70 protein-coding genes, 4 tRNA genes and 1 pseudogene (1 of these 75 running past the window's edge) are annotated in these 55,642 nt (G+C 32.6%); 5 read left to right on the top strand and 70 right to left on the bottom strand.

Features of this window, described 5'->3' with window-relative positions:
- Positions 1–5: 5 nt before the first annotated feature.
- From IB617_02765 to IB617_02865, 21 genes are all read right to left on the bottom strand, one after another.
- The gene (locus IB617_02765; protein ID UZE93056.1) at positions 6–707 is read right to left on the bottom strand and encodes a HemK family protein methyltransferase; all 702 of its coding nucleotides are present in this window, start codon (positions 705–707) and stop codon (positions 6–8) included.
- Complete coding sequence (locus IB617_02770) at positions 688–1,044, bottom strand: hypothetical protein (GenBank protein UZE93057.1); 357 nt, start codon at positions 1,042–1,044, stop codon at positions 688–690. Before IB617_02770 ends, IB617_02765 begins: the two co-directional genes overlap by 20 nt.
- Before the next feature lie 2 nt (positions 1,045–1,046).
- Positions 1,047–1,565, bottom strand: coding sequence for a nitroreductase family protein (locus tag IB617_02775; protein UZE93058.1), 519 nt, complete (start codon positions 1,563–1,565; stop codon positions 1,047–1,049).
- Between the two features lie 30 nt (positions 1,566–1,595).
- The gene (locus IB617_02780; GenBank protein UZE93059.1) at positions 1,596–2,141 is read right to left on the bottom strand and encodes an MBL fold metallo-hydrolase; all 546 of its coding nucleotides are present in this window, start codon (positions 2,139–2,141) and stop codon (positions 1,596–1,598) included.
- A gap of 61 nt (positions 2,142–2,202) precedes the next feature.
- Positions 2,203–2,340 carry a hypothetical protein gene (locus IB617_02785; GenBank protein ID UZE93060.1) on the bottom strand — a complete coding sequence of 46 codons (138 nt, stop codon included), beginning with the start codon at positions 2,338–2,340 and terminating at the stop codon, positions 2,203–2,205.
- Positions 2,341–2,427: 87 nt separating this feature from the next.
- Positions 2,428–3,921, bottom strand: a complete 1,494-nt coding sequence (locus tag IB617_02790; protein ID UZE93061.1) for an IMP dehydrogenase — start codon at positions 3,919–3,921, stop codon at positions 2,428–2,430.
- Positions 3,922–4,030: 109 nt separating this feature from the next.
- Positions 4,031–4,402 (bottom strand): hypothetical protein, encoded by a 372-nt coding sequence (locus tag IB617_02795; GenBank protein ID UZE93062.1) that lies wholly within the window; start codon positions 4,400–4,402, stop codon positions 4,031–4,033.
- Positions 4,403–4,485: 83 nt separating this feature from the next.
- Positions 4,486–4,929, bottom strand: a complete 444-nt coding sequence (locus IB617_02800; protein UZE93063.1) for a DNA methylase — start codon at positions 4,927–4,929, stop codon at positions 4,486–4,488.
- 378 nt (positions 4,930–5,307) lie between these two features.
- On the bottom strand, positions 5,308–5,475 hold the full coding sequence (locus tag IB617_02805; GenBank protein UZE93064.1) for a hypothetical protein: 168 nt from the start codon (positions 5,473–5,475) through the stop codon (positions 5,308–5,310).
- A 7-nt stretch (positions 5,476–5,482) separates the two neighbouring features.
- A complete protein-coding gene (locus tag IB617_02810; GenBank protein ID UZE93065.1) occupies positions 5,483–6,094 on the bottom strand; it encodes a non-canonical purine NTP pyrophosphatase in 612 nt (203 codons plus the stop codon).
- Between the two features lie 51 nt (positions 6,095–6,145).
- Complete coding sequence (locus tag IB617_02815) at positions 6,146–6,745, bottom strand: hypothetical protein (protein UZE93066.1); 600 nt, start codon at positions 6,743–6,745, stop codon at positions 6,146–6,148.
- A gap of 151 nt (positions 6,746–6,896) precedes the next feature.
- Positions 6,897–7,367 (bottom strand): hypothetical protein, encoded by a 471-nt coding sequence (locus IB617_02820; GenBank protein ID UZE93067.1) that lies wholly within the window; start codon positions 7,365–7,367, stop codon positions 6,897–6,899.
- A 158-nt stretch (positions 7,368–7,525) separates the two neighbouring features.
- Positions 7,526–7,969, bottom strand: coding sequence for a hypothetical protein (locus IB617_02825; GenBank protein ID UZE93068.1), 444 nt, complete (start codon positions 7,967–7,969; stop codon positions 7,526–7,528).
- Positions 7,970–8,264: 295 nt separating this feature from the next.
- Positions 8,265–8,489 carry a type II toxin-antitoxin system HicB family antitoxin gene (locus IB617_02830; GenBank protein UZE93069.1) on the bottom strand — a complete coding sequence of 75 codons (225 nt, stop codon included), beginning with the start codon at positions 8,487–8,489 and terminating at the stop codon, positions 8,265–8,267.
- A gap of 97 nt (positions 8,490–8,586) precedes the next feature.
- Complete coding sequence (locus IB617_02835) at positions 8,587–9,141, bottom strand: HD domain-containing protein (protein UZE93070.1); 555 nt, start codon at positions 9,139–9,141, stop codon at positions 8,587–8,589.
- A 413-nt stretch (positions 9,142–9,554) separates the two neighbouring features.
- Positions 9,555–10,727, bottom strand: coding sequence for a methyltransferase domain-containing protein (locus tag IB617_02840; GenBank protein ID UZE93071.1), 1,173 nt, complete (start codon positions 10,725–10,727; stop codon positions 9,555–9,557).
- 229 nt (positions 10,728–10,956) lie between these two features.
- Positions 10,957–11,181: a hypothetical protein gene (locus IB617_02845; GenBank protein ID UZE93072.1), complete on the bottom strand. Its 225-nt coding sequence runs from the start codon at positions 11,179–11,181 to the stop codon at positions 10,957–10,959.
- A gap of 74 nt (positions 11,182–11,255) precedes the next feature.
- A complete protein-coding gene (locus IB617_02850) occupies positions 11,256–11,963 on the bottom strand; it encodes a DNA alkylation repair protein (protein ID UZE93073.1) in 708 nt (235 codons plus the stop codon).
- An 84-nt stretch (positions 11,964–12,047) separates the two neighbouring features.
- A complete protein-coding gene (locus tag IB617_02855) occupies positions 12,048–12,596 on the bottom strand; it encodes a GNAT family N-acetyltransferase (GenBank protein ID UZE93074.1) in 549 nt (182 codons plus the stop codon).
- A 256-nt stretch (positions 12,597–12,852) separates the two neighbouring features.
- Positions 12,853–13,008, bottom strand: a complete 156-nt coding sequence (locus tag IB617_02860; GenBank protein ID UZE93075.1) for a hypothetical protein — start codon at positions 13,006–13,008, stop codon at positions 12,853–12,855.
- A 231-nt stretch (positions 13,009–13,239) separates the two neighbouring features.
- Positions 13,240–14,451 carry a PD-(D/E)XK nuclease family protein gene (locus tag IB617_02865; protein UZE93076.1) on the bottom strand — a complete coding sequence of 404 codons (1,212 nt, stop codon included), beginning with the start codon at positions 14,449–14,451 and terminating at the stop codon, positions 13,240–13,242.
- A 666-nt stretch (positions 14,452–15,117) separates the two neighbouring features.
- On the opposite strand from IB617_02865, the gene IB617_02870 reads away from it, so the two are divergent.
- Positions 15,118–16,206 (top strand): radical SAM protein, encoded by a 1,089-nt coding sequence (locus IB617_02870; GenBank protein UZE93077.1) that lies wholly within the window; start codon positions 15,118–15,120, stop codon positions 16,204–16,206.
- Positions 16,207–16,268: 62 nt separating this feature from the next.
- Here the strand turns inward: IB617_02870 and IB617_02875 are convergent, their stop codons facing one another.
- Both IB617_02875 and IB617_02880 read right to left on the bottom strand, forming a co-directional pair.
- A complete protein-coding gene (locus IB617_02875) occupies positions 16,269–17,066 on the bottom strand; it encodes a sugar phosphate isomerase/epimerase (protein UZE93078.1) in 798 nt (265 codons plus the stop codon).
- A gap of 157 nt (positions 17,067–17,223) precedes the next feature.
- Entirely contained in the window at positions 17,224–17,589 is a 366-nt protein-coding gene (locus tag IB617_02880; GenBank protein UZE93079.1) for a response regulator, read from the bottom strand.
- Between the two features lie 190 nt (positions 17,590–17,779).
- Here IB617_02880 and IB617_02885 point away from each other — a divergent pair, with 190 nt between their 5' ends.
- Positions 17,780–18,421 carry a hypothetical protein gene (locus tag IB617_02885; GenBank protein ID UZE93080.1) on the top strand — a complete coding sequence of 214 codons (642 nt, stop codon included), beginning with the start codon at positions 17,780–17,782 and terminating at the stop codon, positions 18,419–18,421.
- Between the two features lie 645 nt (positions 18,422–19,066).
- On the opposite strand, the gene IB617_02890 is transcribed toward IB617_02885, so the two are convergent.
- From IB617_02890 to IB617_02975, 18 genes are all read right to left on the bottom strand, one after another.
- Entirely contained in the window at positions 19,067–19,621 is a 555-nt protein-coding gene (locus tag IB617_02890) for an HD domain-containing protein (GenBank protein UZE93081.1), read from the bottom strand.
- A gap of 77 nt (positions 19,622–19,698) precedes the next feature.
- Positions 19,699–20,214, bottom strand: coding sequence for a dihydrofolate reductase (locus IB617_02895; protein UZE93082.1), 516 nt, complete (start codon positions 20,212–20,214; stop codon positions 19,699–19,701).
- A 2-nt stretch (positions 20,215–20,216) separates the two neighbouring features.
- Positions 20,217–21,041: a thymidylate synthase gene (locus IB617_02900; GenBank protein UZE93083.1), complete on the bottom strand. Its 825-nt coding sequence runs from the start codon at positions 21,039–21,041 to the stop codon at positions 20,217–20,219.
- A 1-nt stretch (position 21,042) separates the two neighbouring features.
- Positions 21,043–22,374 carry a serine hydroxymethyltransferase gene (locus tag IB617_02905; protein ID UZE93084.1) on the bottom strand — a complete coding sequence of 444 codons (1,332 nt, stop codon included), beginning with the start codon at positions 22,372–22,374 and terminating at the stop codon, positions 21,043–21,045.
- A gap of 22 nt (positions 22,375–22,396) precedes the next feature.
- Positions 22,397–23,152, bottom strand: coding sequence for a coenzyme F420-0:L-glutamate ligase (locus IB617_02910; protein ID UZE93085.1), 756 nt, complete (start codon positions 23,150–23,152; stop codon positions 22,397–22,399).
- Between the two features lie 48 nt (positions 23,153–23,200).
- Positions 23,201–23,434 (bottom strand): hypothetical protein, encoded by a 234-nt coding sequence (locus tag IB617_02915; protein UZE93086.1) that lies wholly within the window; start codon positions 23,432–23,434, stop codon positions 23,201–23,203.
- A gap of 198 nt (positions 23,435–23,632) precedes the next feature.
- A complete protein-coding gene (locus IB617_02920) occupies positions 23,633–24,094 on the bottom strand; it encodes a flavodoxin domain-containing protein (protein UZE93087.1) in 462 nt (153 codons plus the stop codon).
- Positions 24,095–24,153: 59 nt separating this feature from the next.
- Complete coding sequence (locus IB617_02925; protein ID UZE93088.1) at positions 24,154–24,918, bottom strand: hypothetical protein; 765 nt, start codon at positions 24,916–24,918, stop codon at positions 24,154–24,156.
- A gap of 21 nt (positions 24,919–24,939) precedes the next feature.
- Complete coding sequence (locus IB617_02930; GenBank protein UZE93089.1) at positions 24,940–25,218, bottom strand: hypothetical protein; 279 nt, start codon at positions 25,216–25,218, stop codon at positions 24,940–24,942.
- Positions 25,219–25,368: 150 nt separating this feature from the next.
- Positions 25,369–26,154, bottom strand: a complete 786-nt coding sequence (locus IB617_02935; GenBank protein UZE93090.1) for an NAD(+)/NADH kinase — start codon at positions 26,152–26,154, stop codon at positions 25,369–25,371.
- Between the two features lie 183 nt (positions 26,155–26,337).
- Positions 26,338–27,189: a radical SAM protein gene (locus IB617_02940; GenBank protein UZE93091.1), complete on the bottom strand. Its 852-nt coding sequence runs from the start codon at positions 27,187–27,189 to the stop codon at positions 26,338–26,340.
- A gap of 12 nt (positions 27,190–27,201) precedes the next feature.
- On the bottom strand, positions 27,202–28,257 hold the full coding sequence (tcmP, locus tag IB617_02945) for a three-Cys-motif partner protein TcmP (protein ID UZE93092.1): 1,056 nt from the start codon (positions 28,255–28,257) through the stop codon (positions 27,202–27,204).
- Positions 28,258–28,336: 79 nt separating this feature from the next.
- Positions 28,337–30,211 carry an ATP-dependent helicase gene (locus IB617_02950; protein ID UZE93093.1) on the bottom strand — a complete coding sequence of 625 codons (1,875 nt, stop codon included), beginning with the start codon at positions 30,209–30,211 and terminating at the stop codon, positions 28,337–28,339.
- 24 nt (positions 30,212–30,235) lie between these two features.
- Positions 30,236–30,763, bottom strand: coding sequence for an AbiV family abortive infection protein (locus IB617_02955; GenBank protein ID UZE93094.1), 528 nt, complete (start codon positions 30,761–30,763; stop codon positions 30,236–30,238).
- A 71-nt stretch (positions 30,764–30,834) separates the two neighbouring features.
- The gene (locus IB617_02960) at positions 30,835–31,296 is read right to left on the bottom strand and encodes a hypothetical protein (GenBank protein ID UZE93095.1); all 462 of its coding nucleotides are present in this window, start codon (positions 31,294–31,296) and stop codon (positions 30,835–30,837) included.
- A gap of 8 nt (positions 31,297–31,304) precedes the next feature.
- Complete coding sequence (locus tag IB617_02965; protein UZE93096.1) at positions 31,305–31,457, bottom strand: hypothetical protein; 153 nt, start codon at positions 31,455–31,457, stop codon at positions 31,305–31,307.
- Positions 31,458–31,573: 116 nt separating this feature from the next.
- Positions 31,574–31,816 (bottom strand): hypothetical protein, encoded by a 243-nt coding sequence (locus IB617_02970; GenBank protein ID UZE93097.1) that lies wholly within the window; start codon positions 31,814–31,816, stop codon positions 31,574–31,576.
- 8 nt (positions 31,817–31,824) lie between these two features.
- On the bottom strand, positions 31,825–32,151 hold the full coding sequence (locus tag IB617_02975) for a hypothetical protein (GenBank protein UZE93098.1): 327 nt from the start codon (positions 32,149–32,151) through the stop codon (positions 31,825–31,827).
- A gap of 125 nt (positions 32,152–32,276) precedes the next feature.
- On the opposite strand from IB617_02975, the gene lexA reads away from it, so the two are divergent.
- Positions 32,277–33,770 (top strand): transcriptional repressor LexA, encoded by a 1,494-nt coding sequence (gene lexA / locus IB617_02980; protein ID UZE93099.1) that lies wholly within the window; start codon positions 32,277–32,279, stop codon positions 33,768–33,770.
- Here the strand turns inward: lexA and IB617_02985 are convergent.
- From IB617_02985 to IB617_03035, 11 genes and pseudogenes are all read right to left on the bottom strand, one after another.
- The gene (locus IB617_02985; GenBank protein UZE93100.1) at positions 33,754–34,404 is read right to left on the bottom strand and encodes a hypothetical protein; all 651 of its coding nucleotides are present in this window, start codon (positions 34,402–34,404) and stop codon (positions 33,754–33,756) included. The genes lexA and IB617_02985 overlap by 17 nt on opposite strands.
- A gap of 44 nt (positions 34,405–34,448) precedes the next feature.
- Positions 34,449–35,744: a replication-associated recombination protein A gene (locus tag IB617_02990; GenBank protein ID UZE93101.1), complete on the bottom strand. Its 1,296-nt coding sequence runs from the start codon at positions 35,742–35,744 to the stop codon at positions 34,449–34,451.
- A gap of 328 nt (positions 35,745–36,072) precedes the next feature.
- Entirely contained in the window at positions 36,073–36,330 is a 258-nt protein-coding gene (locus IB617_02995; GenBank protein ID UZE93102.1) for a hypothetical protein, read from the bottom strand.
- Positions 36,331–36,478: 148 nt separating this feature from the next.
- Entirely contained in the window at positions 36,479–36,760 is a 282-nt protein-coding gene (locus IB617_03000; protein UZE93103.1) for a transcriptional regulator, read from the bottom strand.
- 163 nt (positions 36,761–36,923) lie between these two features.
- Positions 36,924–37,229, bottom strand: a complete 306-nt coding sequence (locus IB617_03005; protein ID UZE93104.1) for a hypothetical protein — start codon at positions 37,227–37,229, stop codon at positions 36,924–36,926.
- 23 nt (positions 37,230–37,252) lie between these two features.
- Positions 37,253–38,456: pseudogene (locus IB617_03010) on the bottom strand (methionine adenosyltransferase).
- Positions 38,457–38,460: 4 nt separating this feature from the next.
- Positions 38,461–38,742: an acylphosphatase gene (locus IB617_03015; protein ID UZE93105.1), complete on the bottom strand. Its 282-nt coding sequence runs from the start codon at positions 38,740–38,742 to the stop codon at positions 38,461–38,463.
- A 221-nt stretch (positions 38,743–38,963) separates the two neighbouring features.
- On the bottom strand, positions 38,964–39,293 hold the full coding sequence (locus tag IB617_03020) for a hypothetical protein (protein UZE93106.1): 330 nt from the start codon (positions 39,291–39,293) through the stop codon (positions 38,964–38,966).
- 153 nt (positions 39,294–39,446) lie between these two features.
- Positions 39,447–40,841: a hypothetical protein gene (locus IB617_03025; GenBank protein ID UZE93107.1), complete on the bottom strand. Its 1,395-nt coding sequence runs from the start codon at positions 40,839–40,841 to the stop codon at positions 39,447–39,449.
- A gap of 68 nt (positions 40,842–40,909) precedes the next feature.
- A tRNA-Val gene (locus IB617_03030) sits at positions 40,910–40,986 on the bottom strand.
- Positions 40,987–41,101: 115 nt separating this feature from the next.
- Entirely contained in the window at positions 41,102–41,557 is a 456-nt protein-coding gene (locus IB617_03035; GenBank protein ID UZE93108.1) for a hypothetical protein, read from the bottom strand.
- A gap of 171 nt (positions 41,558–41,728) precedes the next feature.
- Here IB617_03035 and IB617_03040 point away from each other — a divergent pair, with 171 nt between their 5' ends.
- A complete protein-coding gene (locus tag IB617_03040) occupies positions 41,729–43,765 on the top strand; it encodes a hypothetical protein (GenBank protein UZE93109.1) in 2,037 nt (678 codons plus the stop codon).
- A 57-nt stretch (positions 43,766–43,822) separates the two neighbouring features.
- On the opposite strand, the gene IB617_03045 is transcribed toward IB617_03040, so the two are convergent.
- Positions 43,823–44,467 carry an SIS domain-containing protein gene (locus IB617_03045; protein UZE93110.1) on the bottom strand — a complete coding sequence of 215 codons (645 nt, stop codon included), beginning with the start codon at positions 44,465–44,467 and terminating at the stop codon, positions 43,823–43,825.
- Between the two features lie 251 nt (positions 44,468–44,718).
- Between IB617_03045 and IB617_03050 the strand changes: the two genes are divergently transcribed.
- Positions 44,719–45,753 carry a hypothetical protein gene (locus tag IB617_03050; GenBank protein UZE93111.1) on the top strand — a complete coding sequence of 345 codons (1,035 nt, stop codon included), beginning with the start codon at positions 44,719–44,721 and terminating at the stop codon, positions 45,751–45,753.
- A 153-nt stretch (positions 45,754–45,906) separates the two neighbouring features.
- Here IB617_03050 and rplL read toward each other — a convergent pair whose 3' ends face one another.
- From rplL to IB617_03135, 17 genes are all read right to left on the bottom strand, one after another.
- Entirely contained in the window at positions 45,907–46,386 is a 480-nt protein-coding gene (gene rplL, locus IB617_03055; GenBank protein UZE93112.1) for a 50S ribosomal protein L7/L12, read from the bottom strand.
- Positions 46,387–46,391: 5 nt separating this feature from the next.
- Positions 46,392–46,904, bottom strand: coding sequence for a 50S ribosomal protein L10 (locus tag IB617_03060; protein ID UZE93113.1), 513 nt, complete (start codon positions 46,902–46,904; stop codon positions 46,392–46,394).
- A 160-nt stretch (positions 46,905–47,064) separates the two neighbouring features.
- Complete coding sequence (locus IB617_03065) at positions 47,065–47,601, bottom strand: DJ-1/PfpI family protein (GenBank protein UZE93114.1); 537 nt, start codon at positions 47,599–47,601, stop codon at positions 47,065–47,067.
- A gap of 9 nt (positions 47,602–47,610) precedes the next feature.
- Complete coding sequence (gene mltG / locus IB617_03070) at positions 47,611–48,678, bottom strand: endolytic transglycosylase MltG (GenBank protein UZE93115.1); 1,068 nt, start codon at positions 48,676–48,678, stop codon at positions 47,611–47,613.
- Entirely contained in the window at positions 48,662–49,300 is a 639-nt protein-coding gene (gene pcm, locus IB617_03075) for a protein-L-isoaspartate O-methyltransferase (protein UZE93116.1), read from the bottom strand. Before pcm ends, mltG begins: the two co-directional genes overlap by 17 nt.
- A gap of 34 nt (positions 49,301–49,334) precedes the next feature.
- Positions 49,335–49,637, bottom strand: a complete 303-nt coding sequence (locus IB617_03080) for a hypothetical protein (GenBank protein ID UZE93117.1) — start codon at positions 49,635–49,637, stop codon at positions 49,335–49,337.
- A 193-nt stretch (positions 49,638–49,830) separates the two neighbouring features.
- Positions 49,831–49,983: a hypothetical protein gene (locus IB617_03085; GenBank protein UZE93118.1), complete on the bottom strand. Its 153-nt coding sequence runs from the start codon at positions 49,981–49,983 to the stop codon at positions 49,831–49,833.
- Positions 49,984–50,137: 154 nt separating this feature from the next.
- A complete protein-coding gene (locus IB617_03090) occupies positions 50,138–51,358 on the bottom strand; it encodes an ABC transporter permease (protein UZE93119.1) in 1,221 nt (406 codons plus the stop codon).
- On the bottom strand, positions 51,343–52,047 hold the full coding sequence (locus IB617_03095) for an ABC transporter ATP-binding protein (protein ID UZE93536.1): 705 nt from the start codon (positions 52,045–52,047) through the stop codon (positions 51,343–51,345). Before IB617_03095 ends, IB617_03090 begins: the two co-directional genes overlap by 16 nt.
- A gap of 84 nt (positions 52,048–52,131) precedes the next feature.
- On the bottom strand, positions 52,132–53,745 hold the full coding sequence (locus IB617_03100; GenBank protein UZE93120.1) for an efflux RND transporter periplasmic adaptor subunit: 1,614 nt from the start codon (positions 53,743–53,745) through the stop codon (positions 52,132–52,134).
- A 28-nt stretch (positions 53,746–53,773) separates the two neighbouring features.
- Positions 53,774–54,103, bottom strand: a complete 330-nt coding sequence (locus tag IB617_03105; protein ID UZE93121.1) for a hypothetical protein — start codon at positions 54,101–54,103, stop codon at positions 53,774–53,776.
- Between the two features lies 1 nt (position 54,104).
- Positions 54,105–54,175: transfer RNA gene (locus tag IB617_03110), tRNA-Trp, on the bottom strand.
- A 19-nt stretch (positions 54,176–54,194) separates the two neighbouring features.
- The gene (gene rpmG / locus IB617_03115) at positions 54,195–54,359 is read right to left on the bottom strand and encodes a 50S ribosomal protein L33 (protein UZE93122.1); all 165 of its coding nucleotides are present in this window, start codon (positions 54,357–54,359) and stop codon (positions 54,195–54,197) included.
- Positions 54,360–54,367: 8 nt separating this feature from the next.
- Positions 54,368–54,440: transfer RNA gene (locus tag IB617_03120), tRNA-Thr, on the bottom strand.
- 18 nt (positions 54,441–54,458) lie between these two features.
- Positions 54,459–54,541 (bottom strand) — tRNA-Tyr (locus IB617_03125).
- Positions 54,542–54,604: 63 nt separating this feature from the next.
- Positions 54,605–55,318, bottom strand: coding sequence for a tRNA (guanosine(37)-N1)-methyltransferase TrmD (trmD, locus tag IB617_03130; protein ID UZE93123.1), 714 nt, complete (start codon positions 55,316–55,318; stop codon positions 54,605–54,607).
- 111 nt (positions 55,319–55,429) lie between these two features.
- A protein-coding gene (locus tag IB617_03135) for a KH domain-containing protein (GenBank protein ID UZE93124.1) crosses the window boundary here: on the bottom strand, positions 55,430–55,642 show its 3' portion. The gene runs 102 nt beyond the window's last position; only the last 213 of its 315 coding nucleotides appear in the window; its start codon lies off the right edge, out of view — the gene reads right to left on this strand; the stop codon is at positions 55,430–55,432.

The following is a 55,642-nucleotide window of genomic DNA, read 5'->3' on the forward strand; positions in this document are numbered from 1 at the left end:
TCTTTTTAATTCTGGATTATTCTTACCCAACGGTATTTTTTGAATTGGTCTTTGAAAAATCTAAAATCCTTATATCCTTCTTTTTCTAAAATATTTTTAACTTCTGTTTTTTGTAAAGGGTCAAATTCAAGATAAGCTATACCTCTTTTCTTCAAGAATTTTTTAGCTTCTTTTAGAAACTTTTTAATATAATGTAATCCTTTCTTCCCTGCCAAAAAAGTTGTTTTTGGTTCATATTTTAAAACTGAATTTTGCACTTCTTTTAACCGTTCCTCTGCTACATAGGGCGGATTAGCAAAAATAAAATCATACCCCTCCCCTTTTAGTTTCTCAAATAAATTTGAACGATAAATTTTATATTTCTTTGAAGAAATCTTGTTAATTTTTAAATTTATTTTAATCTGAAAAATCGCTTTTTTATTATTATCCACAAAGTCCACAAAGCTATTTTTAATATTCTTTAAAATGGCAATTCCTATACAACCTGACCCGGCGAATATATCTAAGATTTCTAAATTTTTAACTTTTAATTTTGAATTTTTTATTTCTTTTATAGCTCTTTTTACCCAGTATTCAGTTTCGATTCTGGGAATGAAAGGTCTTTTTGATAAATCAATCTTACATCCTAAAAAATCTACAAAACCTTTTTTATACTCACGGGGAACGGGAATATCGCTCGAGATATATTCAGCTGGAGTCTTTGTCATGTTGTTTTAACTTCTCTAATTCACAAAGTGTGTCTTCAGGTATTGGAGGTGGCTTTCCTTTAGGGCTTATACCGGGATAACGCCAGCTACTAATTATTTTAATTACTTTTTTCTTTTTTGAGATTACCCGCTGGTACATTAACCAAATTTCTGTTGGATGTTTTTTAGTTCCCATTCTTTGCATCACCGCAATTGTCTGAGGAGCTATTCCAAGCTCTTTTCTGTCTGGATTCCTCAAAACTCTTTTTAATCTTTTTTCAGATAAACTATAATATCTCATTTTACTCTTTGCATGCTTTGTCCAGTGGATTTTTTCTTCATTTTTAATTAATTTCATTATTAGAGTTCTTTTTTAATAATCTCATCTAAATTTTTTCTTCCAGTTTTACGGGGCTCCTCATCAGCAAAACCCGTAGGAATTATTGCAATAGGTTTTATTTCTTGTGATAAGTCTAAAATATCTTTTATTTCATCTTCCTTAAAAGCTCCAACCCAGCAAGAAGCAAGACCTAAATTAGTTATAGCTAACTGCAAATAGGAGGTAAAGATAGTAGCATCTTGAATTGAATAAAGCAATCTACCTCTTTTCCCATATTTTTGAGCAGATTCTTCCAAGTTGGCACAAACTACAAATACAAGGGGGGCTTTAGCAATAAAACGCTGGTTTAGGGCAGCTTCTGATATTTTCTCTTTTATATTTTTATTTTTGATAATTATCACGCTTCTTGCCTGTAGATTTCCGGTAGAAGGAGATAGATTCGCCATCTCTAAAATTTTTTCAATAATTTTACCTGGAATTTTTTTCTCCTGAAACTCTCTAATTGAATGTCGTTTTTTTAAAACTTTTTCAAACTCCATGTTATTCTAATAAAATTTTAGCTTCCTCTTTCATAGATAGACTTTAACTCTAAAGATATCGCCGTGACCGGGATAAATCCTCATTCCAGGTTTTAATAATTTTTTCAATTTCTTTAAAGAGTTATCTAAGTCTTCCCAAGAACCACCTTTAAGATCTGTTCTGCCGTATCCATCTTTAAAAATAGTATCGCCTGTTAAAGCAAAATCTTTTCCCAAAAGACAGATACTTCCAGGGCTGTGTCCCGGAGTATGAATGACTTTTAAAACGGTATCGCCTATTTTTATTTTCTCTCCTCCTTTCAAAAAACCACCTGGCTTAAAAGAAATAAAGCTCTTTTCAGCTTCGTGGATTAAAATTTTAGCTCCTGTTTCTTTTTTCATCTCTTTATTAGCTCCTGTGTGGTCGGGATGATAATGAGTGTTAATAATATATTCTGGTTTAGCTCCTGTTTTTTTAATTTCATCTAAAATCTTTTCTGGTTCTGACCCGGGGTCAACGATTATCATTTCCTTTCCCGCAATCAATAAATAACAATTCGTATCAAGAGCTCCTACTTTAAGACGTTTAATCTCCATAAGTTTAGAAGAGTTTTTTTATTATTTAACTTTGCATCTTTTTTGGTTCTAATACTCTCTTTTATGCTTTTTTCTGTTCTTTCTCTCTTAAACGTCTCATTGCTTCTCTGGCTTTATTAGCAGTCGGAAAGGTTTTTTTCTTTTTCCATTTTCCTCTCACTTTTTTATGTAATGTTTTTTTAAATCTTCGATAAGGCATGTTATTTTAAAAAAGTTAACATATCGCTAATTTAACAAAATAAGAAATAAATATCAAACAGAATAACCTAAATATTATTTTGTCTCTTTACTCTGATATAAGCCGAATATCGGCAAATTTTTGGAGCCGGGCAATATTTTTAAATCCTTGTTTCTGAAGACCCTGTTTAACTCCTGCTATAAGTTTTGGTAAAAAACTATGACCTGAACCTCGATAGGGCGCTTTCATCACCTTACCTTCTGCAACTCTAACTTTTACCTTATCAACCGCATATCTTACAGCAGACCTTTGTTTCATTGCTTCCAGAGACCCCATTCCTCTATATCTTTTTATCATTCTATTTTCCTCAAAATCAAATTCTGCTTCTCCCGGTGATTCATCAAGCCCCGCTAACAAAGAACCCATCATGCAAGTTTGAGCACCCAAAGCCAATGCTTTTGTTATGTCTCCTGGTTTAGAAACATCATTTTGAAATACGCCATCTGCTACCTTAATGCCACCATCTGCAATTATTGGCATTAATCCATATTTTTTCTTTAGTCTCTTAGCTTCCCGGGCGCAATCCCAGACAGCCGAAGCTTGGGCTCTTCCTGTTCCAAGCTCTTGCTGGGTAATGCAGGCAGCTCCGGGCCCTATTCCCACTTTTAAAGCATCGCAATATTTGGAAGCTTTCTTAATTATCTCTCTTACCATTTCAGCTGAGTCTACGTTGCCCAAAACTATTTGGATTTTAGGAAAATTCTTTTTTGCCCATCTGGCTATTTCAAGCTGTTCTTTAAAAACAACACTGGCATCAATAACAATTCCATCAACGCCTGCCTCAAAACCTTTACTGATTCTTTCTTTGGCAAGCTTTAACCTTGACTCAACAGCAATAAAGGTTCTCAGCTGCTTATTTTTATTTTTTGTTGCTAAGGGGAACTGTTCGTTTTTTTTCAAATCACTGTCTGTTACTAAAGCTACCACCTTATCTTTTTCATCAACAATTGGTAAGGTATCAACATTATATCTTCTAATTATTTCATTTGCCTTATCTAAATCATTTTTAGCTACTGTATCTTTTTCAAAAGCAGCTTTTAATTTATTTCTCGGTGTCATTACCTTTTTTAATCTTGTGTTCATATCATCTCTGAATCTCACATCTCTATGAGTGACAATCCCCACTAATTTTGAATTTAAAGTTCCATCTTTTGTTATAGGTACGCTGAAAAATCCGTATTTATCATTAATGTCATAAACATCTCCAATTGTATGATTGGGAGATAAAACTATGGGATTGTAAACAAATCCTGCTTCGAATCTTTTCACTCTTTCTACCTCTTCAATTTGTTCATCAATGGTTTGATAATTGTAATGGATGACCCCGATACCGCCATACAAAGCCATCAAAATTGCCATCTCAAAGCCCGTAACCGTATCCATAGGTGAAGAAACAAGTGGAGCTTTAAGAACTATTTTTTTGGTAAAAAGAGTAGTTAAATCAACCTCATCTCTTTCAAAATCAGGCAATCTATTGGGAATTAAGGTAATATCTTTGTACCAAAATTCTTTATTTTTCAAATCTTTGTGTAGCTTTGCCATATTTTATTCTATCATTTTCTTAAATTTTCTCAATCATTTTATTAAAAAATCGCCTCCGCCAGAAGGCGGAGAGGCGATTTTTCTGTTTTAAGCATTATGTAGGTAGCTTTTATTCTCCTGAAGATTCTTTCTTTTCTTCCTCTTCTCCTATCTCTAATTCTTGTTTCAGTACGTCTTTCACCTTTTCTTGTTGTTCCTTCGAGAGTTTACTAAAAGGGATATTTTCTTTTTCCTTCTTTAACTCTTCCTTTGCTGCTTTTTCTAATCTATCTTTTTCTGCTTCGGCTATTTTTATCTTTTTTTCAAACTCTCTTATCTCTTCTTTGTCCGCTCCTAAATTCTTAAGTTTTTTCTTCTCTCTTTTCCACTTTTCTATTTTTTCCTGCGTTAATGCTAAAACATTCCATAGTGATTCTGGGGCCTCTTTGGAGTTTTCTTCTGGTCTTTCACCAATTCCTGGTTCTTTTAGTTCTCCTGACATATTTTTATTATTTTGTCTTTTCTCAATTACGACCTTTGTATATTCCTTCTCTATTTCAAGAATAACCTTATTTCCTCAAAAGTTCAAGATAAAATTTTCGTATCTGGCCAGAATAACTTCAAGTCTCGCAAAAATATCCTAACAGTAACAAGTCCTATTCCTTTAAATTCTTTCAGTCTTCTTTCCAAATCCTTTTTGCTTTTTGCTTTTTTAAAAAGAGTATCCAAACTTCCATACTCTTTTTTTAATTTCTTACAAATATTCAATAATTTTGTAGCAGTAGAAAAATCGTAACGCACATAATGACCTTTATCTAAAATCTTAACGAGTTTATCCCAGCCAGCCTTTAAAATCTTTTCTGGAGTTAATATTTTCTCCTTTTCAAATTCAAAATAAGCTCTTTTGGCAACTCCTTGTTGAATTGGTTTTCCAAAGAGCAAACAAGCCAAAAACCATTTAAAGAGTTCTTCTTCTTTTCCTGATTTGAGATTAATCCCTAAATCCTTAGAATAAATTTTCTTTCTCATAGATAAAGTTTATTTCTGCTTTCAATATATATTATTTTTTGAAAAATTTAAAAAAACTGAGATAAAAAACTCAGTTTAAGGTAGGAATCCTCTTTAACTTAATTACTTGAATTAAGTTTTTGTGCGAAAGGCTCAAATTGAGCCAATAAGATTAGAAAACAAAGCATCCACTTTAACAATAAAAGCTCAAAGAAATAAAGATAGAAAAAAAGTAAATCAGGTTAAAGGTTGAGGTTTTCATTATTATTCCCTTACACGACAAGAAGATTCCTTAAGAACCAATTCCATAGTAGCTTTTGAAAAAAATGAAGTCAAGGTTTTTGAAAATCAAAAAATATCTCTATTTCCCGAGAAATTTATTCTAATTTTTAAATTTAACTATCTAATTATTTTTGATTTAAAGTATCTTTCCTGAAAGTTCGTTAAGTTTTTAATTTCCTCATCACTAAAACCTTTTCCTTTAGGCGCTATTACCAATTTATCCTCATTATTATCTATTCTATGTATGATAGCAATTACTACTCCCTTGAACTCTTTAATTGTCATACAGTTTCTAAGCTAAAATTTCCTTTAAAATTGGTAAAGCTTTTTTTAAAGCTATAGTTCTATGGGAAAACTCCGCCTTCTCCTCTCTGGTTAATTTTACAAAAACCTTCTTTTTTTCTGGAAGATAAAAAATAGAGTCAAATGGAAAACCTCTCCAAATCACCCTCTGCCTATTTTCTGAAATAAATCCTCTCCTTTTTCCCTCGTACGTATAAATTTTATCTTTATAAGCTAAAGCTATTACTACCTTGTACTTAGCCACTCTTTCCTTAAAAGGAATACCTTCTAATCGATTCAGTACAATCTCAATTAGTTTTTTATCTGAAGCTTCGTATCCATTAGCTCTTCTACTCTTTACTCCCGGCCAGCCACCTAAAGCTTCAATCTCTAACCCAGAGTCATCAGCCAAAATTGGCAAATCTGAAAATTGAGAGTAAAATTTTGCCTTCAAAACAGCGTTCTCTTTATAACTATTTCCAGACTCTTCAACTTTTTCTTTAATTCCTAAATCTTTTAATGCAACTAACTCAACTTTTAAACCATTCAAAAAAGCACCAAATATGATTTGATACTCTTTAAATTTTCCAATATTATGAGTTGCAATTAGAAGTTTTTTCATAGCTTTACTAGATTTTATATTTTACCAAAATCGCCCAGAAGACAATCAAAATTATTTTATTCTTTTTACAAACTCAGTAATTATATTTTGATAGCCTTCTTTCTGAACAATTTGCCACGATCTTTTATAATCACTAATGGGAAGAGAATCAATATCTCTTTTCAATCTTTTTTTATCATAGAATTTTAGATAAATGTGAGAATGAATTGCGTGTAAAAGTATATGATGCTTTGTTTTTCCTGACTCTTTTTTATATTTTCGGTAAATATATTCCCAGCCTTTTTCCGTTCTCTTATAATTCTGATAAAAAAGATTGTGAATTAGTTCATGAATTAAAACATCAATAAAATAATCTTCTGGATAATTTTCATAAACAGACATAGTTAAAGGAACAGAAAAAGGCCTGCACTTCCCTACCACATAACAGATAATAGATTTTTCTTTCCATTGCAGATGGGTAATCTTAGAAAGTTCTTGTAGAACTTTTTTCTCTTCCTTTCTCCATAATCTCTCTATCTTTTTAATGTAATTTAAAATCTTCCTTGTAGAAGGGTAATTCTTAACTTTTTTCTTATAAATCTTTATCCATTCTTTCCAATTTTGGTCATAAATCCAAGAATATTTAAAAACTATTTTCGGATAATTTTTCATTATTCTATCTTATCAAAAAATCGCCCGCTTGTCCGCCGAAGCTTCAGCGAAGGTGAAAGGGCGATTTATTGCTTCAATTTATTTAAAAAAATAAAAAATGCCTACTTGGTATAAGAACCTTTCGGCTTTTAAAGTTTATAGGCCATCTTTCTCAAGTAGAAACCAAAGTAAATCCCTCTTTTCTTAAAAATTGCACTAGATTTACCCAACTTATGTTTTTTAAAGATAAAGAATATCTTCCGTATTTTCTTTCCATATTCATTTTGACATCTACTATACCGAAAAATTTAGCTATCTTTAAAGGAATATCAACGTAAGGACTTTGTTCAGTTAGAAAATCGTAGGTCTTTTTATACACTTTGATATACTCTATACAGTTTATTACTTCTGGGTAGGTTAATCCTTCTTTGTATATTAATCCCCCGTATTTTAATCTCCCGTTTTCGCACTTCCAGCCTTTCTTTTCCAACTCCTCACATACTTTATGTTTGGATCCATCTTTACAAATAGGAAATGGTAAAAAAATGGAGTATTTTATTTTTTTATCATCATATACCTCTATCTTTTCTCGCCATAGATGCTCTTTCCTTTCTCCTTTGATAAATTCATACAATAATTTCATTTCAATTCCTCTCTTTTTATATTTTTTTCTAATTTCCTTCTATTTTTATAAGTGTTCTATTTTTACCCTAACAAGCTCTATAAAAAAATCAAGTCCGAGAAAAACTCCTAAATAAAAAAAAGGAGATGCATTATGCTCTCCAGTACCTGCTTTATAACTCAGAATTCAAGAGGAACGATTGAACTTACGGATTGGGTATTAATAATTTCTTGTAGAATTTCTTCAGTTCTTTTACTAAACCGCAAGGCTCTCGTTATTATAGCCCTTAAGATGCAGACTTCTTCAGGATCTCTTGTACAGAAAGCAGAAAACTCTGCCCACTCTAAGAGACGTATTAATTCTTCTACTGGTAGTTCTTTTTTAAGACTATCCCAAACCTTATCTTTTTCAGACTTGATTTTAACCAACATTTCTTCAATGCAGACAATGCAGGCACTGGTACCATCTTCAAACCCTCTGTGTGGCCTATCATGTTTTTTACAATATGTAGGCGATTTCCTTGCACATTCTAAACAAGCTAAAGTACACAAACTTCCGTCTTGTCTCTTTACAGGCAGTATTACAATCTCTTCTGAATCTTTTCCACAAATCTCACATGACATAATCTTCCAACCTTTTTTCTTAATTATACATATTCTTTAATCTAAATAACTAAATTAAGTTTAATAAAATTAAACTATTTGTCAATAAAATCTTATTCCTTATTTTTTTCTCTTTTTAAAGGGTCCTATCCCCAAATCTCTACAAATTTTCTTTGCTAAAAAATTATCAATCTCTTTGTGACGAGGAACGTCGAAGTTTTCTTTATTAAAGGATTAAAAAAGACGCTATGTCTTGCGCCTTCTCTAATGAAAATGCATCCATTTCTAATAAGATGCCTAATCAAATCTTTGCGTTTCATTTTAAAGAAATTGATAATGGCTCACGAATAACTTTCCCTTTAGGAGTTTCTTTTTTATTAAGAACCCGATTTGTTTCTAAAATTAACAAGAGGGCATCTTTAAGATTTTCTTTTACCTCTTTAAGGGTTTTTCCCTGGGTGTTAACTCCTGGAATTTCTTCCACCCATCCCAAATACCATTTTCCTCTTTTTTTATAAATCGCTGTAAATTGTCTTTTCATACAATTTTATCATATTACCTTCAAGTCAGATGTCAACCTTCGCCTGCGGGTAAAAATATCTTGAATGATATTAATCCTCCGCCACCTCCACAAATTTTTAATTGGGGTAAACGCTTAATAATTTCTTCCAAGCTTCGTAAAGAGAAGTAATTTCTTTTTGTAATTCTGGTAACAAGCCAATATCTCTATAGTCTCTTTCAAGTTTTGTAAGAACGAAATCTTTTGAGTATCTTGAGGCCATGTCTATATAACAAAAGTCAGTCATGTGGCTTACAGAATCAACTGCTGCCAAAATCTTTGCCTCTAAGCTTTCTGGTTGAATGTCTTTACATCTATGGGCTCTTACACAATGAGCAACCTTTCCGATTTTCTCAGGTGCCATTCCTATTGCTCTAAGAAAACGCTTTGCCTCAGCTTCAGACTTAACAGCGTGGTCGTCATTATCATCTCCAATTGCCTGTCCAATATCATGAAGCCATACAGATAATAAAACCACTTTTTCATCTGCTTTTGGGTATTTTTGTAGAATTTTCTTTGCCCACCTTTCAACTTCAGCAACATGTCTTGGAAGATAAGAGTATATAGGATTTTTCTTCTTTTCAAAAGTTTCTAAAAAGTGAGTTTTTACTTTTTCTATAATCTCATTTTTCATATATCCCATTCTACCAAAAAATCACCCGCAGGGCGATTTTTTACGTGTTCGGTCGCTCGAACCGAGCTCAAGCATACTCTACCCATGGACAACGTCAGAACCAAGATTTTAGAGAAAAATGATATTTTTTTTCCTAATTTATTATTTATGAAACTATCTTAAAAGCTGTTTAATAGATGTCCTGGAATAAAAAAAGCTTTACCCTAAATTTATTGGATAAAGCATGTTGGTTGTAGTTAGCAGATTAACCGCATCGTGAACATCCACTTTTTTCGGCGGACTTTACTGGCTGTCTTTCTTTCTCATTAAGTAATTTTAAATCATCAATTTTTTTGTTCTTTTTCATTTAAATCAGCCCTTTATTAAAGGTTCTGGTTTCATGTTAGCATGTCTTTGAAGAGCGTGTCAAGATGTTAAGATTGCAATATTTTTATTACCAATCTCGTTGATTCCGATTTTTTTTCAAAAAAAATATCATTTTTTATCAATGGTTGGTTGACACCTCGTGGATATACAAAAATCTGCAACCGATCTACTCCCGGTTTTTTCAAATCATCCCACTTATCAGCAAGCGATAAAACAATTTTATATGCATAATTATTTCCATATGTCAGTAGTCTACAGTTCTTTGAAATCAAACAAGCACTTTCTCTTTTTAGATCTACTATGCCAATTGCGCTGTCTTCAAAGCCAAAATCTTTCTCCTCTTCCTCCAAAGATAATTCAACAGATTTTTTTTCGTGCAATGATAAAAAAACAAAGAAATCATATCTCTTAAAAAGAGTAATTCCCTTTGATGGCAAAGCTCTTTCTTTATGGCCTTTTCGCAGCAAGGAGATTATTTTATCTTCGTCAAAAAATTCAGGGTGTTCGGTACAGACGAGGAGTTTCTTGGATAGCCCTGTGCGTTCTGTTAATAATTCTTGATAAGTTTTTGATCTCATTTCCATGAAGCCGCCAAGAGTTGTGGAGAAACTAATCAAAATACCTCCTTGCTTCAATAAAGCTGGGGTAATCTGCGCTCCGTTGACTCCAATTGGGGCAACAATTATTCCCCCTTCCTTTAGTTGCTTTATCCATGATTCTGGGAAATCTTTCACAGAACAGGTGACTATTATGCGGTCATAGGGCGAATGTATTGGCAAACCTTTTGTCCCATCTAAACATTTTATTGTAATTCCTCTGTAACCAGTCTTAGTGAGATTTGAACGAGCGTTTTTTACAGTATCGGGATCGATATCAATCGTAAACACCTTCTTGGGATCCTGGATAATTTCGGAAAGGATTGCAGCATTGTACCCTGTGCCTGTACCGATTTCAAGCACTTTCATTCCCTTCCATAGCTGTAAATTTTCTAGCATCGATGCCATCAAAGAGGGCTGGGTGGAAGAACTCATAGGGCAAACACCTATCTTTTTTGTAATAATGGAGAAGTCGCCGTACACTTTTTTAAGATCAATACCGCGAAGGAAAAGATGCCTAGGTACTTTTTGAAAAGCCCTCTTGACTTTCTGGCTTCGGATAGCTTTATTTTTAACTAATTCTTTAACCAGTTTTTTTCTTAAGGTTTCTGCCTTGGATTCCATGTTTTCCTTCTTTATATCATTATATGCAAATCTATCTAGGAAAAGAAACAATGCGTAATCCTCTTTCCTTAATTTTAGCACAGGTTGAAGGCTTTGTAATTTACCTCTTTCCTTGTTTTTTATTTACGCTCGAAGTATCTAAAGATTAGTTAAAAAAAGGGGTGGAAGAATTCTCCCACCCTATTTAGGTAGATATTTAAAAAGCACCTGTTTCCCCATTAAGAAGCGTTTATTTCTTGACCTCTCCGCTGAAGTCATAGGGTCTTAACTCAGTATTTAGGAAGCTCTTTAATCCTTCTATTTCAATGATGTGATGTGATCTAAGCTTACAGAGAAAGCTGATAATTTTGGTGGTTACTTTCTCCCGGTAGTCCTCCATTTCAGCTACATGATTCTCAATAATGCAAGTAATAGATTGGGAAGCTATGAGCCCCATGAATGCCTTTTTACTCATTGGAATACAGAGGGGTTGATCTCAACAATTCGGAAATTCAACTTCCAATGTTTTTTAAACATCACATTTTCTTTTTAAATCTTTCCTTTTAAATATGCTTGCCTTCTTTTTTCTGGGAATCTCTCTATTGCATATCGCAACATTGTTCTTGGCATTTTCTGATAATGTTTCTTTAAGAATTTCTCTTCTGTTTCTAAAGACCTTTTACCAATTTCACGTAACATCCAGCCTGCTGCTTTATGTATTAAATCGTGTCCGTCTTCCAAGAGCATTTCTAAAATCTTTAAAGTTTCTTTAAATTCATTATTTTTTATAAATTGAAATGTAGACATTATGGCTATTCTCCTTTCCCATAGATTCTTCGACATCGCCAGTTTATATAATACCTCTCTAGGCTTATCTGAAAGATACTCTCCAATTATTTTATCGGCAGACAAATCAACCAAATCCCAATTGTTAATGTAATTAGTATTTTTCAAATAAAGTTTGAAGATTTTTTCTTTTAAGCGCTCGTCGTCTGTCTGGAACTTTTGAACCAAAATAAGTAAAGCTACCAATCTTTCTTCGTGAATTTTTGAATATAACAATTTTTCAATTCCTTTGAGCGACAGATTTTTGTATTTTTCGGCAATTTTTCTTAAATCGCCAACTTTAATACCCAAAAAAATATCTCTCTCACCATATTCTCCGGGTTCTGTTTTAAAAAATCTTTGAAGGTTTTTTGATTTTTTGACACTTGCCTTGCTCTTTAGCTCTTTTTTTAAATCTATAAGCTCGAACATATGTTTCTATTCTATCAAAAAATCGCCCCGGCCAACAGACACAAGACGGTTTATAACGGTTTAACGTCGGGTGTTAAACATTTTTTATAAATATTTTAACATTACTACTTCATCATATAGCTTTCCCTTAAGCTTAAATTGTTTGGGAATTTTAGCTACAGACCTAAAGCCTATTTTTTTGTATAACGAAATAGCTGTTTTGTTTACAGAAAAAACGCTTAATCTTATCATTTGGGGTTTTGGCTTTAATTTAGTCTTTGCCAATTTTAAAATCTCCTTCATAAAATATTTTCCTAAACCAATACCTCTATAATCTTTAAGAATATGAATACCCAAGCCTCCAATATGACTTTGCACATACGACCTCAGAGAAATTATGGTCATCCCAACAACTTTATCTTTGTCTTCAGCTATCAGGATAACTAATTTATGCTTTTTTATTCTTTCTAACCTATCTTTTATATATTTTCTCTTCTCTTTCAAACTTATTTTTTGTTTCCTCGATATATAAGCCGTATCATCTTCTGCTAATTCGTCCGTGTATCTTTTAAACCTTGCAGCCTTCTTAATATCAGCTTTTTCTGAAAACCTTATTGTTAACTTTTTATCTCCAAATTTTTTTACTTTTTTCATAATTTAGATTAACTCCCACTTAAATTTTTAAAAATATTAAAAATAGATTTAACAGCATTTTTCTACCCTGAACCTCAAATAGTTTAGGGTTTGTCTTTATCTAAAACTTTATGAATATTTAAAGATTCAACCTCTTAACAATAAAAGGCTGAATAACTTCCATTGAAGTTCAACTTTGACAGGTTTTAAAAAATAAAAAATCAAAATTACATTAATAAAGTAATTTTTTAAATATATATTAGCAAAATAGGAATGTTTATTTCTTTCCAGCTATTAGATATACGGCGTTTAATCCTATTGCTACGCCCAAACCAATAAGCACCCAGGCGAGACTCGTCTTACCAATATACATAAACTCATTAATCACAACAATGAACGCAATAATTAATGAAATCCAAGGTAGATATTTCATATTTTATTTATCTTTTTTATTTACTATAATTATTTCTCAACTTGTCCCGTGATGAAATTTTACGGGATTAATTCCTCGACCTTTTTTAAATATTGAACTTCAGATTTCTTTTCTCCTGCTGTCTTTGGTCCCACGTTTTCCTACCACAGTAGAATTCTCCAGAATTTAAGAAATATTTTATGTCTTTTTTTAAAAACTCTTCTTTTGTTATTATTTGCTCCATATTACCTTTTATTTTTTAATTAGCCTTACCATTTCTCTCCTTTTTCTTATGAGGAATTTAGATATTTTATCAATAATTTCAGAAGGCCATGTTCTTATTCTGTAATTTAACATGTTAGCATTAACGGTCGACACTTCCTCATATTTACCCTCTTGTTTTAAAACCTCTCTTAAGTTTTCCCATTTTTCTTGATCTTCACTTCTGGTGGGCGCCTTTAACTCTTCCCTTATATCAACTTTTAATTGCGCATCAGGTCCATCTATAATTGATATATTTTCTCTCTTTGCAAACTCTATAGCGGCTTCTTTTATTTTCTCTTGCTCTTCTTCTATTTTATAGATTTCTTCCTTAAGCTCATTTTTAGCCTCCTCTAATTCTTTATACTTAGTGACTAACTTCACCCCTGTATCTTTTTTATACTCATTCACCGGAAGCTCTTCCATTTCCTTTAAGTGTTTCCATAAAGGACATATATTTTGAAAATCACACCAATCACAAAGTGCACTCTTTTGAGGATAAAAATCAAGACATGATTTAATCTCCTCTATTTTTTCTATGACCATTTTTTGAAGCATATTGGCCTCTTCTTCGCTCCTAAAAGAAGTGATTTCTTTATTAAATAAAAGAGAATGCCAAATAAGCCTTACCTTCTTTACGTCTGGCCATTTTTCTTTCAGGGCAACATAATATAGACCAAGCTGCCAATCTTTATCAGCTTCTTCCTGCGTCATTAATCTGTTAGTCAATTTATAATCATGTATCTCAAACATGTTTTCCTTATCATCCCAATCCAATCTATCCAATTTACCACAGAAAGGATATTCTCTTCCGTTGTGTTTAACAGTAAAACTGAGCATACGTTCTGTATCTATAACCTTTGCCTGGTCAAATGGCTTATATTTATCGTAATAATCTATAATAGACTGCCTTCCCTTATTGTAATAATCTTTAGCGGTTAATTCCTTCTTAACTATTTTTATACTGCTCGTATAGTTCTTTTCCCATAATTCCTCATATTTATCTAAAATCCATTCAACAGGCTTTACGGAACCTGCCTTAATTAATTTATAGAACTCTTCCAATGTTTCATGGGCTACACTGCCCCTGAATCTCTCTATTGTTTGTATGTCTGAAACAAGCCTGTCAATATATTTATATTTATAAGCACGATTGCAATTATCAAAAAGTCCTATTCTTGATGGTGAATATATGGTTTTCATATATAGTTATTCTCTAATTTAAAAATAGCTTTATTCCTCGAAAAATTCAAGAAAAATAAAAAAGAAAGGAGAATAACACCACCTCTCTATAATAAATCTTCTTTAATGAATTTTCCGAGTAAAGCATAACATCTTGGACACCTTTTATTAAGAGCGGTAGGTGTCCAAGTTCTTCCACAATGAAGGCAATTAGCAGTTTTATCATCAATGTATTCTATATATAAACCGCAAAGGGGGCAACAGACATATTTATAAATCGCCCCACAATCCCATTCTTCGCATACTAAACCTGTTTTAATTATTTAAACCACCCTTATTTATTTTTTTAAAAAACTATAATTTTCTAAAAGAATCGAAAGATTGGTTTCATATTAGTTATTTAAGAAAAGAAGTCAACGTTCTAAAAATAAAAAAATCCGCGATGGGCTCTTTTTGATTAAATTTCTTTATCCTGAGCCTGCCGAACGGGTTCAACTTCACCCTAAATTTTAAAAAATAGAGTTGACACCGTTTTTTTTAAAGCAACTTCTAAAGCTTACTAGTAGACACTTTCACTCGTCAATTTGACGATGCAAGAGGAAGATGTTAAAGTCAACTCAGTTGCGGAGCAACTAAAGAACCTTGAAAAGTTAATATAAAAAATGGAAGAAAGGAGGGAAACTTATAATGATAAGAATTGAAAATATGGAAGAAGCAAAAAGAGTTAGCCTTAATTATGGAATACCAATTTCTGAAGTTTTATTTTGCGAATTTAATCGCACTGGAGTATGGCTTGAACTCTCACAAGTTCCGATTACCCATAGAGTACGTTTTGTATGTAATGATATATTCTCTGATAAATCAATGTATTTTGCCTTGCCTGTTAGAGAACGCGATGAAACACGCTTTATGGTTGATAAATATGGTCGGTTGATGTTCAACTCTATAATATTGGGAAATACAAGTTATCTAGACGAAGACACTTGCGATTGTAGTTATTTTCGAAAAAATAAAAAGGTTCTCAATTTAAATAGCCACAGAAGGGGCGAATGCCACGGTTGTGTATTTTGTATTCATAGTTATGATATAACTGTTTTAAGTGATCGTGAAGAGATAATCAAAAAGCCCAAAATTCGCGAGTTTTTCAGAACTATTCTTGAGAAAAATAAGTTTAAAGATTTCTCTCACTTTGAACAGATTGCCGTTGTAACAGGGTTATTTAGTAATGAAAAATCAGTAGTACAGCATATTGCGGATGTTCGTGAGGTTGCAGGGGAATTGAATTTTTCCGGAACTATTTTCTATCTTGGTTGCGAATTAACAAGTAGGTCTGCTTTAGACGAAGTTAAAAACTATGGGCCATTCTCATTATGTTATTCACTTGATTGCTTAACTCAAAGAACGCGACGTCTAACTGTTAGGAAAAGAGATGTATCAGTATCCTCTATCCTTCAAATTTTAGAGTATGCGAGTAAACTTGGCTTGGAAACAACTTTCTCATATATTGTCGGTTTGGATCCAATAGAAGATTTATTTAAGGGAATAAGCGAACTCAGTCAATTTGTTAATCGGTTTCCAATAGTGAATATATATCAAACACAACACCGTTTGCAAAAAAAAATTATGACCCCAGAGGCAGACAATTTAGACTATTATCTTACTGCAAGACAAATTTTTGAATCTATTTTTAGCCAAAGAGGGTTAAGGCCACACAATTGGGAGAATTATCGTTCTTTATGGTACCACTATTTTGGGGATGAATATATCCCCGAATAATAAAAAGAGGACTTCCTAATTAACCGGAGTCCGTTTTTTTTACTTTAGTATTATAAATAAATTTATTTTAGACTTTTGATAAGTTGTAATTGAGAAAGAAGTAAATTTCGTCTTCTTTTTCCTTCTATTTGGATAATTTTTTGTTTTTCTAAAATAGCAAAAATCTCTAAAGTAATAGTTAAGTTGATACCTAATTTACTTAATCTCTTTAGAATATAGTTTAAATAATTTCTCTCTGCTTTAGGAAAAATTAAGTGGTCTTTCTCATTGTCATTATAATGAAGATGAATATGTTTAATTTTTGTTGAAAAAAGATCGAGGAATTTTTCTAACTCCTGCCTCGATATCTTATTAGCATGACCAACATCAAGAGTTATTGATAGCGAAGGGCTGTTAAGTAATAAATATTTAAATTCTTTAGATAGATTAAAAGGAATGTCTGAAATATTTTCAACTAATAATTGGATTTTATTTTTCTTGCAAAAATTAGATATGGTTTTTAAAGCCTTGAGATTACTTAACTTAACCTGCTTTTGACTAATATTTTGACTAACAAAAGGGTGAATGGTGATTTTTTTTGCTCCGAGAAGTTTATAAATCTTGACATTTTCAAAAATTTTTTTAAGTCCTTTTTTTTTAGTTAAATCTATTTTCCAATGGATATGTCCTAAAATTTCAAAATTACCTAAGTTTTGATTTACTTTTTCTAAGTATTTTTTTGAATACTCTATTAAATTATATTTTAAAGTGATCTCTATAAAATCAAAGTTCTTTCTTGCAAATTTTATTTCAGATATTAGATCAATATTAAAACTAGGCATGTATCCAAATCTGAAACAATCAAAATTTGTTTTTGACATTTTGGTATGAATTATTCTAAGTTTATCTCACTGAATTAATTTTAGCATAATAATACCATTGAGACTAAACAAAAATCTGTAATAAATATTTTTAGGTATATTCCAGGTTTTTTAAAAAAAACTGGGTCAGTACTAAATATGACTCAGCTTTTTGGGTTTAAAGATCGGTAACTATTTCCCCTAATTGACTAATCGCTACTTTGCTTTTTACTAAATTCTTATCTCCCCAATTGGCCAGATGACTGGAAAATGAAATAATTCTTATATTAGGAATTTTTTTCCTTAAAGTTGAAGCGATCTTCTCTCCGTCATTTGTGAAAGTATCACCTGGGGGAACCAAGGAGCCATCAACAATAGCAATTGTTACTCCTTTTCGAGAAGCATCTTTAATCTTTATTAAGGCCTCTTTCAATGATCTTGCTTCAATTAGAACTTCGTGTCCTTCTTGCTTCAAAGATTCTTTAATTAAGTTTCTAATATTTTCATTATCATCAACTAAAAACACTTTTGCTTTTTTTGGCATCGTACTCTCCTTATATATGTTTTTAAAATAACAGATTAAAATATTCTTGTTAAAATGAGAATATTAATTTATTTTAACTAAATTTGACTTTTAGTCAATAATCTGGCAATCTATATTAGAAGTAATTTAGCACCTTAAATTTTAATAAAAGAAAAAATATGCACAATATGAAAGGAGGATTATAAACGCCATGAATTATCGGGATAGTTTGGAACGATTTAAAAATAGAATTCAAGAACTTGAGATGGAAATAGGGACGAACAAAACACTAAAACAAGTAAGGGGCGAAAAGGATATCTTAGCACTATCTGAGACAGATTGGTATTTTCTTTGTAAACTGAGAGTTGCTGAGCTTATGTTTTATCTTAGAAATAAAATTTTATTTCATTTCGGAATGCTAGTAATCTTCGGTTGGCAAGAAGAGTGGACTAAAGAATGGGTGAATCTGCCCGATAGTAGTCAAAATATTTTTAAAGAAAGAGGATTTAATATTTTTTACAATTCGATCTTAGATATTGCTAGCAAATTTTTACAGGTAATTCAATTTGATGGGGCGATTCTAATTGATAATAAGGGGATGGTAACTAACTCGGGCATGTTTATTGAGGGACTTCGACCGACCGATGTCGCCGAGAAGTTAAAACTTCCCGAGGGAGAGGATTTTTCATCTCGCTTCGGCTTTAAAATTAAAGTTCATACGAGGCATTTATCCGCCATTAGCGCTTCTTATCAATTTAAAGACACAACTGTATATACTATTTCCAAAAAGACGGGCGATTTACGCATTTTCGAAAAAGGTAAAATTATTTATTCAACCATTAAAGAAGAATGAATATGATTTTACTGAAATGAATTTAAATTACATATAAAAGAGCAGTATCATTTTGATTGCTACTCTTTTTTTATTCCTATTGAATCGTCTCTCCAACTTAAACTGAAGATAATTTATGAGTTACTTCTTTTATCAATGGTAGCCGAATTCTTAAAACACCTTACATGTTTTATCACGACACTCGATTCCTGAACCACTTTATCAGGCAGTCCCATAATTTCAAAAAGCCTTAATCCGTATGAGGCATCTGTTCTATTTCAATGATTTGGACGTCCAGACCTCCAATGACTACTGAAAAGACTCTGGAAGGCATGTTATTCGATTTTAACAAAATCTTAAAAAACATAATCCAGAATAAAAAATGCCCAGCGATGGGCTCTTTTTGATTAAATTTCTTTATCCTGAGCCTGCCAAACGGATTTATCCTAAGGACATTCGGCTGAGCTCAGTCGAAGCACACGTCAAAGGGCTCAACTTCGGCCTAAACTTTGGAAAAAATAGAGTTGACACCATTTTCGATAATATCAACGCCTTCTATTTTCGGAAGTTGAATACTAAGAATTTTTTGAACTTTATCCATTTCTAATTTTTTTTAAAAATTCCCTGTCATCTCCAAACATTATTATCTGCACTATTAAAACCTATTTAATCAGGGTAGACATTTAATAATGTCTTCCAAGCTTCGTAAAGAGAGGTAATTTCTTTTTGTAATTCTGGTAATAAACCAATATCTCTATAATCTCTTTTGAGCTTTGCGAGAACGAAATCTTTTGAGTATTTTGAAGCCATGTCTATATAACAAAAGTCAGTCATGTGACTCACAGAATCAGCTGCTGCCAAAATCTTTGCTTCTAAGCTTTCTGGTTGAATGTCTTTACATCTGTGTGCTCTTACACAATGAGCAACCTTTTCGATTTTCTCAGGTACCATTCCTATTGCTCTAAGAAAACGCTTTGCCTCAGCTTCAGACTTAACAGCGTGGTCGTCATTATCATCTCCAATTGCCTGTCCAATATCATGAAGCCATACAGATAATAAAACCACTTTTTCATCTGCTTTTGGGTATTTTTGTAGAATTTTCTTTGCCCACCTTTCGGCTTCAGCAACATGTCTTGGAAGATAAGAGTATATAGGATTTTTCTTCTTTTCAAAAGTTTCTAAAAAGTGAGTTTTTACTTTTTCTATAATCTCATTTTTCATATATCCCATTCTACCAAAAAATCGCCCAAAGGGCGATTTTTATCTTGAATACTTGATTATCTATTTTCAAATTATAATTATAGCTTTGAAGGTTTTCTTTCTAATGTTAAAAAAGAATATCTATATGGATTATTTTCATCTGCTTCGTAAGAGATTCTTTCTTTTTCTTCCCATTCTTCTATGTTAAATTCTGGAAAAAAGGCATCACCTTCAAAATCCCCCTCAATAGTAGTTAAATACATTCTGTCAGCTCTTGGTAAATATTGTTTATAGACTGAAGCTCCTCCACAAATCATTACTTCTTTAGTTCTTTTACCCAAAGGACTATTCTCCGCTAATAAAAGAGCTTCCTGTAAAGAATGGGCTATTTTACATCCAGGCGCTTTGTAATTAGGGTCTTTTGTTAAAACAATGTTGTCTCTACCTGGTAAAGTTTTACCAATTGACTCAAAGGTCACCGACCCCATAATGATTGGTTTGCCCGCTGTTAACTTCCGAAAATGCTCCATATCAGCCGATAAATTCCAGGGTAAACGATTCTTATTCCCAATTACACGATTGTTGCCAATAGCTGCGATTATTGAAATTACCATATTTAAACAGCCATTTTAGCCCTGATGACTCCATGGTGTTTGTAGTCAATCAGTTTAATATCTTCTAATTTAAAATCATCAATATTCCTAATTTCTTTATTTAACCATAATTTAGGAAGAGGAAGAGGTTTTCTTTTAAGTTGCTTCTTTACTTGCTCAAAATGATTATGATATATATGGGCATCTCCTAAAACATGGACAAATTCTCCAGGCGTTAAATCTGTGACTTGGCTTATCATAGAAAGTAAAAGTGAGTAAGAAGCAATATTAAATGGAACGCCTAAAAACATATCACAGCTTCTCTGGTACATCAAAAGGGAAAGTTTTTTGTCAGCCACAAAAAAGTGAAAAAAAAGATGGCAAGGTGGTAAAGCCATTTTATCTAATTCAGCCGGATTCCAAGCGCTTACAATCAACCTTCGGTTGTAAGGGTCTTTCTTTATTTTTTCAATCACCTCAGCAATTTGGTCAATGGGCTTTTCAGAATAGGGAGATTTCCATCTTCTCCATTGGACTCCGTAAATGCGGCCCAAATCCCCCTCAAATCTTGCTTTTGGTTTCCAATAATCAGCATTTGCATTGGCATCCCAGATATGACAATCCATTTCCTGCAATTTTTTAATATCGCTAGTTCCCATTAAAAACCAAAGTAGTTCAGCTCTTACGGATTTGAAAGCTAATTTTTTAGTGGTTACTGCAGGAAAACCATCTTTAAGATTAAAACGCATTGGTAGACCGAACACTGCCCGGCTATCAATTCCAGTGCGATTTGGTTTATCCACCCCACTTTCCATTATGTATTTTAAAGCCTGAAGATATTGTTGCATTTTAGTACTCTTTTTTGAGAAGAAAGTTTGAACAAAGGTTTTTTATCTTTTCTCTAATCCTTTTTATCTCTTCGCTTCTGGAAATAATCTCCTTTCTTATTTTAGATTTTTTCTCTTTTTCCAAAGAAATATCCATTTCTTTTTTTAAGCGAGAAATATCTTTTAAAACCCTAACCATTGAAACACCTATTTGTTTCATTTCTTCTTCTTTCATTCCCCTGCTTGTTATCCCGGGAGTTCCCAATCTTAAACCAGAAGGATAAAATGGTGGATTAGGGTCGTCAGGAATTGCGTTTTTATTGGTTACAATTCCAGCTTGTTCTAAGGCTTCAGCAGCTGTATTTCCTAAGATTTCAAGATTTCTCAGGTCAATCATTATAAGATGGGTGTTGGTTCCACCAGCACAAAGGTTAATCCCTTCTTCTCTTAAGGTCTCAGCTAACACTTTGGCATTTTTAACAACTTGCTTTCCATATTCAGCAAATTCAGGTTTTTGAGCTTCTTTTAAGGCCACTGCAATGCCAGCAATGTTATTTTCATGAGGTCCTCCCTGAAGCCCCGGGAACACAGCCTTGTTAATTTTTTGGGGCAGTTGAGGATCTTTTTCAATTCCTTTGTCTGTTACCATAATCAAAGCGCCTCTTGGACCTCTGAGGGTTTTATGGGTTGTTGTGGTGATAATATGACAATATGGTACTGGATTGGGATAGGCTTCAGCTACAACTAAACCTGCAATATGAGCTATATCAGCCATTAAATAAGCTCCGCATTTTTCAGCGATATCAGAGAAACGAGAAAAGTCTAAAGCCATGGAATGGGAGGTAATGCCTGCAATAATAATCCTGGGATTTTCTTTTGTGGCCATTCTTTCCATGGCTTCATAATCAATTAGACCGCCTTTATTTACTCCATAGAATATACTTTTGAAAAACCTTCCAGAAAAATTAATATTTAAGCCATGGCTGATATGTCCTCCCTGGTCTAATCTTAGTGCCATAATTTTATCTCCTGGTTCTAAAAGGGCAAAATAAACCGCATAATTAGCCGGGCTTCCAGAATGGGGTTGGACATTAACAAAAGGTACACCAAAAACTTTTTTAGCCCTTTCCTGGCAAAGTTCTTCTAATTTATCGAAGTTCTCCTGGCCCTGATAATAGCGTTTGTAGGGATAGCCTTCACAATATTTATCTTGTAGTATAGAGCCCACAGCTGTTCTTACAGCTTCAGAGCTATGATTCTCTGAAGGAATCATCATTAAGCTATTTTCCTGTCTCTCTATCTCTTTTTTTATAATTTCATCCATTTGAGGATCTGTTTTGTTTAGATATTCCATATAAAATATAGATTATATTCAACTAAACTCCTCCGCCTCCTTTACGCCATTTAACCCCTTTTATTAAAGGTGAATAAAAGTCATCATCCCCCTTGATTCTTAAGGGGTCTTCTTTTAATGGTTCAGGTCTTTCAAAATCTATAAAACTAACATCTTCAATAATGGCAATGGGAGTTTGTTCGTTTCCCTCTCCTATCACTAAAACACCCGAAGAAGCTAAAGAATCAACCAGATTAGCCTGACTTATTTTGTATTTCCTACCAAAAACATCTTTTGTTTTTCGATAATCTTTTAAAGGATAAAAACCATAATAGCCGAGAGCAAAACCAATTGTTCCCCTTCTTGAAGGAACGCATCTGCTATCAGTGATAATAACACCAAAATCTTTCAGTCCATATTCTTTTTGAATAAAATCATAGATATCTCTTGCTGCCTTAAAAGGGTTCTTTGGCCACAAAATAAAATAACCTTTTCCATTACTTTCATCAATGCCAGCAGTAGGAACTAAAAGGTTATCTTTTATAGTAAGTATCACTCGTTTTCCTGGGATTTTTTCCCTTTCAAGGTAAAAATCTGCTTCTTTAGTAATTAATCCGTCTTTATTGTTAACTTTTTCTCTCAAAATACATCTTCCTTGCCAGATAGAAACTACTTTGGAGGTAATAATTATGACTGATTTTTCTTTTAATTCTATATCTAAAAAACCTTCTTTAATCAGAGAGAATAGATCGTCTTTGGGAGGAATAAAAAGTCTTGTTTTTACAGGCCTTATTATCATATACTTCCTTTTTAATATAATTGAATTAAAAAAACAAGATAAATAAAATCAGTGATTTTCGAATTGTTTTGATTTTTCAATAATTTCTTTTTCTTTCTTTTTGCTAAAAATGAAAATATAAAGAATCTCTAATATAGCCAGGTCATTAAGCAGGAACAAGACTATAAACCACTTTTTATGGTTATTTCTGGCTGCTTTCCATAAAGCTACTCCTTTCCAAGGTAAAACCCACAAAATAATCAACAAAATCACCCATTGATTTTCTATTAAAAATTGCACCATAATTTTTTATATTTTAAAATTAAACTTCCGAAATTTTAACTTTTTTCTTTCCTCCTATCTTTTAAAATAGCTCTATTTCTTAAAAAATTCAAGAAAAAACCGCTAGTTCCCTCCCTCGTCCTTCCGTAGCTCCACCAGCTAGCGGAGATGAAAGAGAACCCTAACGGTTCTCTTCCATGTATTAAATATCGTACAATACTAATAACTTTTGATACTGTCTAAAATCTTTCTCCCAAAAGCTTCTGCATTTTTTAGATCTTTTTTATTCGGTCTGCCTCTGTTAAAAATTCTAGGTCCAAAGTTTCCAACAATCCTACTCAACCCTATACAAGAAAAGCCATCAATAAAAGAAATCCCCTTAGCTTCAAAATTTTCTTTTATAATTCTAAAAGTTCTTTTATCTCCGAAAGCATGCATAGTACAAAAAGCTATTCCTTTTTTAGAAGACAAATTAGGTAGTTCTTTTAAAAATCTTCTTACGATTTTTGCCGGAGCAAAACTGTGAACAGGTGTTCCTAAACATATTAGATCATAGTTGGAAACGTCATCTGTTTTTGTCTCTTCAATTCTTTTTAAATCCGCCCCCAAACTCACAGCGATTGCTTTAGCAATCTTTTTAGTATTACCGGTTTCAGAATAATAAATAACGATAGATTTCATATTCTTACTCTACCAAAAAATCGCCCCAAGGGCGATTTTTATCCTCTAAACAAAGTTTATTATTTATAGACAGTCTTTGAACTAAAGCGGTCTTTAAGTTCTTGTTGACAGTCCTTACAGAGCATTATCTTATTTTTTTCCAGCATCTTTGCTAAATCTAAAACTTCTTTAACGTTCATAGATTGTTTCATACTGCATAAGTTTAAGCAGTGAGATTTATAGATACCTCCCCTGCTATCGGCGGAAGAAGATTCTCGTTGGACAAGTCCAAGCAGATGCCCTGTTTCGTGCCTCCCCAGCTGCCTGAATGCAAGATTACGATCTTCTCGTTTTTTTATTCCTTCGAAGTAGTGTGTTGAGAATAATAATGCAAATTTTTTACCTGTCTCTGGATGAGTAAGTGTATCTCCATAAACCGTTCTTTTAAAGGGGTAGTTAAATACAAAAGTATAAACACCTCTTGTTTTTTCCTGCAGCTTCAGAAGAGTAATACCTAATTTATCTAAATTAATTTTCTCAGTCTCCTCTGTGAAACTTTTTTTTGCCAGAACCTCAGCTAAAGAAACTTCTTTATCCTGCTTTAAAGCTCCCCCTGAACCAAAAATCTTTATAGCATCAGATTTGTCAACGAATTCTAAGATTTGCCTCATACCTCTAATTATTTCACTCGCCGGTCCTTTTGCTTTCTCACAAAAAAAGAATTTTATCTCTCCTATTTCTTTTTCCTTTTCTTCTTCTCCTTCTTTAATTTCAGAAAAAACTTCTTTTTTTTCTGGTGTTTTTTCTTTATGAGGAAAAAATTTTTCTCTATCTGGATTTGGCATATTTACCAAAATTAATATTTACTAAACTTTTTCTTTTTCTTTTTCTTTCCTTTTTTCTTTTATCTCTTTTAGCATTTTTTCTCTATCTTCCACTTTTTTCTTTACTACTCGCTCCACTTCCTTAAACTTAAACCCTTTTCCTGTCCTTATTCCTTTCATAGCCTCTGGTACTACTACACTTGCCTTGTAAGCTTTATATAGCTCTTTTTTTCTCTTTTTTTTTCCCTCTTCTTCTGTATTCTTTTCTTTAATTCTTTCTTCCTCTTCTCTAAAATGCCCCCTTTCTGGCTTAAATGACATATTTATAAAAATAAATTAAATTATTTATAATTAATTTGACCTTTTTAATTTTTAAAATTGGATTTCTCTATCTTTAGAATAGCTCTATTTCTTAAAAAATTCAAGCTAAATAAAAAAAGAGGTAAAAAATTCACCCCTTAAAAGAGTTATTTATATACTTCCAAATTCTATAAACAAAGTATTTTGTGGCGACTTTCTAATTGTAACAACATCATCTTTTGACAGTTTTAACAGCTCATCACCATCTATTACTATTCTCGCATCACCTTTTATTTTATTCACCTGAAGAACTGAATCCGCTGGTCTTACAAAATAAGATGATTTCTCTAAATCAACGGGAGAAACTATCGTTATAACAAACTGATCTTCTTTTACCAATATGGGTCCTCCGGCAGATCTATTGTAAGCTGTGGAACCTGTCCTGGTAGAAAAAATTATTCCGTCTCCAAGTCTTTCTATTTTCTCTATTTTATCGATAATTACTTGAATAGATATCGGTCTTGTTCGAATTCTTTCTATTACTATATCATTAAGCGCATCTGCTTTAATTGTATTCTGATTCGCTTTTGAATTAACTTCAGCCTCTATTCTTGTTCTGTTGGTAATTATATAATCATCATTTAATAATTTATTCAGTTTCTTGAATACTTCTTCTGGTTCTATATTACTCATAAAACCTACTTTTCCAAAATTAACCCTGGCAAGAGGTATCAATAGCCCCTGATTACATATCTTGTTAGCTGTATGAAGAACTAATCCGTCGCCACCAAAAGTCAAAATAAAGTCCAATTCTTTTCCCAATTTTTCCCAAGACTGATAATTAAAAACCTCGTGTCTCCGTTCTTTCAACCAATTATCGACCTCAAGAGCCAACTGACGAGCATTATCTTTTCTTTCATCAAATACTATCCCAATTCTTCTTTTCAACCTTATCACTATATTTTATTTTTAATTAAAGCTAAATCCAACTTAACAAAATCTTCCAAAAAAGTAAAATAAAAAATCGCCCAAAAAGCGATTTTTAAAATAATCCTATTTCTTAAAAAATTCAAAAAAAACCGCTCTTTTGGCGATTTTTTTTTGCTTCGACGGTTTTTTTACCTTATCTATCACACAATATTAGATTGGCATTGTCAGGACTTTTAACCTTATAATATTCAGGGATTTTTCCTTCCTAAAAATCTTTTCTGTCCCTTTATTATCTTTCTTTCTCGTTCCGTATTTTATATGGTACTCTATTCCCCTATTCTGACAGAAATCAATAACTTTATTTGCACGCCCTTGATAAAAAGCCCCACTATCTTTAAATTTGCTTGAGTTTACATTATAATTCAATTTTCCAAATATAATCTTATCTACAAAAGATATTTCTTTCAAAATTTCTATTAAATTTTGTTTTACTAAATTCGGTGTAGGATAAGGCTCCATACTAACCCAAGTTTTTAAACCTTTTTCATGTAAAAACTTCAATGATTCTATTCTTTTTTTATAAGAAGCAGAATATGGTTCAAATCTCCTTTTAAAATCTTTATCTAGTGACACAATAGTGATACCATATTCATTATCTCTTCCATATTTTTCTCTGCTTATTAGAGTTTTTGGATATACTCCTTTTGTTAATACAACACAGCGAATATTATCCTTGTTTAATCTCTCAATTATTCGTAAAGTCAAATCTGAAACTTCTGGATATTTATACATAAAAGGATCTGTTGAGAAGCACAAGTGAACAAATCGAATCTTTTTTTTATATTTAGGAATTTCTTTCTCTAATAATTCTAGAGCATTCGATACGATTTTTGGTTTTATCCAATCAGCATAATCTTTTATGACACCACATCTTTTTTTCATCATCATAGCATAACAAGGAAATTTACAACCGTGAGCACAACCTTCAACATGGTTTATACAAAAATCACCATATTCCACGCCACTTTTATATAATAATGTTTTACGCTTTATCTCTTTCATAGTTACATTATATCATTTTTTAGGAGTAGAAACAGCTAAAAGATTATCGTCGTTTATTCTGATTTTACCAGTATCACTATATATTTTACTTACCCTCATTAATTCTTTGACAACTTGATTATAATCGCTTTCTTTAAATCTCAAAAAATATTTCTTCATGAATTCTTCTTTTATTTTCTTTCTGGTTTTCGGTTTATTCTTTAAAAAATTAAGAATTTCACCTTCGAGAAAGACTAAATCCTTTCTCTTATCTTTAGGAAAAATAGCGATCAGTCTACCCTTTGTATAAAATTCTCTATAAATATCCCCCATTCTGTCATTCATTAACCTGAAGCCATCAAAATGAGAGGTAGCAAATATTAAGTGGTATTTGGCCAAAAGCTCATCTTTATACATCACTGGACAAGAACCAACATAAGTAAAAAATTCTTTGTATTTACTTTTATAAAGTTCTATAATTATTCTTTCTTTCTCATCTCTTGTAATTTTATCGTCTTCTAATATTTCTCTATAGTAATTACCCCCCATTACTTCATCGGTTAAGGTTGGGTTTATCTTATATTCTCTCAGCAGTGTTTGGTAGTTAAAATTAATTAACACTTCTGTTGAAATAATACGAACCTTATCAAATATTTTTTTGAGGTTATCAAATTCTAGTCCTTTTATACCAAACGGATCTATATAGAAAAATGTAGGACAATTTTTTGTTATTTTTATTATTTTCGGTGTAATCTTATTAAAGTCACCCATAAATAATATTGCTGTCTTTTTATCCACAAATTCTTTTAAATTCCTTTCTAATTTTTCAAAACAATCTCTATCTGAATCAATTAAAATTACAACAGCTTTAACGCCTGTTTTCTCTATTGTCTTACAAATAATAAAAGGAGAGCCCTCACTTCCATCATCATATAGCCCAGGCCCGGCAAATCCATCCACAATGGTTATTAATTTACCTAAGCGACTAACTTTTGTTAAATAAGGCACTAAATACCATCCTAAAATTCTGTCTTTAGCTAAAGACCATGCTCTTTTTCCCTTGAAGAAATCTTCTGGTTTTATAGCCATAATTTCATTTCTCAATTAATTCCTCGACTTTTTGTTTGCACTCTATAATTCAAAGTCTTTCCAGTTACTAAAATAACTTTTAATTTCTTTTGATAAATTGCTTTCTTGGTTTTTTTCTGGGATAAATGATTCTTGTTTCTATATTATCTTTAGAAATTGCAGAGATAAAAGGAGATGGCTTTAACTGATAAGATGCTTTCTTGAATGTGATTTTTGAAGATCTCGTTCTTGAACTAAAAAGATACAATTCCTTTTTAGCCCTAGTCATTGCGACATAAAATAACCTGCTTTTTTCTTCAATATTATTATTTGAATCAGGAAATAATTCTTTTGAGAGGCCTATAACAAAAATTATATCTGCTTCCAATCCTTTACAGCTAGGCATGTTATATATCGTGATAGGATTATAAGAGCTAATTGTATTACTTCCACTAAGTTCATTTATCCATTCCTTGATTTCAGATACTAGCTCTAATGGATTTTTCCCGGGAGCTACAAAGAGTCCACTGGTGGCTAAAAAATCTAACAGACCTGTTTTTTTTGTACCACGATTTTTAATAAGCTCTTTCAAAATATTTAAATTATTATTTAATTCTTTCAAGAATTCGCTGTTTTGTGACTCTTCGATTAAAATTTTATACAATGACTTTTTTCTTTCGACTTTCTTCCATAATTGTGCAATAAGATTACTAGCCCTATCTCTCTTTAAGATAATTCCGCATTTTTCTTCATTAATTTTTTTTGTAAATCCATCGTAGTTTTCAATTATTAAATCAATTAAATACCTTAAAGCGATATTGTCATTTGGGTTGTTGATCCAGTCTGTTAAGACAGTAAATCTTACCAGGCCTTGATCGCTTATATTAAATTTATATTTATACTCTAGCCCACGTTTCTGAAATTCCTCTTTTAGAACAGGAAGATACATTTTGTTAGGAATAATAATTTTAATAGTATTTGTTTTTATCTTCTCTTGTGAAATTGCTGCAATGATTTGGGCCTCTTTTTTTGCAGTGGGAACTTCACAAAATATAATTTTATTGTTAATTTTGATTTTTTCACTAAATTTTGGTTTTGGTTTTATAACTGCATTCTTGTAAAATTTATTTATCATTGATTTTGCCCCTAGTAAAATGTGTTTAGGACAACGCCAGCTTATAGATAATCTCCCAATTTTAGGATTTTTAGGAAAATCTTTTTCGAAATTGCGAATAAATTCAGTGGATCCGCCACGAAATGAGTAAATACTTTGTTCATCATCTCCTACTACGAACAAACCCTCTTCTTGGTTTTTTGATAATAATTGTATTAATTCAAACTGTGCCTTATTGATATCCTGGTATTCATCCACTAATAAAAACTTTGTTCTTTGTTTCCACTGATTTCTAAGATCTTTATCTCCTCTTAATGCTTCACAAGCTAATAAAATTAAATCATCGTAATCAACTCGAGTGCATTTCCGAAGTATCTTTTTGTATTCATCACAAATTTTACATTTATCTCGTTCTGCTTTATTACATCTTCCCTTTAAACGACAATCTTCCGTGTGCTTCCAATTGTCTCTATCATAGCCAGCTAAATTTGTCGCGTCCCGAAGAAGTACTCTTTTGGGGCTTTTTTCAATTAAAATTTTGTATTTCTCTGGTAAATCAAAGCGACGACACGATGAGCCTATAATCATATTGCCCAAATGATGCGTAGTTGAAATAATTTCTGGATATTTACTTTTATCTAAATTAATATCTTTCTCTGCAAGTCTTTCTTGCATGTTTCTCGTAGCTGATTTTGTAAAAGTTATAACGGTTATTTCATTGGGATTAACTTTCTTCTCTTCAATTAAAAATTTTATCCGTAGTGCTAACTGATATGTTTTGCCCGTACCAGGACCTGCTAATAATAGAATGGGGCCAGGAAATTCTTTATAAGAATTTAGTGGTTCTTTTATTTCTATCATAATTATTATATCGATTTATTCTTTTTATTTCATAAAACCTTTTGTTCCAATTTGGTGTCCGTAATATTCTTTCATAATAATAATTCTCTCAAAAGCAACCCTTAAAGTATGAATTAAGCTTTTAGATTCTTCTCGGCTAATTATGTCTTCAGGCGAACTTATACCATTTGGTTTTATATCAACATAAAGAGCCTTCATTCTTTTTTTAACTGACGGGATTTTAATTACAATATATTCCTCGTCTTCCAAATCTCTATAATCCTCGGCGTCTAAAGACGCCCATCTTACCCGACCGATTTTTCTGTTATGGTCAGTATAGTGTTTCCAGAAATCATCTTCTTTAATAAAACCAGTCCAAACATCTGCGGCAAGCTGTGATTTAGAAACTTCTTCCAGTCCAGTAAAAGCGAGAAAATACGCCCGTGCGTATTTTTTTCTCTCAAATAAAAGTTCTGCTTCTGAAAGCAACTCAACCGCGTTGTTATGCGCAGAAGCATAAATTGAATAGAAATTCAGCTTTTTATTCTTGCTTAATGATTTTAATTTCTTCATTGGTTAAATCGTATAGTTTATAAACCAATTTATCAATTTTCTGTTCGTATCCAGCGACCTTATTTTGTTTTTCAAGCATCTTTTAATTTATATTTCTTTTTATAAACTCTACCTGTAGCATCTTTAAACCATGCGTATTTGATAGTGGTTTTCATTTTCTGGCAATCTTGTTTTATTTTTTTCTTACTAAACCATTCCTGGCATGATTTTCCTTCTGTTAATTCTATAGGTAATTCTTTCGGCTTTGCGAAAACGATATTATGGCCATTCTTAAGATTAAATCCTGCCGACTTAAGCGTTACTGGTCGTCTTCCCTTATTTACGGCCTCAAGAAAAATATATAAATTTTTATCTACCTGATTCCCATATATTAAAAACCCATGGCTTATTTTTACTTTTATGCTTGCTCTATCCCGTAAAAGTGTAATAGCCCCCAAAATAATGCTAGAAATAAGACTAATTGTTGCCACGACTGCTCCATACCAAGCTATTATATCAGCAGAAATTTCAATTTTTATTACTGCGGGATTCATTTAATCTTTTATTTCTTAAAATCCTTTAATGTTTTTCTTTTAACCGGCCATTTTGCTGCAATTATGCGGCCGTCTTTCATTTGACAATAGCTAATCATGCCATAAACTTTATGTCTAGCGAGCTGTAGAGCTTTTTTATCTTTGAAATTCACTTTAGCCATATTTAGTATTACTTTTTTTGATTAATTCCTCGACTTTTTTATTTTCTACCTTCAAAATAGCCCTATTCTTCAAAAACGTCAATGTAAATAAAAACAGCCCAACAACGGCTTTTTTATTAAAATATTAATTCCAAAACAACCTTCCCTATTACGGCTATAATAACTCCAATTATTATTTTACCCCACCACTTATTATACCATCCCTCTTCTTGTATTATTTTCCTATAATCGCCTCTAGTTATTTTTATCCCATTCTTGCCGTTAAATAATTCCACCTCTTTAACATCTGTTCTTTCAAACAGATCTATAATAACTTTAATTTGCTCTGGATTAACTAATAAATTGCGTTTCTTCCTCATAAAAATTCTTATTTTCTCTTGGGTGGATTCAACTTTCTCCCTCTAGCTGATTCATAATCTATTCCCTTAGGAGATACTTTTGCAATCACAGGAGTTGCATTATCTCTCGCAGCACTTTGTTTTAAGCGTCCTAAATCTTTAGAAGAAGGACTTGCGGGAGTACCACTTCTGGTTGATTTAACTTGAACATTCCATTTTGTTCCTGAAGGAAACTTTGCTTTAATATCTGCTGCTCCTTTACTTCCCGGACTTCTAGTTACTTTAGCGCCACGCGCTCTAAGAGATTGAGCCACTTTCTGTTCCCTTTTTGCTCCGTATTTTGATTGACTTGTCATTTTTTTAAAAAGTTTAATTTTTTATATCTCCGACCTTTTAAAAGTTTTCCACAGTTGACATCGTTGTATGTTCGGTTAATGTTCGGTATAATATAACAATATCAACATAAAAAAGAAGAGTCAATATGTTAACGAAAAGGCAAAAACAAATTCTTAATTACATAGAAAAATTTATAAAGGCAAAAGATTATTCCCCTTCTCTAGAAGAGATAAAAAAGCATTTTAGACTAGCCTCGAGGTCAACTATCCATCAACATATTGAAACCCTGAAGAATAAAGGATATTTAGAAAACCAACCAAGAATTATAGAGGTATCAAATAATAAAAATTCTGATTTAATAAAAATTCCAGTACTTGGTACTATCGCCGCAGGAGAACCAATTGAAGCAATAGAAAGTCCAGAAACTATTAAAGTACAGAAAACTTTGCTCTCAAAATCTGGAGAGCACTACGCTTTACGAGTTCAAGGTAACAGTATGATAGATGAGGGAATATATAATGGAGATGTTGTGATTCTAAGAAAACAGCCGGACGCTGAAAATGGAGAAACAGTGGTGGCTCTGATTAATGATAATGAAGTAACGCTAAAGAAAATTTATAAAGAAAAAAATGGATTTCGACTTCAACCTGCAAATCCAAACATTAAACCAATTTATACGAAAGAATTAATTATTCAAGGAAAAGTTATTAGTGTTATTAGAAATTTTAACGAATTGAAAGAGAAAATAAAAACAGAAAAAAGCATAAAACCTAAAAAAAATAAAATTTCAAAAAAGAAAAACCTAAAGAAGCATTTAAATAAGGTGTTCTTTGGAGACATAATGGATCTTTTAAAAGATTTACCAGATGAAAGTGTTAATATGGTATTCGGAGATCCTGATTACAATGTTGGAATAAAATATGGAGATAAAACTTATACTAAAAACTTTAATGAATATATAAATTGGTATATCGAATTAACAAAAGAATCTATGAGAGTTCTAAAAAAGGATGGAAATTTGTTTATGATGAACTACCCAAAACAGAATGCTCATTTAAGAACAAAATACTTAGATAATATATATCCTTTCATTAATGAGTATATATGGGTTTATAATACTAATATAGGCCATAGTAAAAAACGCTTTACTACAGCACACAGAAGTATCCTACATGTTAGAAAATCAAAAAATAATAAATTTTATAAGGATAATATAGCTCTTCCTTATAAAAACCCGACAGATAGAAGAATTTTAGAAAATTTGAAAAATGGATCAAAAGGCAGAATGCCCTACTCTTGGATTTATTTTGATTGGTTTTATTTTGACCTTGTCAAAAATGTAAGTAAAGAAAAAACTTATCATGCCTGTCAAATACCTCAAAAACTCACAGAGATGTTAATAAAATCTTGTACGATACCGAACGATATAGTTTTTATCTTGTTCGGAGGAAGTGGTTCTGAATTAGAGGTATGTAAAAAACTAAAAAGACAGTATATCTCTACAGAAATTGATGAAAAATATCATGAAATGATTCTTGATAGATTACAAAATGGTTATATTAAGAAGAAATATAAATTACAGCTTAGAAATCCTATAAGACCGAAAGAGAGCTTATCGCTCTTTAATAAAGAGGAATAATTTTTTTAACTTCTTCATAGCTAAAATCTTTCCTTTTTAACAAAACAAGTACTGCAAAGAATTTAGCTCTACCAGCACCTCTACTAACTGCTTGTTCTTTTCCTGTTTTTTTGTTTATCTTTGCTAAAACATACTTAGCTTTAGACTGTACATCTTCCCATTTAAGTCTGTAGTTAAAATCTTCTTCAATCCATATCCATCTTAATGTTAGTAAAAAGAGTTCAGGATTTATTCCTTTTAGTTTTGGTGGTTTTTTACTAATTCTATTTGTGTAATACATACCTTGTAATATCTCCCAAAACTTTTCACTACCACTCTTGTTGTCTTTGAAATCGACTAACAATTTATCAAACGTAAATTCTTCAGGCCTAAGGGCTTTCCCTTTTTGATGGGGAACAACTCTGAAATCAAAGAGGTTGGCCCACTTTCTAGTATTTTTTCTATTTGTTTTTAAAACTCTTTTAAACATTTTTCTTCCAGGATAATCTATCGCCACAATAGGGTCTTTTATACTACCCTCTACAATAAATCTAACAGAATAAGTTTTTCTATTCTTATACTTTTCAAGAGTAACTGCTATCTCGTGATAGGGGTTATTAATATTATTGATTTGTAGTTTTATCGGTTTAATCATAAAATATATTTCTTTTTTATTAATCAAAATTCTCTACCTTCAATTTACCCCTCTTTCACTCTTTTCTCAACTTTTTTGTCTTTTTCTGGAAGGTAGTATTTCTGCTCCCCTATTTCTTTTGGAAAATGGGTTTGGCTGGGCTTTTTACCAGGAACGTTATGAGCGTATTTATAATCTTTACCATAACCTAAATCTTTCATTAAGTTGGTAACTGCGTTTCTCAGGTGTAAGGGAACGCCAAAAGAGCCTTTTTTGGCATCTTTTTTAGCGCTCAACAAAGCAATATAAGAAGAATTATCTTTGGGAGCTGCGGCTAAATAAGTTACTCCTTGGGCTAAGTTAATCTGGGCTTCGGGAAACCCTACAAATTCAACTGCCCTGGCTACTGAAGTAGCAACAGTTAAGGCATTGGTATCAGCATTACCAATGTCTTCAGAAGCAAAAATAACCATGCGACGGGCAATAAAACGAGGGTCTTCTCCTGATTCTACCATTCGCGCCAACCAGTAAAGAGCACCGTCAGGATCTGAATCCCGCATACTCTTAATAAAAGCTGAAATGACATTATAATGTTCTTCTCCTTTTTTATCATAACGCAAGGCATGCTCTTTTAAGATTTCAGAAACTTGTTTTTCTCTAATCTCATATTGATTGCGGCTTTTTAAAAAATTAACCACAAATTCAAGACCATTTAATCCTACTCTGGCATCGCCATCAGCAAAATTAATCAATCTCTTTAAAGCTTTATTGGTAATCTTCATTTTCATTTCACCCAAACCCTGTTCTTTATCTTTAAGCGCCCTCAATAAGATTAATTTCATTGCTTCCTCATCAAGAGGTTTTAACACATAAACAGCAGAACGGGAAAGCAAAGGAGAAATCACCTCAAAAGAAGGGTTTTCAGTAGTGGCTCCAATTAAGATAACTGTTCCATCTTCCACAAAAGGTAAAAAAGCATCTTGCTGGGCTTTATTGAATCTATGGATTTCATCAATAAAAAGTATGGTTCCTTTGTTGTGGAACTTTCGACGCTCTCTAGCTTCTTTAATGGCTTTACGAACATCATTAATGCTGGTATTAGCAGCTGAGAATTTCACAAAATGAGCCTTGGTTTTTTTAGCAATAATCCTGGCTAAAGTGGTTTTACCGCAGCCTGGCGGTCCCCAAAAAATCAAGGAAGCCAAATTATCATCCTGAACAGCGCGACGCAAAGGACTATCAGGGCCCACTAATTCGTTCTGACCAAAAAATTCCTCAAAATCTTGGGGTCTTATCCTATCAGCTAAAGGAGTTTGTTTTTTCAGACTCTCTTTAAATTTTTTATCAAACAAATCCTGCATTTTCTTTTAATAAATTAGATATTTCCTACTTCACCATACCCCTGTTTTGGGATTTTTTCAATCCTTCGGTTCGCTTCGCTCTCTCAAGACAAGTTCCTTCGGCAAAGTTTACGCTGAACACAGTTGAAGGGCTCAGGACAAGTGCTTTAAAAAACGCCTTTGTAAAACAAAAACTGCCTGGATAACCAGACAGTCTTTGTTTTGGTTCTTTTCCCTATTTACTTTTATTAAAAGAACCCTTTAACCTCTTTTGAATCTTTTAATTATTTTAAAAGACTCAAAAGAAGAAAGTAAATAAGGAAAATTAAAAAAAAAATGAATTTGATTTTTACAATACTATCTTGTTATGTAATCTCTGCAATTCTTTGTTTAATTCTCTTAGACATTCTGGCTTTTTTCCTGAAGTTTCCAAATCCAAAGCTATTTTTATTGTATCTATTGCCCAAAGTATTGCTCTTGTTGTTTTCTCTTCAATTGTTGCCTGCCTTAAACCCATTTTCTCAACAGACGGTAAAGGGAATTTGATTTCCCAACCATCCTCCCATGGAAATTCTTGCAATTCTATATATTCTGTCATTTCTATCATAAATCCATTTCTATTTTTATACTTTGATTATATAATACTATTTTAAATTTGTCAAGAGTAAATTGCTTATAATCATTTTCATTTTGACACGAAAAACCGGCTTTTTCAAGCCGATTTTTCTCTTGGGCAAAAACGGGTCTTAAAATATTTAGGTTTCTTTCTTTTCTTGATCGTATTTCCTCCAAGATGCTGAAACAGTAGGTTCTATACTGTCCAACTCGCTTAAAATCTTTTCTTTAATCTCGCTTGTCGCTATTTCCTCTCTTGCATCTGCCATCTGGATTGCAGCGGTTGCCACCTTCTCTACTACCTCATTTTTTCTTTCTTCTGAGAGATTTGCTTCTTCAGCAGCAACTACAATTGATTTTCTAATTTTTTCAGGATCAAAGGGTTCCCTTGTCCCGTCTCTTTTTATAACTTCACGAGCCATAATTAATAAATGTTTTATTTATTAAAATTTCCGACCTTTATTTCAATATTTATTCTCAAATCTTCTTTCTTCACCATACCTCTGTTTTGGGATTTTTTCAATGCTTTCCATAAAAAACTCGCTAAAGCGGACTAAAAAACTAACCAATTCAAATTTGAGATAATTAATCTCTGCTAAAGAGATGTAAAAGTCTCAAGAATACAAAAACAAAAATAGCATAACCTATCATTGCTGAAATGGTGGCTGTTTCAATGAGTTTACCATTCCAATAAATATCTGAGAAAATAAAATTAAAAGGAGAAATTAAAACATCACTATATTTATAAATAAAACTAATTACAATAGTTTTTGGATTGGCATTTAAGAATTTAAGCAATAATCTTAAGAATAAGAAAAGTTCAACTAAACCAAACAATCTTTTAACTACTTTCTTAAATAGCTTAAATGTTTTTTTGATTAACCTTGTCATAGGTTTTGCTCAGATGAACCATTTTAAGGGAATAATTTCAAGAGTTGTTTTACTCTATCTATTTTTTCCCAAGTAAAACCTGGTTCTTCTCTCCCAAAATGTCCGTAAGCTGCTGTATTGCGGTAAATAGGTCTTAAAAGTTTAAGCTGTTTAATAATTCCCCCCGGGTTTAACTCAAAAACCCTGGGAACTACTTTTACCAATTTTTCATTAGAAACTTTTCCCGTTCCAAAAGTTTCTATTTTTAAGGACAAAGGTTCTACTCCCCCTATTACATAACCTATTTGAACTTCACATTTTTCTGCCAAACCTGCAGCTACAATATTCTTTGCAATATAGCGAGACATATAAGCTCCAGACCTATCAACTTTAGTCGGGTCCTTGCCGCTGAATGAGCCACCTCCGATAGGAACTACTCCTCCATAAGAATCAACAACTGTTTTTCTCCCGGTAGCCCCTGTATCAGCCACAGGTCCTCCAATAACAAATCGACCTGTATTATTTATATAATATCTCGTTCTTCTATCCAAAAACCTCTGGCAAACAGGTCTAATTACGTGTTTTTTGATATCCTGTTTAATCTTTTTTAAAGAAACATCAGGGTCGTGCTGGGCTGCAATTACCACGTTATTTAATCTTTTAGCAATCCCGTTTCTATACTCAACGCTCACCTGACTTTTACCGTCAGGCCTCAAATAAGGTATAATTTTCTTTTTCCGAACTTGAGCTAATCTTCTAACTAATTTGTGAGCCAACATTATTGGCAAAGGCATTAATTCAGGGGTTTCTTTACAAGCATAGCCAATTACAAATCCCTGGTCTCCTGCTCCCTGTTTTTTGGTCCCTGCTTTCTTCACTCCCCTGGCAATATCCGGTGACTGGGAATGAACTGTATTAAAAACAGCCAGGGTATGAGAATCAACTCCATATTCAGGCTTTGTATAACCTATATCTCCCACCACATCCCTGGCAATCTGAGAAACGTCTATCCAGCTACGGGTTGTAATTTCTCCTCCTACGATTACATAACCCATTCCTGTCATTACTTCACAGGCTACTCTGGAATATTTATCTTTTTTTATAAGATTGTCTAAGATAGAATCTGCTATTTGATCACAGACCTTGTCAGGGATGCCCCTCCGTTACCGATTCGGAAGTAACCAGGAATTTTCCCGATTTTCCCGACCGTGGAGAGGCTATTGCTGTTGTTTTAAAAAATTTGCTCATATTATTAAAATCTAATATCAAAACCTTTAAATTCTCCTTTATATTTCTGCCATTTAACTTCACAATTATCTACCTCAGCAGAAACTGGACCTTTCTTAACCCAATTTATTATTTTTTCTACTTTCTTTTTCCTGCCTTCAAAAACAGCTTCTACTCGGCCATCAAATAAATTGCGAACCCATCCAAAAACATCAAGCTCTTTAGCTTTTCTAATGGTGTTCTGGCGAAAAAATACACCTTGCACGCGGCCTGAAACAATCATATGTGCCCTAATCTTTTCTTCCATGTTTGGCTGTTTTTAATATCAAACCGCCGCGTATTCAAAAGTCAGTTATTACCTCCAGATTAAAAACCTCGTATGCCCTTAATTATCGCAGCCAGTAAACTTATTATTAGGGAACCGACAATAAAGATTACTGTTACTCCGAAAACAAATGTTTCAAAGATATCAATGATAAACGATCCCATTTGTGATATAAAGCGTATATTAGATTGCGACCTTTTTAATTATAACAATTTTTTTTGTCTAAAAACATTAGCAACTTCCAAAGCTCTTTTTCTACCTTTCTTTGTCAAAATAAAAAAAGTCTTTGGATTTCCGGTAATCATTTTTCCATTCCTTAAGGCTCTGAGAGGTCTGTCTAATTTGCGGGTATCGGGCCATTTTGGATATTTAGAAAGAAAAAAGACTTTGGGAAACAAAGTAAAACATTTATGTACCAATATCTCAAAACTACATTTTTTGTTGCTGTCAGCTACTGAGAAAATTCCAAAAAGAATCAAGTCATTGATTGAAACTTTTTTATATAACTCTTCCTCAAGAAAAGCTTTTCTCATAATATTCTTTCTTAATTACGAAGTAATTACAAGGAGCGAAGCGACTGGTTCCTTTATAATCTCATTTTTTAGAGATTTTGTAAATTTAGCATTTGGAATCGAACCACAGATGGCATCCCAAGCTTTTTCAAGGAAATTTTCTTTTCAACAGAATTAACCGTATGGTGCCCAATCTTGAAACTTATAGCCAGCAGGAATTTTTAACTCAAAGAAATCGGAAGGTAGAGACTCTCTCTCGATTATCTCTCCAATTATATATTTATAAGCCATAATAAGCTCCATTTCCCCAGTATGAATAACTTTACTTGTTTTGGTTTCCTGTTGCCATTCGTATTCTAAAATTTCTTCAAATACCATTTCTTCGATGGGCAGATAAGTTTGTGCGTCAATATAGTAAAGGCGGTAATTTATATCATAAGTCGGACATTTTATTTTATAAACTTCTTTTCCCTCAAAAATATCTGTTCCATCAAAATAGCATTCTTCTTCCTCCAATTTTGTTTTGAAAGTAGTATAGGGGTCTTTGGTGCTCTCCTCACCTATTCCATGTTTGCCTTTTATTGGATCAACCCATTCCGCCGCTTTCAAATAAGGATTAAGTGCTAATTTCTTTCCCGTTTCCCCATCCGTGAGATCAACTTCAATATTACAATACTCCTTCACCTCTACAGTTCTTCCAGCCTCATCGGTTGATTCTACAATATACTCAAATCCAGGAGGTCGAGAAAATGAAACATGTAGTTCTTGACGATATTTATTGGCTTCCAAATCTATCCAACTTTCATAAACCCAGCAAGGTTGAATAAGCGTCATAGTCCAAGTTTCTTTGGCGTAAGCCGGATCTATAATAACTTTTTTATGGATTACGTTCTTTTCGGAAGCTGCTTGCACAGAGATTTTTTCAAGAAGGTTTTTAAGTAACGTTAAAAGAAAATTTTGATCAAGATAACCCGTCTTTCTAAATTTAGGCATTAAAAGAGTTTCCGTCGCTTCTAGTGTCTGGGTTCCCAAATGATTTTCTATTAGATTTTCAATATCAGCAACCTCGACAGATAATTGAGAATATGATGCCACCTCCTGTTTCAAATTCAGAAAAAGTTTATAATTTTCCCATTCTTTATGTCGTAGGTCAGCCACTTCCTTTTTAGCCTGTTCTTTCATATCTAGTTGTCCACTTTTTGATATAAAACTAGCAAAATTTTCTTTATAGTCTCGTAAAGACTCTGATACTGAAGAAATATCTCCTTGGTCTGCCATTTCTACAGTTGCATTTAAATCTTCGATAAGAGCAACTATTGTAGATTGGACTTCTCCGATACTTATTGTTGGTTTTGATGGAATAATTTCCTCGGGAACAGGTTCTTCTTTTGGTAATTCTTCTGGCCCGACTACTTCTTTAACTGGTTTTTCAGTAGTTTCGGATACCTCTGGTATTTGTTTTTGAAAGTAATAATATAAACCCCCAGTAGTTATTAAACCGACTACAACTATAACAATAATTATCACAATTAAACTCTGTCCGAAATTATAAAAATTAATTCTCCTCATATTTTTACCTTAATAATTTTAAAAAATTCTCTCAAAATAGGTTCGACTATTATCAATTATTGCCCATTTGGTGGGCGTGTGTGGATTTGAACCACAGACCTCACGGATGTGACCCGTGCACTCTAACCAACTGAGCTACACGCCCAATGATATTAATTTAACAAATTTTGTAGTAATAGTAAACGAGAACCTTTTAAGAACCATGCCTTTGGCAGAACCTTGATTCTCGCTTCGCTCAAATTAAAAAATAGGCAGTTTCTTTAAACTGCCTCAGAAGGGTAATTTCCTAATAATATGGCTTTTAAGATATCTATTGAATTCTCAGGACTAAAGGCTGAGTCTAAATCATCATCTATAGAAAGTTGAATCCTTTTTTCTTTTATAGCTTTTAACTTTTTCAACTTTCTCTTTATGGGACCTGTACAGATTATTTCTGTAAAAGGAACATCATGACGACTTAGCCACTTTTTTAGTCGTCTTTCCCAAAACTTCGGAGTCGAGGTAAGAATAGTAATCTCGCAATCTTTCTTCTTTTCATTCACAAGCTCTCTTAAAATTTTTATAATCTTTTGGTTTGGTCGGCCAATTACCCATGTTAATAAACCACAGAACCAAGAAGGTAATTTATTATGGAAGATTCTCTCAAAATCCCCCGGTAGTATCTTGATGGTATTGTGAAAGTCAATACTGATTTTTTGAATATTATTTTCTTTCATACCAAATCACTCTCTGTTATTTAAATTTACTTTAAAAACAACTAAGCTATTTTACAACATAATAAATAAAAAGTAAAATATCTTAAGAGGAAGCATTGTTTGACTTTAAAAACTATGCAAGTTTTTGAATTCCATTTTAATCCCCCCTTTCGCCGCTCCGTCGCCAAAACTATGAAGTATCGTCGGCAAGGCTTCGGAGAGCAAACAAAACCATTTCCAGATTTAATTTTTGACAGTTTTTGCTATGAACCAGAAAACATTTACGAAAAAAGAATGGGAAGTTTTTATATGGCAGGCCTTTTAAAAAACGTTCTCCCTCAAAATACCAGATTTATAGAAAAACTGGTAAAAGTTATTAAAGATAAATATTACCGTTCAACCATTTTCACACCAGAAAAATCTTTAAAAGAAAGTCTGAAAGTAGCTAATGAATTTTTGGAGAAAATAACAAAAAGAGGAGATGTGAGTTGGCTTGGGAATTTAAGCTTTACCGTTATTTCGCTTGCCAATTTCAAAATGAACTTTACTAAAGTCGGGCACATAAAAGTATTACTGATAAGAACAGGGAAGATAATAGATATTGATGAAAAAGTAAGACTTCAAGATATAGAACCTTATCCTTTAAAAATATTCAGCAATATAGTCTCTGGGAAACTATCTGAAGGTGATATGATTTTAGTCTTAACTGAAGATATATTTAACTTCTTCCAGAATCAAAATTTATTAGAGGAAATTGCGAAATTAGACCCTTTCAGCGAAAAAGGCTTAAAAGAAATACTAAATGGCAAAGAAGAACTATTAGCTGATATTTCCGGACTTCTCTTGACAATAGTTTTAACAAAAGAAACCCTGGTAGGAAAAAAGAAAATAATTTCTCCCAAAGTATTAAAGGAGTTCTCGATAAAAGAGGTTTTTAGCCCTATTTTAGGGTTTTTCAAAAAAGCAAAAACCACTCGTTATTTTAGTCCTCAAGACCTCATTTCCACGCTTCGTTCAAAAGTAAAAAAGCCTTCTATCAGTTTCTCCCGAGTTAAGAAAAAATTAAAACTTCGTGAAATTAAACTTCCCAGAGCTATAGACAATTTTTTCAACACGAAAATAAGACCTCTATTTTTAAATAAAAAGATAGCTCTGATTTTAGCTTTAAGCATTATTTTAATATTCGGCTTTATCTTTTCAAAACTGGAACAAGAAAGAAATATAAAACTTTACAGTAAAGACTTGCAAGATATACAAGAAAAATTAAATTTGGTGGATAGTTTGTTAATTTTAAAAGAAACAAGTCCCGAAGCTACCCAGAGAGCAAATTTATTACTGAAAGAAAGCTGGGAAGAAATTTCTTCTTTATCTATAAAAGTAATCGGTTTACCAAAAGATTTTGCTAATCAGGTTTTTTCTCTTAAAAATGAAATTTCAGAAAAACTTTCTGATTTGAACAGATTAGAAAGAATTGAAGAACCTCAACTAATTTTTGAATTTGAAAGGAAAACATTTATTCCCCATAAGGTTTTAGTTTTAAATAATAATCTTTATTTCTTTAGTCCCTACATAGAAAATATATTCCGCTTAACAGAAAAAGGGCAAAGTAGTATTATTGAAACCGGTCAAAAAATTACATTAGCAACGGGCTTGGATGATTTCCTTTGCTTTTTCTCAAAACCTGACCAATTGATTATTTTAAAAAACAATGAGCTTACTCCATTCTCTCTTCAAAGACCTTATGCAGACTTTAATTTTGATGACCTTGCTTCTTTTAAAAATAATCTTTATTTTTTAGATAAAAAGGCAGGTCAAATAATAAAATATCCTTATTCAGGTAATTTAAATTGGGGCTCTCCCCAATTATGGCTAAATCCTAAAACCCCAAAAGTTATTGGAGCTAACTCCTTTACAATTGATGGTTCTGCTTGGGTTCTAAACCAAAATTTAATTTACAAGTATTATGGAGGCGAGCTTCAAAAAGAGATTAACCTGGAGATTTTCCCTATCTCAGAAGATTTCTCAAAAATCTTTACCTCCCCCACTCTCTCTTATCTTTATATTTTAGAACCCGTCCAAAAAAGAGTTATTGTTATTGATAAATCAGCTAAAATAATTAAACAATTCCAAAGTGAGAAATTTGATAATCTCTTAGATTTTGGGGTTTCTGAAAACGGAAAAACAATCTATCTCTTAAACGGCCTGAAAGTATTTAAAATTGAATTTTAATATTTTAAACAAGGTTAAAAAAAAAGGGGGGAATTTTCTCCCTTGATTTTTATTAATTTAAATAGCGTGTCTCTCCTCCATTTTCTCCTCACTGGTTTTTGTTAAATACATCAATTTTTCGATTATACTATCTAAAAATATTCCAGCGATTGCTTCAAAAAAAGTTCTTAAAGGTAAAATTGGACCCCCTACTAAACGTTTTCTAGAGTAATCTACAGCTTCAACAACTTCTTCTCTCCCCGGTAACTTTATTGTTACATCTGCCAGTCTTCCAAGCGGCGAATCTCTATGAGAAGTAATGACTATTATCTTTGCTCCAATCTCTGTTATTATTTTTTCACATCTATCTATATTGGTAGATGTAGTGCCCGACCCGGATATAACCATTACGATATCTTCCTCCCTTACCCTTGGAGCAGTAGATTCACCAATGACGTGGGCATGAAAATCCATTTGCCGAAAACGCATAGCACATCCTTCTCCTACTAACTTAGACCTTCCTTCTCCCATGAAAAAGACTCTTTTATGTTCTTCATATGCATACATGCACAAATCTATTAATCCTCGGATTCCCTTCTCTTCCCTGTTTTCCTCTAAAACTTTTTTTGCGCCATCTTCTATTAATTTGACTTTAAGCACCATCAAATCTGTTATATCTTTTTGTATATCTTTTTCAGAATCTATTTTTTTATTCGCGTTCATTCAATAAACCATCTTTTTTATTCTGATTTTGTTTTTAAATATCTAACTATTACTTTTTAGCAGAATTCTTTTATACAATCAAGTATATTTTGCCCTTGACAAAATTTATATTTGTGATATAATTTTGATATAAAGTGGAAAATAAAATTTTCATTTTATTCTTTAAAAAATAAATAGGTGAAGAAATATTGAAGGAAAAAATAGCAATAACACATACGCGGGCCGATATAGACGTTTTTTTTACTGCAGCAATGCTTGGAATAAAAAAGTTTTTTTTCGTCAAAAACAGCGATGGAATTACAGTTAACTTCAAAAATGCTCGTTATATCGATAGGGGAAAAAGAGACCTAGATCATCATGGTCAAAAGGGAAAAACTAGTTTTGACTTAGTTCTAGAAGAGCTAAATCTTCAAAACGAAAGGTGGACTCAACCCATTAAAAGATTTGTTCAACGAGCAGATCTCAATGGAGAATCGCTACCATACGACGCAAGTCAAATTTCCAAAGCTGTTGTAAGAATAAAAGATATCGATGATGAGAAGAACATGCAAACAGGAATAGAAATGGCTGAAGCAATCCTTTACTTTCACAAGGAAGGAATAGCAAGGGATAATAAATTCACGCACCAGATTATAGCCGAGTTCATTAATGAAGTCTTTAAAGAAAATAAGATACCGAAGATGCTCAGTAGATATTTAGAACAACTTTCAAATCCAAGATTTGAAAGAATCTGCGATTTAGTTGAGATAGTAACAGGTTATTACAATAAGAATAAAGATTTGGAAAAGACAAAAGAATTTACTAAGAAACTTCTTAGATATACGTTACACGATAGACAATTATTTGAGAAAGCCCAGGAAGACTTACAAAAAACAATGAAAATAAAGACAAGAAAGGGTCTAATTGTGGTTAAAGAATATCAAGAGGAAGCTAATCCTAAATTTAATGTGGCAGCGAGAAAAATTGGTGCTATCGCAGTAATTCAACGACAAATGAAAAATAAACAAACTCAGATTTTCTTTGATACAAAAAATATAAAAAAGGAACAAACAGATAAAACAATTGCATTATTAAGAATACTCGAAGCGAAAGGGAAAAAAATAAATAAAAGAGATCTTTGCAGAGAAGGAACAATTGAATCAGTAAAAGAATGGTTCTATTTTGTCGGAGAAAAGAGAGGAGTTATGATCTTAAACGGGTCATTAACTGCACCCGATATTCCTCCCTCACGACTTTCTACAGAACAAATAATAGAATCAGTAAAAGCAGGATTAGAGACACAATAGATTTTCCGGCCCAATAAAGGCAAGAGGACGCCTAATAACGCGATAAGAAGTTCCTCGTTTTTTTTTACTTAAATTTTCAATTTTTCACATATAAAATATAAAAAGAACCTCTTTTGGATAAAAAGGTTCTTCTCTGTCCTGCCTCAATTAAATTTACTTCAATTCAACTTTGGCGCCGGCTGCTCCGAATTTCTTTTTAATCTCTTCAGCTTCATCCTTCTTCACGTTTTCTTTTACAACCTGAGGACCTGAAGCTACTGCATCAACTAAATCTTTGGAATCCTTTAATCCTTTTTGTGTTGCGTCTCTTACTGCCTTAATAACGTCAATTTTCTTAGCTCCAACATCAGTTAGGACAATACTAACAACGCTCTTTTCTACTGCTTGAGCTGCGGCCGGAGCACCACCTGCAGGGACAGCAGCAGCTACTATCTGAGGAGCAGCTGAAACACCAAACTTTTTTTCCAAGATTTTTACCAATTCTGCCAAATCCAAGACACTCATTTTTTCAATCTCTTCTACCAATTTTTTAAATTTTGCAGGAACCTTAACTTTCTCCTCTTTGCCCTCCGTAGCTTTCTTGTCCGCCGTAGCTTTAGCAGAGGCGGGTTCTTTTTTTGTTTCTTCTGCCATATTTATTATATTTTAAGTTTACTTAAAACATATACTAGACCTTTTAAGTTGTATTCTAAAGCTCTAACAAAATTTGTTACAGGAGCTGACAAACTTCCAGCTAATCTTGCCAAGAGCTCTTCTTTTGAAGGAATTTGAGCTAAAGCTATAAAATCTTCAGCTTCCCTAAATTTATTTTCAAAAAATCCTCCCAAAATTTTTAAGTTCGGGTTTTCCTTTGAAAACTGATAAATTGCTTTAGCTGGAGAAATTTCGTCTTTATACCCAAACACTAAGGCAATTTCTCCCTTTAATTTTTGAGGAGAGATTTTTAAACCGCTTTCTTTAAAAGCTATTTGAATTAATGTTTTTTTAGCAACTTTTAACTGGCTATCAGCTTTTTTTAGATTTTTCCTCAAATCAAACATGTCTTTTACTTTCAAACCTGTAAAATCAATAAAAATTACTGTTTTTTGCCTGGCAATGTTTTCTTTTAATTCTTCAAATACTTTTTTCTTTTGCTCTTTTGTTTTAGCCATGTCTTTTTTAAAAATAAATTAAAAAATCTGTGTATATACCACAGACCATCACGAAGAATATTTATTCTTTTAATATATCCTCGGTAGGATTTATTTATCCTCCTTCTCTGAAGCTTCTGAGGATAAACCTGCTGTCTGTGGAATATTCAAGTATATATTTTTAATTATTCTCTGTCAAGAGTTTGACTATTATCTTTCCAAAATCCTCTGCTGCTACAGGACCATTGGCAGTAATAATGTTACCATCAATAACAACAGAATCTGCTTTATAAATTGCACCTTCTTTTTCTAAAATCTTCACCGCTTTTTTATCTAAAGAAGAGCTCCAAACAGTAGCTTTTTTTCCTTTCAAGATACCTGCTTTTGCCAAAATAACAGGAGAAATACAAATTGAAGCTAAAATTTTATTTTGAGAAACTATTTCTTTTGCTATTTTATATGATTCTTCATTGTCCAAACTCGCAAGGCATCCAGGTCCTCCAATAAAAATTACAGCGTCAAAATTAGCTATATTTATATCAGATAGCAATAAATCTATGTTTACTTCTCCCCCATCAGCTCCAATGGCTACTCCTTTTTTGTTTGAGGCTGTTTTTACTTCAAGCCCAGCTCTCTCCAAAATCTCTAGAGGAATAAAATATTCTGCATCTCGAAAATCCCGAAAAGCAATAATTATTACAACTCTTTTGTTTTTCATAATCTTATGTTATTTAAGATATTTGGCTTTGGCAACGTTATGTTCTTCTAAAGTTTTGCTAAATATAGTTTCTCCCTCTGGCGTAGAAAGATAATACAAATAATCACTACTTTCAGGATACACGGCAGCTAAAATACTTTCAAGCCCAGGATTAGAGATTGGACCTAAGGGCAATCCCCTATATTTATAAGTATTATAAGGAGAATCAATTTGGGTCTCTTCTTTTGAAACCTTTGTTGTTTTTTTACCGGTAATATAGGTTATGGTAGCGTCAACCTGAAGAGGAATATTATTCTTCAATCTTTTCCACAAAATTCCAGAAACTATATTTTTATCTTCAAAAATTCTAACTTCCTTCTCTAATAAAGAAGCTATAGTTACTATCTCAAAAATCGTCTTTCCTTGTTGATTAATCTCGTTTCTCAACTCCTGACTTAATTTCTTGTCAAAATTATCCAACATTTTTCTGACAATTTCCTCAAGTCTTTGTTCATTGCTTTCTGCTCTTTGTTCTTTAATATAGTAAGTATCTGGAAAAAGATAACCTTCTAAACTAATATTCTTGGGTTTATCTTTCAAAAAATCATAGTCTGAACTAAAATCTTTAGGTTGTGGCAAATCAGTTACTTTTGAACAATCAATTAAACGAAAACCTACTAATTCAAAGAGTTCTTCAGCTTGAAACATTCCTTTGTTTTCAAAATACCAACCAATATCTCTTAAATTCCAGCCCTCTGGAATTGTTATAGTTTCTTTAATAATGTCACCTGAAATTATTTTTTGGGCAATATCTGCAATACTCATTGAAGGACTTAAGAAATATTCTCCTGCCTGAAGGTTTTTCTGGCTACCTTTTAAAAATACATAAAAATTAAATAAGAATCTATTTTTTATTATCTTTTCTTTCTCTAAATCCTCTGAAATCTGAAATAAACTCTCCCCTTTTTCAATTAAGAATAATTTATTCTCAGTATCAGAAAGATTCAAAGGTAAATATATCTGTTGCCAAACAAGAAGAGAAAAAATGAATACTATTTGACAGAAAATAAGGATTAATAATTTACTTATTTGTTCCATTTTTTGTGTTATCTATTATCAGCGGTACAAAGGCAAAACCTGGATATTCAATTTCTTCAAAGTCATTTTCTGTTTTTTTAACATAAAGCCAGATAGAAGAGCCTATAGGAGTAACAATTCGACCCCCTATTTTTAGTTGTTCTTTCCAAGCTGAAGGAAGTCTCTGGGCAGAAGCTGAAGCTAAAATTTTATCAAAAGGAGCTTCTTTTTTATATCCCTTTGAACCATCAGCACATATAAATTCAACTATTCCTTTTTCTACAAAATTGTATTTTGACACATTTTTTTCTCCAAACTCCTTTAATTCTGAAACAATCTCAATGGCTATTACCTTTCCTTTATTTCCTACAACGTGAGACAACAGAGCTGTTGTCCATCCAGATCCCGAACCAATATCTAAAATCTTATCTCCTTTTTGGGGGCCTAACTGTTCGAGCATAAAAGCTACGACCAGTGGCTGAGAAATTGTCTGTCCATAACCTATTGGTAAAGCTTCATTAATCTCAGCTAAATCTTTAACATCTTCAGGCATAAAATCAATTCTTTTAATTTTTTTAAAAGCCTCAATAATTCTCGGAATCTTTAGCCATCCATTTTTAATTAAATTATCAATTAAAGCCATAGTGGTATTATTAAGTTAGTCGTTCGCTAAAGGATTATTCTTTTGGATAAAGGGAAGATTTTTTAATAATGATTTTATAGATGTTTTCAATAAAATCACCTCCTGCATATCCGACAATAAAACTTAAAGCCGGACTAAACATATCCTCTAAAGTAAAACCAATGTTTTTTACTGCCATAACTGATAGTAAACCAATCAATCCAGAAAGAAAGGTCATCCCTAAAAAATAAGGTAACTTGAACTTTACGTTTTTATAAGCATACTGATGTTTCACGAACCCAGTTAGTCCCCTGACAGCTCCCCCACCAAATCCTGCTATTAAAATTGCTAAATACATAGATTTGTCTATTATATTATTATCTTAAGATAAATCTGTGAAAAGTTAAAGTCAAACAAAAACTGCCTAGATTACTAGACAGCCTTTGATTTAATCTTTTTTTTCCTTTTCCAAATCCACAATGTTTGGATTATGGGCTTGGAGAATAAATAGGAAAAAAAAGATTATTTAGTTGGAGTAAAAAAATAAAAAATTAGAAAATTCTTTGCTTCGCAGCTTCTTCATTAAGTTCTTTTACTACTTGGATTCCATGGATTATTCTACTCTGTTCTTCAGAGAATTTTTTATTTGCCTTACGAAACAATTCTTCTTGTTCTTTCTCTTCAATCTCTTTTCTAGTTACCATTTTTAAACCACCTTTATAACTATATCATATATAATTAAATTTGTCAATAGTAAAATCCCTCCCAAGTAGATTAACAAAAAACCAAAGCTTACACTCTGGTCTCAATTTTAAATGGAATATAGTTTCGCAAACCTTCAGTTAATCGTGCTGGTATTTATTCATAACGTAAAGCATCAACTGGATTGAGTTTTGAGGCAGAACGGGCAGGTAAATAGCCTGCTATACAACCAATTAAGAAAGAAAAACCCAAGCCAAAAAGAACAAGCTGGGGAGTAATTGAAGCCTTTAATAAAAAGAGGTTTTGGGTTTGGCAATAAATTTCCACTATTTTAGCTAATCCTAATCCTAAAACTATCCCTCCCAATCCGCCAACCAAACCAAATATACCGGATTCAATTAAAAAGATGGTGATGACGGTCTTATTTCTTGCTCCCACAGCTTTCATAATTCCGATTTCCCGAATTCTTTCGTGAACTGAAGTATACATAGTATTCATTATTCCTATTCCTCCAACAACAATAGCTATTGAAGCAAAGCCAAAAATTGCTATTTGTATCAAACCCATTATGTTGCCTACTATATCAGTCATTTTTTCACTGCTAATAACCGTATAAGATGGTAAGTCTTCTCCCCGTTTCCTCTTTCTGCTTTCTTCAAGATTTTCTTTTATGTTTTCAACTACTTCATCTGCTGAATAACCTGGTTTAACTTTAGCCATAGCTATTTTAGCCCCTGTTCTCTCTCCGGTAATTTCTCGGTAAATATCTAAATCTATATAAACCTGAGAGTCGTCTTGTTTACTCCCTACAGATTTTAATACTCCGACAACTTCAAACTGCTTTCCTTTGAGAGTAATTTGAGTTTCTGTTTTCATTCCAGGAAAAATTTCTTCGGGCACTAAAAAACCAACAAAAATTTCTCTTTTTCCAGGAATTGGCCAACGTCCTTCTACTAATTCAAAGCCTATATCAGTTTTAAGTATATCCAAGCTTTCCTCTAAGGGAATTCCGCATAATAAAACTGTTCTTTTTTCTCCTTGATATCTCATTGCTTCTCCCCTATAGGTCATAGGAATAACAACATCTACTCCCTCTGCTTTTTTTATCGCTTTAATATCATCATCAGTTAGTTCTAATCCTCCGGCAAAGGTAGTCATTATATCAGTGAGTTCACCGGGCATTATCATAATTAAATCCTTGCCCATCATCCTTAGTTGCTGCATAACCGCTGTTTTTATTCCTTCACTTAAAGAGAGCAATGACATAATCAGAAAAACACCAATAATAACACCAATCATAGTTAACCAGCTTCTCAGAGGTCTTGTTCTTAAACTTCCTATAGCGATTTTGATATGTTCTTTTATTGCTTTTCCCATAGAACTTTTCCAGCTGTTTCATGATTAGCAACTATTTGTCCATCCTTAATATTAATTACCTCTTCAGTGTATTCTGCAATATGAGGATCGTGAGTTACAACAACAATGGTCTTTTTTTCTTTTTTATGAAGGTCGATTAAAATCTCCATAATCATCTTTCCAGTAGTAGAATCTAAATTCCCAGTAGGCTCATCAGCAACTATAATCTCAGGGTCATTGGATAAAGCTCTGGCAATAGCGACCCTTTGCCGTTCTCCCCCAGAAAGCTCACCAGGCCTATGGAAAATTCTTTTTCCTAAATTTATAGAGGCGAGTAATTTCTTTGCTCTATCTACTCTCTTGTTTTCAGCAACGCCTTGAAAAATCATTGGAAGCATTACATTTTCAAGAGCATTAAGATTATGAAGCAAATTAAATTGCTGAAAAACAAATCCAACTCTTTGTCCTCTAATCTGGGCAAGCTCATCTTCAGAAAGTCCTGCAACATTCTGTCCTTCCAAAAAAACCTCACCTTTAGTGGGAATATCTAAACAACCGATAATATGCAGAAGGGTTGATTTACCAGAACCCGATGGTCCCATTATTGTAACAAAAGCACCCGGAAATACTTCCAGGCTTATTCCCTTTAAAACAGTAAGTTCTACTTCTCCTAACTGGTAAATTTTCCAGACATTCTCTAATTTTATCAATGGCTCTGCCATAATTCAATATATATTTATACCTTAACGAATCAAGGTTCTGCCGAGCGTTAGAGAGGCAGGTTCTTATATTTTCTAATCAATAACAACTTCTTCTCCTTCTTGCAGCCCGGAAATAACTTCAATATATTCATTTCCTTCCAAGCCAATTTCTATTTCTCGTTTTTTAACCTCGCCGTCCTTAAAAACCTGAACTATTTTTTTGCCATCCATTTTCTTTACTGCCCTTTTTGGAATAACTAATACATTTTCCTTTTTATCACTTTCAATAATAATATCAGCTGTCATGCCCGGTTTAATCCCTTCCTTGGTTTCCTCAAAGTCAATAGTTACTTCATAATAAACTATTCCCCCAATCAACTTTTCTGCCGGGTCAATTGAAATTACTTTGCCTTTTAAAATCTCGTCTGAAAAAGCAACTAAAGTAATCTCTACTGGATTATCAACTTTAATGTCAATAATATCTTCTTCATAAATATCTACTTCTATTTTAAAGGGACTGGAAGGAAGAAGAATAATTACAGCATCTTGAAGTGTTGACTGGACTATCTCACCTATGCTTTTGTTTACTTTTACCACCTGTCCATCAACGGGGGTTCTCAATATAGTGTCTTCAATTTGTTTTTCTAAAAGCCGAATCTTTGCTGTTGCCTGTTTCGTCTGGGCTTGGTACAAATCAATGTCTTCTTGTCTGGGAGGAGCTATAATTTTTGCCAGGTTATCCTCTGCTGCTTTTAATTCTCCTTCAGCTAAATCAATTTTTCCTTGGTAAGTATTAATATTAATTACATTTGTTGTTTTAGTTGAAGAAATTGTTTGTTGAGAATTAACAACATTTGTCAAAGCAGTATTAATATATCCCCGGTCAGTATCTAAAGAGCTCTTATGGGTAGAGGAAACGGTATTTTTATAAGCCTGGTCTTCACATGTGTCTCTAATAATTTTTAAAGCATCAGAAACAATCTCTAAATCTCCTTTCATTTTAGAAAGAGTAATATCAATATCCTCATATTTTTGGGTGGCTTTTGCAGTGTCTAAATAAGGTTTTATTCGGTTTAAAGCATTCTCTATTCTATCCTTATTTTCCCTGACCCTAAATCCCTGCTGATCGGCATTTATAAAGTATGTTCTCTGAATTAAATCTGCCGTATTAAAAGTATTGGAAATTTTCAAGTAAGAATCATTTAAAACATTTAAAGCATCTTCGTAGGCTGCTTCCAAATTTTCTTCTCCCTGTTCTTTTATATCTTCTAACTTTTGCTTTGCCGTTGCTAAAGAAATCTTGGCATTATCAACACTAGTTTGTGTAATTTGAATTTCTTCTGAACTCGCTCCCCTTAACAATTTATTCAGTTGAGCTTGATTTAGCTCTAAGTTAGCTTCAGCTTCCTGTAATTGAATCTTCAATTGAGTATTTTCTAACTTCGCTAATATATCTCTCTCTTTGACTTCTTCTCCAACCTCAACATATGTCTTTTCAATTATGCCTGCTGATTTGAAACTAAGATTTATTTTTTCTTCCTTTTTAACCTGACCCGTTTCTAAAACTTCTTGCAAAACATCTCCCTTCATAACTTCCGCCAAAGTAAAATCTAATTTTTCTTTTTTAAAATAAGTCTGATAGATAAAAATAGAAAAAATAGAAATAATAACCAGAGCTCCTATAATTTTTTTCACACTTAATGTCATAATTTAAATAAAGATAGAAATAAAATTCTTAATTTCTTTTTTTAGTTAAAATTTTATGCCAATCAGGATAAGATGAAACTCCTTCGAAAATCAAACCGCCCAAAAATCCAAATATAAGATTCTCTATTACTGGAGAAAAGCTATATAGGAGAATAAAAATTAAACCAATAATACCCATCATCCAGTGGTGAAAGTGTAGTTCATAGCTACCAATAGTAAGAATGACAGAATTAAATCTTCCAGATAAAAGTTTTGCAAGAAAATAACCAGAAATAAGTGCTAAATAAATCCTTAAGGATATTAAAACTAATGGAATCCCTAAAAGAAATTTTGGCATATTTATCTTTATCTTTTTCATGCAGGGGCGGAGGGAGTCGAACCCCCGACTGGAATTTTGGAGATTCCCATGATACCACTTCACTACGCCCCCATATATTTTAAGCCAACTATTACTTTTTTGTTTCTTTATGTAAAGTATGCTTCCTGCACCATTTACAGTGTTTTTTCAATTCTAATTTCTCCTTCACCATCTTCTTTGATTTGTGGGTGTGATAATTAACTCTTTTACAAACCGTACACATCATTTTTACAAATGGTTTTTTTCTTTTTGCCATGGTTTCTAAGCCGAGAACGAGACTTGAACTCGTGCCCTTTCCCTTACCATGGGAATGCTCTACCAACTGAGCTATCTCGGCATATTCTTGCAAAATTTGTGGGTGGTGAGGGACTTGCACCCCCGAAGTCCAGAGGACGCTAGTTTTACAGACTAGTGCAATCGCTGCTCTGCCAACCACCCGATTAATTACCGTTTATATTAGCTTATTTTTTAGGATACATCAATAAAACACCTTAACAAATGCTATTTCTTAATAATCTTTGTTCTTTCTTTACGCCATTTTTCAATTTCCTTGTGATTGCCTGATAATAGAACTTTTGGCACTCTCCATATTACGCTTTTTTTCCCTCGCCCGCCGGAGCGTCCGCGAAGGCGAGGTTTAAAGACTTCAGGTCGGGTATATTGAGGGTACTCAATAAACCCTTTTCCTTTTGTTATCCTCTCTTTCAATAGTTGAGGTTTTCCCAAAACGCCGGGGATAAGTCTTGCAATTGTCTCTATCACTACCATAGCCGGTAGTTCTCCTCCCATTAAAACATAATCCCCTATTGATAATTCCATACTAGCTAAATGTTTTGCCACTCTTTCATCAACTCCTTCATATCTGCCGCAAATCAAAATGAGCTGATTAAGTTTACTGAAAGAGAAAGCTAATTTTTGATTGAATTTTTTACCCCGTGGTGTAAATAAAATAACTTTTCTCTTTCTATTGCTTAATCTCTTAATTCTCTTAATCTCTTTTACTGCTTTATAAATTGGTTCAACTTTTAAAACCATTCCTATTCCTCCCCCATAAGGCCTGTCGTCAACTACTTGATGGCGGTCAGTAGTCCATTTCCTTAAGTTATGAACCTTAACTTTTATTAGCTTCTTTTTCTGAGCTCTGTCAATTAAACTCTCTTTTAAATAAGAGTCAAATATTTCTGGAAAAATTGTGATAATATCAAAACGTAACATAATTACTTAAAGCGTGAAACTTAAAACGTAAAACATTATTTTTTGCTCAAAATGAAAACAGCGCTACTAATCATAATAGCACCGTTTTCTTTAAGAGTAAATCTCTAAAATTTAGAGTTTTAAATCCTCTAATCCTTCGTCTGCTGGAGCTTTCTTGTCTCTAGCAGCACCTCCTACTGGCTCTTCGATCTTTAAATTCACTCTGGCGTGATTTTTAAGACCGACGATTCGAACTAAATTTCGAATAGCCCTAGCAGTAGATCCAGCCTTACCAATGATCTGTCCCATGTCCTCAGGGTTTACCTTTAAAGAAAGTAAAACTCC

Source organism: Candidatus Nealsonbacteria bacterium (assembly GCA_026016225.1).
GTDB lineage: Bacteria > Patescibacteriota > Minisyncoccia > Minisyncoccales > JANBVM01 > Nealson33H.

Bases quoted from the DNA above. Each gene is read 5' to 3' on its own strand.
- IB617_03085 (UZE93118.1), bottom strand. From the start codon at position 49,983: ATGGTAACTAGAAAAGAGATTGAAGAGAAAGAACAAGAAGAATTGTTT.
- IB617_02835 (UZE93070.1), bottom strand. From the start codon at position 9,141: ATGAAAAATGAGATTATAGAAAAAGTAAAAACTCACTTTTTAGAAACT.
- IB617_02895 (UZE93082.1), bottom strand. From the start codon at position 20,214: ATGGTAATTTCAATAATCGCAGCTATTGGCAACAATCGTGTAATTGGG.
- IB617_03090 (UZE93119.1), bottom strand. From the start codon at position 51,358: ATGGGAAAAGCAATAAAAGAACATATCAAAATCGCTATAGGAAGTTTA.
- IB617_02940 (UZE93091.1), bottom strand. From the start codon at position 27,189: ATGAAAGAGATAAAGCGTAAAACATTATTATATAAAAGTGGCGTGGAA.
- IB617_02825 (UZE93068.1), bottom strand. From the start codon at position 7,969: ATGTCATGTGAGATTTGTGGAAAAGATTCAGAAGAGATTGTAATACTG.
- IB617_03000 (UZE93103.1), bottom strand. From the start codon at position 36,760: ATGGCTCGTGAAGTTATAAAAAGAGACGGGACAAGGGAACCCTTTGAT.
- IB617_03060 (UZE93113.1), bottom strand. From the start codon at position 46,904: ATGGCTAAAACAAAAGAGCAAAAGAAAAAAGTATTTGAAGAATTAAAA.
- IB617_02905 (UZE93084.1), bottom strand. From the start codon at position 22,374: ATGGAATATCTAAACAAAACAGATCCTCAAATGGATGAAATTATAAAA.
- tcmP (UZE93092.1), bottom strand. From the start codon at position 28,257: ATGGCTATAAAACCAGAAGATTTCTTCAAGGGAAAAAGAGCATGGTCT.
- rplL (UZE93112.1), bottom strand. From the start codon at position 46,386: ATGGCAGAAGAAACAAAAAAAGAACCCGCCTCTGCTAAAGCTACGGCG.
- IB617_03105 (UZE93121.1), bottom strand. From the start codon at position 54,103: ATGAAAAAGATAAAGATAAATATGCCAAAATTTCTTTTAGGGATTCCA.
- IB617_02930 (UZE93089.1), bottom strand. From the start codon at position 25,218: ATGTCATTTAAGCCAGAAAGGGGGCATTTTAGAGAAGAGGAAGAAAGA.
- IB617_02775 (UZE93058.1), bottom strand. From the start codon at position 1,565: ATGGAGTTTGAAAAAGTTTTAAAAAAACGACATTCAATTAGAGAGTTT.
- IB617_02790 (UZE93061.1), bottom strand. From the start codon at position 3,921: ATGGCAAAGCTACACAAAGATTTGAAAAATAAAGAATTTTGGTACAAA.
- IB617_02855 (UZE93074.1), bottom strand. From the start codon at position 12,596: ATGAAAAAAGTAAAAAAATTTGGAGATAAAAAGTTAACAATAAGGTTT.
- IB617_02915 (UZE93086.1), bottom strand. From the start codon at position 23,434: ATGGTGCAATTTTTAATAGAAAATCAATGGGTGATTTTGTTGATTATT.
- IB617_02865 (UZE93076.1), bottom strand. From the start codon at position 14,451: ATGAAAACCATATATTCACCATCAAGAATAGGACTTTTTGATAATTGC.
- IB617_03020 (UZE93106.1), bottom strand. From the start codon at position 39,293: ATGAGAAAAGCTTTTCTTGAGGAAGAGTTATATAAAAAAGTTTCAATC.
- IB617_02995 (UZE93102.1), bottom strand. From the start codon at position 36,330: ATGATAGAAATGACAGAATATATAGAATTGCAAGAATTTCCATGGGAG.
- IB617_03050 (UZE93111.1), top strand. From the start codon at position 44,719: ATGCTTGGAATAAAAAAGTTTTTTTTCGTCAAAAACAGCGATGGAATT.
- IB617_03080 (UZE93117.1), bottom strand. From the start codon at position 49,637: ATGTATTTAGCAATTTTAATAGCAGGATTTGGTGGGGGAGCTGTCAGG.
- IB617_02815 (UZE93066.1), bottom strand. From the start codon at position 6,745: ATGAAAAATTATCCGAAAATAGTTTTTAAATATTCTTGGATTTATGAC.
- IB617_02885 (UZE93080.1), top strand. From the start codon at position 17,780: ATGAATTATCGGGATAGTTTGGAACGATTTAAAAATAGAATTCAAGAA.
- IB617_02890 (UZE93081.1), bottom strand. From the start codon at position 19,621: ATGAAAAATGAGATTATAGAAAAAGTAAAAACTCACTTTTTAGAAACT.
- IB617_02975 (UZE93098.1), bottom strand. From the start codon at position 32,151: ATGACAAGTCAATCAAAATACGGAGCAAAAAGGGAACAGAAAGTGGCT.
- rpmG (UZE93122.1), bottom strand. From the start codon at position 54,359: ATGGCAAAAAGAAAAAAACCATTTGTAAAAATGATGTGTACGGTTTGT.
- trmD (UZE93123.1), bottom strand. From the start codon at position 55,318: ATGTTACGTTTTGATATTATCACAATTTTTCCAGAAATATTTGACTCT.
- IB617_03045 (UZE93110.1), bottom strand. From the start codon at position 44,467: ATGAACGCGAATAAAAAAATAGATTCTGAAAAAGATATACAAAAAGAT.
- IB617_02860 (UZE93075.1), bottom strand. From the start codon at position 13,008: ATGAAATATCTACCTTGGATTTCATTAATTATTGCGTTCATTGTTGTG.
- IB617_02765 (UZE93056.1), bottom strand. From the start codon at position 707: ATGACAAAGACTCCAGCTGAATATATCTCGAGCGATATTCCCGTTCCC.
- IB617_02780 (UZE93059.1), bottom strand. From the start codon at position 2,141: ATGGAGATTAAACGTCTTAAAGTAGGAGCTCTTGATACGAATTGTTAT.
- pcm (UZE93116.1), bottom strand. From the start codon at position 49,300: ATGGCTTTAATTGATAATTTAATTAAAAATGGATGGCTAAAGATTCCG.
- IB617_02925 (UZE93088.1), bottom strand. From the start codon at position 24,918: ATGCCAAATCCAGATAGAGAAAAATTTTTTCCTCATAAAGAAAAAACA.
- IB617_02820 (UZE93067.1), bottom strand. From the start codon at position 7,367: ATGAAATTATTGTATGAATTTATCAAAGGAGAAAGGAAAGAGCATCTA.
- IB617_03005 (UZE93104.1), bottom strand. From the start codon at position 37,229: ATGACAAGGTTAATCAAAAAAACATTTAAGCTATTTAAGAAAGTAGTT.
- IB617_02965 (UZE93096.1), bottom strand. From the start codon at position 31,457: ATGGCTAAAGTGAATTTCAAAGATAAAAAAGCTCTACAGCTCGCTAGA.
- IB617_02830 (UZE93069.1), bottom strand. From the start codon at position 8,489: ATGAAAAGACAATTTACAGCGATTTATAAAAAAAGAGGAAAATGGTAT.
- IB617_02875 (UZE93078.1), bottom strand. From the start codon at position 17,066: ATGTCAAAAACAAATTTTGATTGTTTCAGATTTGGATACATGCCTAGT.
- IB617_02785 (UZE93060.1), bottom strand. From the start codon at position 2,340: ATGCCTTATCGAAGATTTAAAAAAACATTACATAAAAAAGTGAGAGGA.
- IB617_02850 (UZE93073.1), bottom strand. From the start codon at position 11,963: ATGTTCGAGCTTATAGATTTAAAAAAAGAGCTAAAGAGCAAGGCAAGT.
- IB617_02955 (UZE93094.1), bottom strand. From the start codon at position 30,763: ATGAAGAAATTAAAATCATTAAGCAAGAATAAAAAGCTGAATTTCTAT.
- IB617_02870 (UZE93077.1), top strand. From the start codon at position 15,118: ATGATAAGAATTGAAAATATGGAAGAAGCAAAAAGAGTTAGCCTTAAT.
- IB617_02960 (UZE93095.1), bottom strand. From the start codon at position 31,296: ATGAATCCCGCAGTAATAAAAATTGAAATTTCTGCTGATATAATAGCT.
- IB617_02910 (UZE93085.1), bottom strand. From the start codon at position 23,152: ATGATAATAAGGCCTGTAAAAACAAGACTTTTTATTCCTCCCAAAGAC.
- IB617_02810 (UZE93065.1), bottom strand. From the start codon at position 6,094: ATGAAAAAACTTCTAATTGCAACTCATAATATTGGAAAATTTAAAGAG.
- IB617_02970 (UZE93097.1), bottom strand. From the start codon at position 31,816: ATGAGGAAGAAACGCAATTTATTAGTTAATCCAGAGCAAATTAAAGTT.
- IB617_02840 (UZE93071.1), bottom strand. From the start codon at position 10,727: ATGGAATCCAAGGCAGAAACCTTAAGAAAAAAACTGGTTAAAGAATTA.
- IB617_02770 (UZE93057.1), bottom strand. From the start codon at position 1,044: ATGAAATTAATTAAAAATGAAGAAAAAATCCACTGGACAAAGCATGCA.
- IB617_02795 (UZE93062.1), bottom strand. From the start codon at position 4,402: ATGTCAGGAGAACTAAAAGAACCAGGAATTGGTGAAAGACCAGAAGAA.
- IB617_02920 (UZE93087.1), bottom strand. From the start codon at position 24,094: ATGAAATCTATCGTTATTTATTATTCTGAAACCGGTAATACTAAAAAG.
- IB617_02845 (UZE93072.1), bottom strand. From the start codon at position 11,181: ATGAGTAAAAAGGCATTCATGGGGCTCATAGCTTCCCAATCTATTACT.
- IB617_03035 (UZE93108.1), bottom strand. From the start codon at position 41,557: ATGAAAGAAAATAATATTCAAAAAATCAGTATTGACTTTCACAATACC.
- mltG (UZE93115.1), bottom strand. From the start codon at position 48,678: ATGGAACAAATAAGTAAATTATTAATCCTTATTTTCTGTCAAATAGTA.
- IB617_02950 (UZE93093.1), bottom strand. From the start codon at position 30,211: ATGATAGAAATAAAAGAACCACTAAATTCTTATAAAGAATTTCCTGGC.
- lexA (UZE93099.1), top strand. From the start codon at position 32,277: ATGTTAACGAAAAGGCAAAAACAAATTCTTAATTACATAGAAAAATTT.
- IB617_03040 (UZE93109.1), top strand. From the start codon at position 41,729: ATGAAGTATCGTCGGCAAGGCTTCGGAGAGCAAACAAAACCATTTCCA.
- IB617_03100 (UZE93120.1), bottom strand. From the start codon at position 53,745: ATGACATTAAGTGTGAAAAAAATTATAGGAGCTCTGGTTATTATTTCT.
- IB617_03065 (UZE93114.1), bottom strand. From the start codon at position 47,601: ATGAAAAACAAAAGAGTTGTAATAATTATTGCTTTTCGGGATTTTCGA.
- IB617_03015 (UZE93105.1), bottom strand. From the start codon at position 38,742: ATGGAAGAAAAGATTAGGGCACATATGATTGTTTCAGGCCGCGTGCAA.
- IB617_02880 (UZE93079.1), bottom strand. From the start codon at position 17,589: ATGCCAAAAAAAGCAAAAGTGTTTTTAGTTGATGATAATGAAAATATT.
- IB617_02800 (UZE93063.1), bottom strand. From the start codon at position 4,929: ATGAGAAAGAAAATTTATTCTAAGGATTTAGGGATTAATCTCAAATCA.
- IB617_02805 (UZE93064.1), bottom strand. From the start codon at position 5,475: ATGACAATTAAAGAGTTCAAGGGAGTAGTAATTGCTATCATACATAGA.
- IB617_03025 (UZE93107.1), bottom strand. From the start codon at position 40,841: ATGAGGAGAATTAATTTTTATAATTTCGGACAGAGTTTAATTGTGATA.
- IB617_02900 (UZE93083.1), bottom strand. From the start codon at position 21,041: ATGCAACAATATCTTCAGGCTTTAAAATACATAATGGAAAGTGGGGTG.
- IB617_02985 (UZE93100.1), bottom strand. From the start codon at position 34,404: ATGATTAAACCGATAAAACTACAAATCAATAATATTAATAACCCCTAT.
- IB617_02990 (UZE93101.1), bottom strand. From the start codon at position 35,744: ATGCAGGATTTGTTTGATAAAAAATTTAAAGAGAGTCTGAAAAAACAA.